General features: G+C 69.1%; 55 protein-coding genes and 1 pseudogene (2 of these 56 running past the window's edge). 40 read left to right on the top strand and 16 right to left on the bottom strand.

What is annotated here, in order from left to right:
* A protein-coding gene (locus tag JT689_RS03390; RefSeq protein ID WP_205251528.1) for a hemolysin family protein crosses the window boundary here: on the bottom strand, window positions 1–1,104 show its 5' portion. 3 nt of this gene lie to the left of the window's left edge; only the first 1,104 of its 1,107 coding nucleotides appear in the window; the start codon lies at window positions 1,102–1,104; the stop codon falls past the left edge of the window.
* Between the two features lie 110 nt (window positions 1,105–1,214).
* On the opposite strand from JT689_RS03390, the gene JT689_RS03385 reads away from it, so the two are divergent.
* Window positions 1,215–2,396: a redox-regulated ATPase YchF gene (locus tag JT689_RS03385; RefSeq protein WP_205251527.1), complete on the top strand. Its 1,182-nt coding sequence runs from the start codon at window positions 1,215–1,217 to the stop codon at window positions 2,394–2,396.
* Here the strand turns inward: JT689_RS03385 and JT689_RS03380 are convergent.
* Window positions 2,393–3,181, bottom strand: a complete 789-nt coding sequence (locus tag JT689_RS03380) for a class I SAM-dependent methyltransferase (protein ID WP_205251526.1) — start codon at window positions 3,179–3,181, stop codon at window positions 2,393–2,395. The two genes, JT689_RS03385 and JT689_RS03380, sit on opposite strands and share 4 nt — an antisense overlap.
* Window positions 3,182–3,245: 64 nt before the next feature.
* Window positions 3,246–4,367, bottom strand: coding sequence for an aminotransferase class I/II-fold pyridoxal phosphate-dependent enzyme (locus JT689_RS03375; RefSeq protein WP_205251525.1), 1,122 nt, complete (start codon window positions 4,365–4,367; stop codon window positions 3,246–3,248).
* Between the two features lie 233 nt (window positions 4,368–4,600).
* Here JT689_RS03375 and JT689_RS03370 point away from each other — a divergent pair, with 233 nt between their 5' ends.
* Window positions 4,601–5,770 (top strand): MFS transporter, encoded by a 1,170-nt coding sequence (locus tag JT689_RS03370; RefSeq protein ID WP_148265491.1) that lies wholly within the window; start codon window positions 4,601–4,603, stop codon window positions 5,768–5,770.
* A 10-nt stretch (window positions 5,771–5,780) separates the two neighbouring features.
* Here JT689_RS03370 and JT689_RS03365 read toward each other — a convergent pair whose 3' ends face one another.
* Window positions 5,781–6,527 (bottom strand): proteasome assembly chaperone family protein, encoded by a 747-nt coding sequence (locus JT689_RS03365; protein WP_205251524.1) that lies wholly within the window; start codon window positions 6,525–6,527, stop codon window positions 5,781–5,783.
* A 95-nt stretch (window positions 6,528–6,622) separates the two neighbouring features.
* Here JT689_RS03365 and JT689_RS03360 point away from each other — a divergent pair, with 95 nt between their 5' ends.
* The 11 genes from JT689_RS03360 (at window position 6,623) to JT689_RS03310 (ending at window position 15,696) form a co-directional block, all read left to right on the top strand.
* Window positions 6,623–7,534: an RsmB/NOP family class I SAM-dependent RNA methyltransferase gene (locus JT689_RS03360; RefSeq protein WP_205251523.1), complete on the top strand. Its 912-nt coding sequence runs from the start codon at window positions 6,623–6,625 to the stop codon at window positions 7,532–7,534.
* Window positions 7,531–8,037 carry a hypothetical protein gene (locus JT689_RS03355; RefSeq protein WP_010902326.1) on the top strand — a complete coding sequence of 169 codons (507 nt, stop codon included), beginning with the start codon at window positions 7,531–7,533 and terminating at the stop codon, window positions 8,035–8,037. The genes JT689_RS03360 and JT689_RS03355 overlap by 4 nt, the downstream gene beginning before the upstream one ends.
* A 52-nt stretch (window positions 8,038–8,089) precedes the next feature.
* On the top strand, window positions 8,090–8,473 hold the full coding sequence (locus tag JT689_RS03350; RefSeq protein WP_205251522.1) for a hypothetical protein: 384 nt from the start codon (window positions 8,090–8,092) through the stop codon (window positions 8,471–8,473).
* Between the two features lie 75 nt (window positions 8,474–8,548).
* Window positions 8,549–9,181 carry a nucleotide exchange factor GrpE gene (locus JT689_RS03345; RefSeq protein ID WP_205251521.1) on the top strand — a complete coding sequence of 211 codons (633 nt, stop codon included), beginning with the start codon at window positions 8,549–8,551 and terminating at the stop codon, window positions 9,179–9,181.
* Between the two features lie 39 nt (window positions 9,182–9,220).
* Entirely contained in the window at window positions 9,221–9,916 is a 696-nt protein-coding gene (locus JT689_RS03340) for a hypothetical protein (protein WP_205251520.1), read from the top strand.
* Between the two features lie 157 nt (window positions 9,917–10,073).
* A complete protein-coding gene (gene dnaK / locus JT689_RS03335; RefSeq protein ID WP_205251519.1) occupies window positions 10,074–11,963 on the top strand; it encodes a molecular chaperone DnaK in 1,890 nt (629 codons plus the stop codon).
* A gap of 75 nt (window positions 11,964–12,038) precedes the next feature.
* A complete protein-coding gene (gene dnaJ, locus JT689_RS03330) occupies window positions 12,039–13,214 on the top strand; it encodes a molecular chaperone DnaJ (RefSeq protein WP_205251518.1) in 1,176 nt (391 codons plus the stop codon).
* A 68-nt stretch (window positions 13,215–13,282) separates the two neighbouring features.
* Window positions 13,283–13,987 (top strand): hypothetical protein, encoded by a 705-nt coding sequence (locus JT689_RS03325; protein ID WP_010902320.1) that lies wholly within the window; start codon window positions 13,283–13,285, stop codon window positions 13,985–13,987.
* Window positions 13,988–14,132: 145 nt separating this feature from the next.
* On the top strand, window positions 14,133–14,708 hold the full coding sequence (locus JT689_RS03320) for a GNAT family protein (protein ID WP_205251517.1): 576 nt from the start codon (window positions 14,133–14,135) through the stop codon (window positions 14,706–14,708).
* Window positions 14,708–15,283: a GNAT family protein gene (locus JT689_RS03315; protein ID WP_205251516.1), complete on the top strand. Its 576-nt coding sequence runs from the start codon at window positions 14,708–14,710 to the stop codon at window positions 15,281–15,283. The genes JT689_RS03320 and JT689_RS03315 overlap by 1 nt, the downstream gene beginning before the upstream one ends.
* Before the next feature lie 23 nt (window positions 15,284–15,306).
* Window positions 15,307–15,696: a hypothetical protein gene (locus JT689_RS03310; protein ID WP_205251515.1), complete on the top strand. Its 390-nt coding sequence runs from the start codon at window positions 15,307–15,309 to the stop codon at window positions 15,694–15,696.
* On the opposite strand, the gene JT689_RS03305 is transcribed toward JT689_RS03310, so the two are convergent.
* On the bottom strand, window positions 15,693–17,663 hold the full coding sequence (locus tag JT689_RS03305) for an AMP-binding protein (RefSeq protein ID WP_205251514.1): 1,971 nt from the start codon (window positions 17,661–17,663) through the stop codon (window positions 15,693–15,695). The genes JT689_RS03310 and JT689_RS03305 overlap by 4 nt on opposite strands.
* 91 nt (window positions 17,664–17,754) lie before the next feature.
* Here JT689_RS03305 and JT689_RS03300 point away from each other — a divergent pair, with 91 nt between their 5' ends.
* The 5 genes from JT689_RS03300 (at window position 17,755) to mce (ending at window position 23,091) form a co-directional block, all read left to right on the top strand.
* Entirely contained in the window at window positions 17,755–18,939 is a 1,185-nt protein-coding gene (locus JT689_RS03300; protein ID WP_205251513.1) for an outer membrane lipoprotein carrier protein LolA, read from the top strand.
* 68 nt (window positions 18,940–19,007) lie between these two features.
* The gene (locus tag JT689_RS03295; protein ID WP_205251512.1) at window positions 19,008–19,577 is read left to right on the top strand and encodes a GNAT family N-acetyltransferase; all 570 of its coding nucleotides are present in this window, start codon (window positions 19,008–19,010) and stop codon (window positions 19,575–19,577) included.
* Window positions 19,578–19,973: 396 nt separating this feature from the next.
* Window positions 19,974–21,659, top strand: a complete 1,686-nt coding sequence (locus tag JT689_RS03290; protein ID WP_205251511.1) for a methylmalonyl-CoA mutase family protein — start codon at window positions 19,974–19,976, stop codon at window positions 21,657–21,659.
* 53 nt (window positions 21,660–21,712) lie between these two features.
* A complete protein-coding gene (locus JT689_RS03285) occupies window positions 21,713–22,663 on the top strand; it encodes an oxidoreductase (protein ID WP_205251510.1) in 951 nt (316 codons plus the stop codon).
* A 38-nt stretch (window positions 22,664–22,701) separates the two neighbouring features.
* Window positions 22,702–23,091, top strand: a complete 390-nt coding sequence (gene mce / locus JT689_RS03280; protein WP_205251509.1) for a methylmalonyl-CoA epimerase — start codon at window positions 22,702–22,704, stop codon at window positions 23,089–23,091.
* 131 nt (window positions 23,092–23,222) lie between these two features.
* On the opposite strand, the pseudogene JT689_RS12360 reads toward mce, so the two are convergent.
* Window positions 23,223–23,330 (bottom strand): annotated as a pseudogene (locus JT689_RS12360) (NUDIX domain-containing protein); the annotation flags it as partial.
* Window positions 23,331–23,521: 191 nt separating this feature from the next.
* On the bottom strand, window positions 23,522–24,166 hold the full coding sequence (locus JT689_RS03270; protein ID WP_205251508.1) for an FAD-binding oxidoreductase: 645 nt from the start codon (window positions 24,164–24,166) through the stop codon (window positions 23,522–23,524).
* A gap of 248 nt (window positions 24,167–24,414) precedes the next feature.
* On the opposite strand from JT689_RS03270, the gene JT689_RS03265 reads away from it, so the two are divergent.
* The 12 genes from JT689_RS03265 (at window position 24,415) to JT689_RS03210 (ending at window position 35,729) form a co-directional block, all read left to right on the top strand.
* Window positions 24,415–26,163, top strand: a complete 1,749-nt coding sequence (locus JT689_RS03265) for a 2-oxoacid:acceptor oxidoreductase subunit alpha (RefSeq protein WP_010902308.1) — start codon at window positions 24,415–24,417, stop codon at window positions 26,161–26,163.
* Window positions 26,160–27,029, top strand: a complete 870-nt coding sequence (locus JT689_RS03260) for a 2-oxoacid:ferredoxin oxidoreductase subunit beta (RefSeq protein WP_010902307.1) — start codon at window positions 26,160–26,162, stop codon at window positions 27,027–27,029. Before JT689_RS03265 ends, JT689_RS03260 begins: the two co-directional genes overlap by 4 nt.
* A 415-nt stretch (window positions 27,030–27,444) precedes the next feature.
* A complete protein-coding gene (locus tag JT689_RS03255) occupies window positions 27,445–27,861 on the top strand; it encodes a DUF2178 domain-containing protein (protein WP_010902306.1) in 417 nt (138 codons plus the stop codon).
* The gene (locus JT689_RS03250) at window positions 27,858–28,058 is read left to right on the top strand and encodes a helix-turn-helix transcriptional regulator (RefSeq protein ID WP_010902305.1); all 201 of its coding nucleotides are present in this window, start codon (window positions 27,858–27,860) and stop codon (window positions 28,056–28,058) included. The genes JT689_RS03255 and JT689_RS03250 overlap by 4 nt, the downstream gene beginning before the upstream one ends.
* 158 nt (window positions 28,059–28,216) lie before the next feature.
* Entirely contained in the window at window positions 28,217–28,975 is a 759-nt protein-coding gene (locus JT689_RS03245) for an ABC transporter ATP-binding protein (RefSeq protein ID WP_205251507.1), read from the top strand.
* Complete coding sequence (locus tag JT689_RS03240) at window positions 28,947–30,629, top strand: hypothetical protein (protein ID WP_205251506.1); 1,683 nt, start codon at window positions 28,947–28,949, stop codon at window positions 30,627–30,629. Before JT689_RS03245 ends, JT689_RS03240 begins: the two co-directional genes overlap by 29 nt.
* Before the next feature lie 193 nt (window positions 30,630–30,822).
* Window positions 30,823–32,055 (top strand): digeranylgeranylglycerophospholipid reductase, encoded by a 1,233-nt coding sequence (locus tag JT689_RS03235; RefSeq protein ID WP_205251505.1) that lies wholly within the window; start codon window positions 30,823–30,825, stop codon window positions 32,053–32,055.
* A 63-nt stretch (window positions 32,056–32,118) separates the two neighbouring features.
* Window positions 32,119–32,946: an aldo/keto reductase gene (locus JT689_RS03230; RefSeq protein WP_012289160.1), complete on the top strand. Its 828-nt coding sequence runs from the start codon at window positions 32,119–32,121 to the stop codon at window positions 32,944–32,946.
* Between the two features lie 148 nt (window positions 32,947–33,094).
* On the top strand, window positions 33,095–33,946 hold the full coding sequence (locus JT689_RS03225) for an ABC transporter permease (protein WP_205251504.1): 852 nt from the start codon (window positions 33,095–33,097) through the stop codon (window positions 33,944–33,946).
* Window positions 33,943–34,833: an ABC transporter ATP-binding protein gene (locus JT689_RS03220; protein WP_205251503.1), complete on the top strand. Its 891-nt coding sequence runs from the start codon at window positions 33,943–33,945 to the stop codon at window positions 34,831–34,833. The genes JT689_RS03225 and JT689_RS03220 overlap by 4 nt, the downstream gene beginning before the upstream one ends.
* On the top strand, window positions 34,826–35,443 hold the full coding sequence (locus tag JT689_RS03215) for a hypothetical protein (protein WP_205251502.1): 618 nt from the start codon (window positions 34,826–34,828) through the stop codon (window positions 35,441–35,443). Before JT689_RS03220 ends, JT689_RS03215 begins: the two co-directional genes overlap by 8 nt.
* Before the next feature lies 1 nt (window position 35,444).
* Window positions 35,445–35,729 (top strand): transcriptional regulator, encoded by a 285-nt coding sequence (locus JT689_RS03210; RefSeq protein WP_010902297.1) that lies wholly within the window; start codon window positions 35,445–35,447, stop codon window positions 35,727–35,729.
* A gap of 36 nt (window positions 35,730–35,765) precedes the next feature.
* Here JT689_RS03210 and aspS read toward each other — a convergent pair whose 3' ends face one another.
* From aspS to JT689_RS03195, 3 genes are all read right to left on the bottom strand, one after another.
* Complete coding sequence (gene aspS, locus JT689_RS03205; protein WP_010902296.1) at window positions 35,766–37,076, bottom strand: aspartate--tRNA(Asn) ligase; 1,311 nt, start codon at window positions 37,074–37,076, stop codon at window positions 35,766–35,768.
* Between the two features lie 326 nt (window positions 37,077–37,402).
* Window positions 37,403–38,374: a phosphoadenosine phosphosulfate reductase family protein gene (locus JT689_RS03200; protein WP_205251501.1), complete on the bottom strand. Its 972-nt coding sequence runs from the start codon at window positions 38,372–38,374 to the stop codon at window positions 37,403–37,405.
* Window positions 38,375–38,446: 72 nt separating this feature from the next.
* Window positions 38,447–39,451 (bottom strand): phosphate uptake regulator PhoU, encoded by a 1,005-nt coding sequence (locus tag JT689_RS03195; protein WP_010902294.1) that lies wholly within the window; start codon window positions 39,449–39,451, stop codon window positions 38,447–38,449.
* Window positions 39,452–39,677: 226 nt separating this feature from the next.
* On the opposite strand from JT689_RS03195, the gene JT689_RS03190 reads away from it, so the two are divergent.
* Genes JT689_RS03190 through phoU form a run of 5 tightly spaced genes read left to right on the top strand, consistent with a single transcriptional unit; the run spans window position 39,678 to window position 44,967 of the window.
* Window positions 39,678–40,712: a PstS family phosphate ABC transporter substrate-binding protein gene (locus JT689_RS03190; protein WP_205251500.1), complete on the top strand. Its 1,035-nt coding sequence runs from the start codon at window positions 39,678–39,680 to the stop codon at window positions 40,710–40,712.
* Between the two features lie 55 nt (window positions 40,713–40,767).
* Window positions 40,768–41,727: a phosphate ABC transporter permease subunit PstC gene (pstC, locus tag JT689_RS03185; protein ID WP_010902292.1), complete on the top strand. Its 960-nt coding sequence runs from the start codon at window positions 40,768–40,770 to the stop codon at window positions 41,725–41,727.
* A 1-nt stretch (window position 41,728) separates the two neighbouring features.
* Complete coding sequence (gene pstA / locus JT689_RS03180; protein ID WP_205251499.1) at window positions 41,729–43,429, top strand: phosphate ABC transporter permease PstA; 1,701 nt, start codon at window positions 41,729–41,731, stop codon at window positions 43,427–43,429.
* Between the two features lie 6 nt (window positions 43,430–43,435).
* On the top strand, window positions 43,436–44,281 hold the full coding sequence (pstB, locus tag JT689_RS03175; RefSeq protein ID WP_010902290.1) for a phosphate ABC transporter ATP-binding protein PstB: 846 nt from the start codon (window positions 43,436–43,438) through the stop codon (window positions 44,279–44,281).
* Window positions 44,282–44,286: 5 nt separating this feature from the next.
* Entirely contained in the window at window positions 44,287–44,967 is a 681-nt protein-coding gene (gene phoU, locus JT689_RS03170) for a phosphate signaling complex protein PhoU (RefSeq protein ID WP_049892486.1), read from the top strand.
* Between the two features lie 11 nt (window positions 44,968–44,978).
* Here phoU and JT689_RS03165 read toward each other — a convergent pair whose 3' ends face one another.
* The 3 genes from JT689_RS03165 to JT689_RS03155 are packed head-to-tail and all read right to left on the bottom strand — an operon-like array spanning window position 44,979 to window position 47,129.
* Window positions 44,979–45,383 (bottom strand): glutaredoxin, encoded by a 405-nt coding sequence (locus tag JT689_RS03165; protein WP_012289157.1) that lies wholly within the window; start codon window positions 45,381–45,383, stop codon window positions 44,979–44,981.
* A gap of 40 nt (window positions 45,384–45,423) precedes the next feature.
* On the bottom strand, window positions 45,424–46,062 hold the full coding sequence (gene gfcR / locus JT689_RS03160; protein ID WP_205251498.1) for a transcriptional regulator GfcR: 639 nt from the start codon (window positions 46,060–46,062) through the stop codon (window positions 45,424–45,426).
* Window positions 46,059–47,129 carry a glucose 1-dehydrogenase gene (locus JT689_RS03155; RefSeq protein ID WP_010902286.1) on the bottom strand — a complete coding sequence of 357 codons (1,071 nt, stop codon included), beginning with the start codon at window positions 47,127–47,129 and terminating at the stop codon, window positions 46,059–46,061. The genes gfcR and JT689_RS03155 overlap by 4 nt, the downstream gene beginning before the upstream one ends.
* Window positions 47,130–47,213: 84 nt before the next feature.
* Here JT689_RS03155 and JT689_RS03150 point away from each other — a divergent pair, with 84 nt between their 5' ends.
* Genes JT689_RS03150 through JT689_RS03140 form a run of 3 tightly spaced genes read left to right on the top strand, consistent with a single transcriptional unit; the run spans window position 47,214 to window position 50,661 of the window.
* The gene (locus JT689_RS03150; RefSeq protein WP_205251497.1) at window positions 47,214–48,422 is read left to right on the top strand and encodes an HAD hydrolase family protein; all 1,209 of its coding nucleotides are present in this window, start codon (window positions 47,214–47,216) and stop codon (window positions 48,420–48,422) included.
* 48 nt (window positions 48,423–48,470) lie between these two features.
* The gene (locus JT689_RS03145) at window positions 48,471–49,385 is read left to right on the top strand and encodes a dihydrodipicolinate synthase family protein (protein ID WP_205251496.1); all 915 of its coding nucleotides are present in this window, start codon (window positions 48,471–48,473) and stop codon (window positions 49,383–49,385) included.
* 37 nt (window positions 49,386–49,422) lie between these two features.
* On the top strand, window positions 49,423–50,661 hold the full coding sequence (locus JT689_RS03140) for a mandelate racemase/muconate lactonizing enzyme family protein (RefSeq protein ID WP_205251495.1): 1,239 nt from the start codon (window positions 49,423–49,425) through the stop codon (window positions 50,659–50,661).
* Window positions 50,662–50,683: 22 nt separating this feature from the next.
* Here JT689_RS03140 and JT689_RS03135 read toward each other — a convergent pair whose 3' ends face one another.
* Window positions 50,684–51,319 (bottom strand): hypothetical protein, encoded by a 636-nt coding sequence (locus JT689_RS03135; protein ID WP_010902282.1) that lies wholly within the window; start codon window positions 51,317–51,319, stop codon window positions 50,684–50,686.
* A 59-nt stretch (window positions 51,320–51,378) separates the two neighbouring features.
* Between JT689_RS03135 and JT689_RS03130 the strand changes: the two genes are divergently transcribed.
* Window positions 51,379–52,509 (top strand): MBL fold metallo-hydrolase, encoded by a 1,131-nt coding sequence (locus JT689_RS03130; protein ID WP_205251494.1) that lies wholly within the window; start codon window positions 51,379–51,381, stop codon window positions 52,507–52,509.
* A 2-nt stretch (window positions 52,510–52,511) separates the two neighbouring features.
* On the opposite strand, the gene JT689_RS03125 is transcribed toward JT689_RS03130, so the two are convergent.
* Window positions 52,512–52,841, bottom strand: a complete 330-nt coding sequence (locus JT689_RS03125) for a 2Fe-2S iron-sulfur cluster-binding protein (RefSeq protein ID WP_205251493.1) — start codon at window positions 52,839–52,841, stop codon at window positions 52,512–52,514.
* A gap of 105 nt (window positions 52,842–52,946) precedes the next feature.
* Between JT689_RS03125 and JT689_RS03120 the strand changes: the two genes are divergently transcribed.
* Window positions 52,947–54,317 (top strand): geranylgeranyl reductase family protein, encoded by a 1,371-nt coding sequence (locus JT689_RS03120; RefSeq protein ID WP_010902279.1) that lies wholly within the window; start codon window positions 52,947–52,949, stop codon window positions 54,315–54,317.
* A gap of 9 nt (window positions 54,318–54,326) precedes the next feature.
* Here the strand turns inward: JT689_RS03120 and JT689_RS03115 are convergent, their stop codons facing one another.
* Window positions 54,327–54,716: the 3' end of an amidohydrolase gene (locus JT689_RS03115; RefSeq protein ID WP_205251492.1), read on the bottom strand. 891 nt of this gene lie beyond the right edge of the window; 390 of the gene's 1,281 nt are visible here — the last part of the coding sequence; its start codon lies beyond the right edge, outside the window; its stop codon occupies window positions 54,327–54,329.

Here is a 54,716-nt window from a genome sequence, read left to right as displayed (position 1 = left end):
GGACTGTGACTTCTCGGCCGCCTCGTCGTAGGGGTCTTCGACCTCGCCGGTGATCGCTTCCAGCACGTCGGTGATCGTGACCATGCCAACGACGGCGCCCGTGTCGGGGTCGGTGACGAACGCGAGTTCCTGACGTTCGGCCTGGAAGCGGTCGATGGCCGCACTGACAGCGATGTCGGCGTCGAAGACCAGCGGCGGGTGCGCGACGTCTTCGAGGGCGAGCGTGCCGTCCCGGAGGTCGTCGAGGTCCCGGAAGACCTCGGGGAGGTAGACGACACCCCGGAAGTCATCCATCGATTCGCCGACCAGCGGGTACCGGACGTGGGGGCTGTCGGCCATCCGGTCGAGGTTCGTCTCCAGGTCGTCGGTCGTGGAGACGGCGACGACCTCGTCGACCGGAACGGCTTCATCGCCGACGGGGATGCGGTCGATGTCGAGCGCGCCGATGACTTCCTCACGGCGCTCGTCGGGAATCTCCGTTCCACTGAGCAGGTCGCCCATCTGGCTCCGGAGGTCGGAGCGGCCGTCGATGGTCGGCTCGCCTTCAGCCTCTTCTTCGGTCCACGAGCGCGTCATCTCGACGCCCACGAGAGAGAGAATCGCCTTGGCGATGCGGTCACCGGCGCGAATGATGGGGGACATGGTCCGCGTCCACCAGTAGTGGAGTGGGGCACAGTAGTGCGCGACCGTCTTCGCGCGCTCGACGCCGAGGTAAGTGGGTGCCTGCTCGGCGAGCACGAGGTGGGCGACGTTCATGACGGCGAGAGCCACCAGCACGGAGAGCGTCGCGATGGACCCCGCGCCGAAGCCCACGAACTCGAAAACGGGTGTGAACAACACTGCGAGCGCGGGCTCGGCGACGACCCCCAGCCCGACCGAGCAGACGGTGATGCCGAGCTGGCAGCCTGTCAGGTAGATTTCGAGGCGGTCGGTCATCTCCCACGCCCGGCGGAGCCCTGCCGTCTCCTGGAACGCCGACTCGTCGAACTGTCGGACGCGAGTGAGCGCGAACTCGGTCGCGACGAAGAAGCCGTTGCCGGCGAGGAGGGCGATGCCGCCGAAGATGCGTAGCGCGGTCACCGGCGTGATTTCGCCAGTAGACATATCGGCAGCATGACGAACGCCGTGCAAAGAAGTGTCGGATTCGATACAGCGGACGGACGGCGGGACCCCAACCGAAAAACGCTTTCCGACGCTGGAGCAACGGTGATGGTATGCTCTCTATCGCGCTTGCCGGGAAGCCGAACGCCGGCAAGTCGACGTTCTACACGGCGGCGACGCGGTCGGAGGTGGACGTGGCGAACTACCCGTTCACCACCATCGACGCGAACCGGGGCGTGACCCACGTGCGGACGGCGTGTCCGTGCCTGACCCGCGAGGAGCGCTGCGGCCACGAACACTGCCACGACGGGAAGCGCTACGTGCCGGTGGAGCTGCTGGACGTGGCGGGGTTGGTGCCGGGCGCCCACGAGGGCCGCGGGCTCGGCAACCAGTTCCTCGACGAGCTGTCGAACGCCGACGTCATCGTGAACGTCGTCGACGCCTCGGGCGCGACGAACGAGGAGGGCGAACCGGTCGAGATCGGGGACCACGACCCAGTCGAGGACATCGACTTCGTCGAAGAGGAGATGGATCTGTGGCTCGCGGGCATCGTCGAGGACAACTGGGAGAGCGTCGAGCGGGCGTCCCGGTCGCCGGGGTTCGACATCGAGACGGCCATCACGGAGATGATGACCGGCTTCGGCGCGAGCGAGTACCAGGTCGCGGCGGTCCTTCGGGAGTTCGACTATCCCGATGACCCCATCCAGTGGAGCGGCGAGGACCGCGAGGCGCTGGCCCGCGGTGTCCGCGAGCGCACGAAGCCCATCGTCGTCGTCGCGAACAAAGTCGACGTGGCACCCGAAGAGAACGTCCAACGGCTGCTCGACCTCGACAAGCCCGTGATTCCCGCGACGGCACAGGGCGAACTCGCGTTGCGGCGCGGTGCCGACGCGGGCTTCCTGGACTACGACCCCGGCGACGAGGACTTCGACATCACGGGCGACGTGGGCGACGACCAGCGGGAGGCCCTCGAAGCCCTCCGGGAGACGATGCAGGAGTACGGCGGCACGGGCATGCAGCGTGCGCTCGATTACGCTGTCTACGACCTGCTGGAGATGGTGACAGCGTTCCCCGTCCAGGACCAGTCGAAGTGGACCGACGCCACGGGCACCGTCCTCCCCGACGCCGTCCTGCTTGACGCGGGGTCGACGCCCGTTGACTTGGCGTACGCCGTGCACTCGGACATCGGCGACGGCTACCTGCACGCCGTCAACGCGAAGACCAACCGGGAGATCGGCGAGGACGACGAGCTCGGCGAGGGTGACGTGGTGAAGATCGTCTCCACGGCGAACTAAGCCGTGTCCGGGTGGCGCGCGATGAGCACGCCGCGATCGCCGGTCACGGTGAGAGTGCCGTCGGCGAAGCGCGCCCGGAACGCCCGTTCGAGCGCGGGTCCGGCTTCCGGGTCGAAGCCCGGCAGCGAGAGCACGTACGCGACCAGCGGCTCGGGGGCGTCGACCACGAGGGGGGCGTCGAGACGACGCCGCTCGACGGCGGCGAAGCGGTCGCGGAGCTGCGCCGCGCCGTTCTGAAGCGTGAACGGGCGCTCATCCGGCACGTCGCCGTGGTCGCGGGCGACAGCCCAGAGTTCGGTGAGCGCGTCGTCGCCGCTGGTCGCGGCGTGCAGTTCACCCGTCGGGGTCAGTACGCGGGCGATCTCGGCGAGCGCCTGCCGGCGGTCGGCGTCGCCGAGGTGCGCGAGCACGTGGTGGGCGGTGACGGCGTCGAACGTGTCCGCGGGATACGGGATGTCGCGGGCGTCCACGACGTCGAAGGTGAACTCGTGTGGGGCGTCCGCGAGCGCGTCCATCGCGTCAGCCGTCACGCCCTGGAACGCGTCGGTGACGGTGACGTCCCAGCCGTCGGGGACGCGGTCGGCGTTCGCGCCCCAGAACGCGCCGTGGCCGGCACCGAGCGAGAGCACCGCGGCGTCGGGGCCGAGATCGAGGTGGTCGAACAGCCACTCGTAGTGGGATCGCTCGCCGGTACCGAAGCGGGCGTCGAGCGCGCGTCGGGCGGCGAGCAGTCCGCCGTCGGCGTACTGCGCGGCGACCACGTCGTCGGCCTGCCAGTCGGTCATGGTGGTGGCGAGGAAGCGCGGTGCCTTCAGGCCGGCGGTGTAGGGGGGCGGCGGCGTGAGCGGGTTACTGGACGGCAGCCGTCGCCGCGCGCATCACGTCGATGGCGTCCCGCAGCGTCGCCATGTCCGTGGCGTACGAGATGCGGGCGGTGCCCGCGCCGTGGTCGCCGAACGCCGACCCGGGGACGACGACGACGCCGCGGTCGACGACCTCGTCGATCCAGCCGTCGGGCACCGTCGGCATCGCGTAGAACGCGCCCCCGGGAGTCGGGACGTCGAGACCCATGGCTTCGAGGCCGTCCAGCAGGACGTCCCGGCGCGCCTCGAAGGCCGCCACCATCTCGTCGACGACGCCTTGGGGGCCCGAGAGCGCGGCTTCGGCGGCGTACTGGGCGGGCGCGCTGGCACACGCCTGGACGTACTGGTGGACGCGAAGCATGCGCTCGGCGCGGCGCTCGCTGGCGGCGACCCAGCCCAGCCGCCAGCCGGTCATCGAGTACGTCTTCGAGCAGGCGTTCACCACGACGACGTTGTCGGTGTCGGCGAACTCCATCGGAGAGCGGTGTTCGCCCTCGAAGACGATGTGTTCGTAGACCTCGTCGCTGATGCAGAGCACGTCGTGTTCGTCGGCGATGCGCGCGAACGCGCGCATGTCGGCGGGCGACTGCACGGCACCGGTGGGGTTTGCCGGCGAGTTCACGACGAACGCGGCCGTATCGTCGGTGATATGGTCCTCGACGGTCCCGGGGGCCAGCGTGAGGTCGTCGCGCAGCGGCAATCCCACGGGGTTGCCGCCGGCCATGCGTGTGAGCGCGTCGTAGGAGACGAACCCGGGGTCTGGGAACAGCACGTCCTCGCCGGGGTCGACGTGGGCTTCCATGGCGAGGTGCAGCGCCTCGCTGCCGCCGGCCGTCGCGATGACGCCCGCCGGCGCGACGTCGACGCCCTGGTCGCGGGCGTGCTTCTCGACGATGGCGTCGACCAGCGCCGCCGTCCCGCGGTTGGACGTGTAGCCGTCGGCCGCGCCGGATTCGATGGCGTCGACCGCGGCCTGCCGGGCGTGGTCGGGCGTGGGGAAGTCGGGCTGGCCGAGGCCGAGGTTGATGGCGTCCTCGCCGGCCGCCTCGAACACCGCCCGGATGCCGCTGATCGAGACCTGGGCCACGCGGTCGGAGAACTCCGTCATACCACAGACGGGGGCGCGGTCCCTGATAACTGTTGGCGACCGACCGCCCGGGCGGTGCAAGCACTGCCCGGGAATGTCGAAAATAATAGCGGAGAATAGCGCCCCCAACAAAACAGTAACGTACCCGTTCGTGGGCTTCTCAGAGCGTATGCGACACGTATGCCATGGTACCGCGAGCACACATGTATAATCTTTCCGGGAGCTTATTGCGGCCGAGTCCGTCCCCACATGGGATGGGTTTTCGAGACTTTCATCCGGCCGTTCTTGCGACCGCGCTTGCAACGTTCATCGCCTTTCTCGGCATCGGTGTTGTCGACCCGATTCTGCCAAGTATCGCGAAGGAGCTGGGCGCCGACCACTTCATGGTGATGTTCCTGTTCACGAGCTATCTGCTGGTGACCGGGCTCGCGAACCTCGTGGCGGGCACGCTGGCCACACGCATCGGCAGCAAGAACACGATGCTCGTCGGCATCGGGATCGTCGCCGTGTTCGCCGGCGGCTGTGCGCTCGTCTCCTCGGTGGAGTCGATGGCCGTGCTGCGTGGCTTCTGGGGGCTGGGCAACGCCCTGTTCACCACCACCGCGCTCGCCATCATCGTGGGCGTCTCAGCCGGGAACAGCGGCCGCGCGATCACCCTGTACGAGGCCGCCCTCGGCTTCGGGATCGCGTGCGGGCCGCTCCTGGGCGGGTTCCTGGGCGCGCAGTCCTGGCGGCTCCCGTTCGCCGGGACGAGCGTCCTGATGCTGCTCGGGTTCGTCTTCGTCGCCACCACCGTCACGGAACCGGACACGGAGGGCCGCGAGGGCGTGCGCGCGCTCATCGGGACGTTCCGTCACACCGGCGTGCGAACGAACGCGATCGTCGGCATGCTCTACACCTACGGGTTTTTCACCGTGCTGGCGTACACGCCGCTGGTGCTTGAGGGGTTCACAACGATGCAGATCGGGCTGGTGTTCTTCGCGTGGGGACTGCTCGTGATCGTGGGGTCCGCGGTCCTCGCGCCGCGGCTGAACGCGCGGTTCGGAACGCCGGAAGTGGCTAGCGCGGCGCTGACCGCCTTCGCGGCGCTGCTGTGCCTGATGTGGCTGGTCAGTTCCCCGATGGTGTTGGCCGGGCTCGTGGTCACCGCCGGCCTCGCGTGTGGGCTCCTGAACGCGAACCTGTCGACGCTCGCAATGGGGATCTCCACACACAGCCGGCCGTCCGCCTCGGGCGCGTACAACAGCCTGCGGTTCACCGGCGGCGCGTTCGCGCCGATCGTCGCGGGCTACATCGGCGGGAACTACGGAGCGGCGCTGCCGTTCCTGCTGGGCGCGGCCGTCATCACGCTGGGCCTCATCGTGTTGTTGGCGCGGTTCAGCGCGTTCACGTTCGCCACGCCGGACGCCGTCGGCGATCACTGACTGCCCCCGGCTACTGGAACATCCGCAGGGGTTTGGCCTGCGTCGATTCGTGCTCGTCGGCGTGCTGCATCTGTTCGGCGAGCTGTTCTTTCTGCGAGCGAATGTCCGCGGCGCGGTCGACGAGATCGTCGGTCGGCACGCTGACCTCCACGAGCGGTTCGATGGCGTGATCGATGAGGCGGCGTGCGCCCGCCGGGTCGGGGAACTGCGGGTCCGATTCGACCACGAGGGCGGCGGCGTCCAGTTGGCGCTGGGTGGCGGCGGTCATGAGCGCGCCGGTCGGCCCGCCGATGACGCCGCGCTCGGGCGGCGTTCCGATGTCCAACGCCGCGATGCGCTCCGGGAGCGCCCCGGACCCGATCCCGAACACGGTGGGGAGGTCGCCGAGCTCGTGGTCGTCGCTGGGCAGCCCGCTGAGGTAGACGGGCGTGACGTCGTGGTGGTCGATCCAGCCGGTGACGCAGTCCGCGAACTCGGTGCCGTTGTTGCGGGAGATCGGAACGTCGCTCTGGAGCGCCAACAGCCCCCGGGACTCGTCGGCGTAGATCCGCACCGGCGGGGTGGCCGCGTGGCTGTCCTCGGTGTAGACGGTGACCTGGGGGATCGCCGCACAGGACACGCTTCCGACGCAGGACATATCGAAGACGTCGATGATGTGGTCGGTGGCGATCTTCCCGACGAGCCCGACGCCGGGCAACCCCTCGATGAGAACGGGGTCCTCGATGTCGAACGCCGTGTGCGTGGTTACGCTTCCCATGGGCGTGCGGTTCGCGGGAGGAACTCATAAACCCGGGGGCGGCGACCGCCACGCGAGCGCAAGCCACAAGCCGGCGTCACGCCTACCCGCGAGCAATGGACGCGCTGTCGCGGTACGAGCCGATCATCGACGACTTCGAGGGGTTCCTGGCGGCGTGCGAGCGCCCGCTGCCGACGACGGTTCGCGTGAACCCGCTGGCGGTGGCCCCCGACCGCGCCGTCGAGGCGCTGGCTGCCGAGGGGGTGGCAGTGGACCGCCGGGAGTGGCACCCGGGCGTGCTGGAGGTGGACACGAACAAGCCGGGGAACACGTGGCCGTACGTCCACGGCTGGGTGCACGGCCAGGAGGAGGTGTCCTGCGTGCCGCCTCGCGTGCTCGACCCCGAGCCCGGCGACGTGGTGTGGGACGCGTGTGCGGCCCCCGGGGGGAAGACCGCACAGATCGCCGCCGAGATCGACGACGACGGCCTGGTGGTGGCCAACGACGACAACCTCGGGCGGTTGTCGGCGCTGCGCGGGAACTGCGACCGCCTGGGCGTGACGTCGGCGGCGGTGACGAACACCGACGCGCGGCGCGCGACCCTCGATGCGTTCCCCGACGTGGCGGCGGTCGACGCGGCGCTGGTGGACGCGCCCTGCAGCTGTGAGGGCACGATCCGGAAGAACGCCGACGCGCTGGACGGCGCGGGGGCGTCCGCGAGCCGGAGTCTCGGCCGGCTGCAGGCGGACATCCTGGCGCGCGCCGTCGCGCTCACGCGGCCCGGCGGCACCGTGGTGTACTCGACGTGCACGTTCGCCCCCGAGGAGAACGAGGCTGTGGTGGACGAGGTGCTTGGCCGCACCGACAGCCGCCTGGTCGAGTTCGACGTGGGGCTGGCGTCGGCGCCGGGTCTGACCGAGTGGGGCGACGCGTCGTACGACGACAGCCTGGCGCGCGCGCAGCGATACTACCCCCATCACAACGACACCGGCGGGTTCTTCGCCGCGAAGCTGGAGGTGACGGTATGACCGACAACGACAGCCAGACGTTCGGCCGGCTGCCCGCAACGGACGCCGAGCGCAGCGTGGCGGGCCGCCCCACTCGGGCGGCGGTCGTGGACTGGTGGACCGACCGCTTCGGGGTGCCGCGGACGATCTTCGAGTCGTACACGCTCTGGGAGAAAGGCGCGGGGAAGGTGTGGGCGCTGCCGTTCGATCCGGGGGCACCCGTGCCCGTGGAGGCGCTCGGGTTGACCGTCCTCCGGACGCGCCAAGAGCACTGGAAGCCGACGACGATCGCCGCCCAGCGGTTCGGCCGCGAGGCGACGCGCAACGTGTTGCGGCTGGACGAGCGCGATCAGGCCGCCGCGTTCCTCGCCGGCGAGGAGCAGGAGATCGCGTGGGACGGCGACTGGGGGTACGTGATCGCCGCCCACGAGCTCACCGGCCGCCTGGAGCCCATCGGCGTCGGGCTGTACACGTACGGCACGCTGCAGTCGATGGTGCCGAAGGGGCGGCGCCGCGAGTTCTGAGTGCCCCGACGGATGGCAGAAGGTTCTTGCAGTGCGCGTGGCATCACCGGGTATGGATCGGCGGACGCTGCTGGGGCGGGCGGTCGCTGGACTCACAGCGTGTGTGTCCCTGTCGGTGGGTGCGGGGTGTCTCGGGGGCGGCCAGGAGGAGTCGGTGCTGGCTGTGACCGGGCGGAGCTTCGAGCGCGGCGAGAACGACACGCTGGTGTATCGGGTGACAGTGTCGAACCCCAGCGACCGGTCGGGGAACGGGCAGCTGTACGTGAACACGGAGTTGAACGGGGCCGAACGGACGCGAACGACCGGCGTCTCGGTGCCGGCGCACGCCACGACGACCGTCGCGTTCGCGTACAACGTGACCTACGGGGAGCTCTCGGAGTCGGTGTCGCCGTCGGTTGACCTCCGGGAAGGCGAGCCCACCGAAACCGACGCGTGATACAGCGCCCGCCCAGGGGCGGCCGTGCTGACGCATCCCGAAATCCGTAAACCGGCGGGGCTCCCTCTGAGGGGTATGAGCGATCACGCCGAGCACGCCGCCGATGCGGCGGACACGGACGCCCCGGAGGGAGACGACGCGGGCGGCGACGACGGCACCAGCGCGCTCAGCGAGCGCGTGCGGGCGCTGGACGCCGACAACGCCGACGCGCTCGCCGACGACGTTGCGGCGTTGGAGGCGCGCGTGGAGACGCTGACCGACGAGTTGGCCGACGCCGAGGACGAGGTCGCGGACCTCACGGAGCGCGTGCAGACGAAGCAGGCGGACTTCAAGAACTACAAGGAGCGCGCGAAGCGCAAGCAGGAGGAGATCCGGGAGCGCGCCACCGAGGACCTCGTGGAGCGGCTGCTGGACGTACGTGACAACCTCGACCGGGCGCTCGACCAGGAGGCGTCCGAGAGCGACGAGGACGGCATCCGCGAGGGTGTGGAGCTGACCCGCGACGAGTTCGACCGCGTGCTGGAGACCGAGGGCGTGACCGAGATCCGGCCGGAGCCCGGCGACAGCGTGGACGCGGCCCGCCACGAGGTGATGATGCGGGTGGACAGCGACCAGCCGGCGGGCACCATCGTGGACGTGTACCGGCCGGGGTACGAGATGTCCGGGCGGGTTGTGCGCGCCGCCCAGGTCACGGTCAGCGAGGAGTAAGCGGACACTGTTTTGCGGCCCGGGCTCGTGGCGGAACGCATGGAGATCTCCGTGCACGGCGACGGCGACGACCGGGAGCCGGTGTTGGTCGTGTTGGGGTGGGGCAACCACCCCGGTCAGGCGAACGTTGCGTGGTTGATCGACGGGCTCGTGGCCGCTGGCTGGGAGGTGCATGCGGCGACGCTCCCGACCAACGCGTCGTCGTTCGAGCGCGCGTACATGCGGCCGTTGGCGTCGTACGTGGCGGACCGGACGTTCGACGCGGTGGTGGCCCACAGCCTGGGCGGGCTGGTGACCGCGACCCTCGACTGGGACGTGCGTCGGGTGTATCTCAGCCCGTGGTGGGGCGTCCGGGAGGGCGTGCAGTCGGCGGTGTTCCGGGCGCTGGCGGCGCTACCGACGAGCCGCCCGTTGGTGCCGGCCGCCGGGTCGGTCGGCGACATCAGCGAGCCGACGCCCCGGGAGACGACCCGGTTATCCCCGACGTTCGTCCGGGAGGTGCGGCGCGCCCAGGCGTCGCTGCCGGCGTTCAGGCCAGACAGCACCGTGTTCTGCTCGCTGACGGATGCCATCGTGTCCGTGGCCGCGATCGGCGAGCGGACCCCGGCGGCGAACCTCCGGGTGTACGACGGCGGCCACGAGTTCTTCTCCTCGACCGGGCGGGCGGCCGTGCTCGATGACGTGATCGCGGCGCTGCGCGATGGCCCCGCGGCGGTGGCCGGGGCATCCACATAATGGTGCCGTGGTGGCCGCCGGGTGGGCGGGCGCGAAACCGACCCCCCGGGATCGCGGTCGGGAGCCAAAACCAGGCAACAGCGACGGGATGGCCTGTTCTCGGCGTCGGTCGCACTAGCAAGGCTTAAACAGAAAACGCTCCGTACTGTCGGGTAACATGGCGAGCGAGAAGATTCTGGGAGTCGACCTCGGCACCACGAACAGCGCGTTCGCTGTGATGGAAGGCAGCGACCCCGAAATCATCACGAACGAAGAAGGCGACCGCACCACGCCGTCGATCGTCGCCCACGACGACGGCGAGTTGCTAGTCGGCAAACCCGCGAAAAACCAGGCGGTACAGAACCCCGATCAGACCATCGCGTCCATCAAGCGCCACATGGGCGAGGAGGACTACACGGTTGCCCTCGGCGACGACGAGTACACGCCCGAGGAGATTTCGGCGCGCATCCTCCAGAAGATCAAACGCGACGCCGAGGAGTATCTCGGCCAGGACGTCGAGAAAGCCGTCATCACGGTGCCGGCGTACTTCAACGACCGCCAGCGCCAGGCGACCAAGGACGCCGGCGAGATCGCGGGCTTCGACGTCGAGCGCATCGTCAACGAGCCGACGGCCGCGTCGATGGCGTACGGCCTCGACGAGGACCGCGACCAGACCGTGTTGGTCTACGACCTCGGTGGCGGGACGTTCGACGTGTCGATCCTGGACCTGGGCGGCGGCGTCTACGAGGTCGCAGCCACGAACGGGGACAACGACCTCGGTGGCGACGACTGGGACCACGCCATCATCGACCACCTCGCGGACAACTTCGAGAACGAGCACGGGATCGACCTGCGGGAGGACCGCCAGGCGCTCCAGCGACTCACGGAGGCCGCCGAGGAAGCCAAAATCGAGCTGTCGAGCCGGAAGGAGACGACGGTCAACCTGCCGTTCGTCACGGCGACCGACTCCGGGCCGGTACACCTCGAACAGGACATCACGCGTGCGACCTTCGAGAGCATCACCGAGGACCTCATCGAGCGCACGGTTGGCCCGACGGAGCAGGCCCTCGAAGACGCCGGCCTCTCGAAGAGCGACATCGACGACGTGATCCTCGTCGGCGGGTCCACGCGAATGCCACAGGTCCAGGCGCAGGTCGAGGACCTCGTCGGCCAGGAGCCGAAGAAGAACGTCAACCCCGACGAGGCGGTGGCGCTCGGCGCGGCCGTCCAGGGTGGCGTGCTCTCCGGGGAGGTCGACGACATCGTGTTGGTGGACGTGACGCCGCTGAGCCTCGGCATCGAGGTCAAAGGCGGGCTCTTCGAGCGGCTCATCGAGAAGAACACCGCGATCCCGACGACGGCGTCGAAGGTGTTCACGACGGCCGCCGACAACCAGACCAGCGTCCAGATTCGAGTGTTCCAGGGCGAGCGCGAGATCGCCAACGAGAACGAGCTGCTGGGGGACTTCCATCTCACGGGCATCCCGCCGGCGCCCGCGGGTACGCCACAGATCGAGGTCACCTTCGAGATCGACGCCGACGGCATCGTCAACGTCGAAGCCGAAGACCAGGGGTCGGGCAACGCCGAGTCCATCACCATCGAGGGTGGGGCCGGGCTCAGCGACGAGCAGATCGACGAGATGCAGGAAGACGCCGAGGCGCACGCCGAGGAGGACGAGCAGCGCCGCCGCCGCATCGAGGCGCGCAACGAGGCCGAAACGGCGATCCAGCGCGCCGAGAGCCTCCTCGAGGAGAACGAGGAGCTCGTCGACGAGGACCTCGAAGCGGACGTGAACGACGCCATCGACGACGTCCAGGCGGTGCTCGACGAGGACGAGCCGGAGATCGACGCCCTCGAAACGGCCACCGAGGAGCTCAGTGACACCCTCCAGGAGATCGGCAAGCAGGCCTACCAGCAACAGCAGGACGCCCAGGCCGGCGCGGCCGGCGGCGCTGGCGGCATGGGTGGCATGGGCGGCATGGCCGACGGCCCCGGCGGGGCGGCCGACGCCGACGGCGACGACGAGGAGTACGTCGACGCGGACTTCGAGGACGTCGACGAGGAGTAACGCCACGGGCACAGTGCCCGCCGCGGCTGTAAGCGGTCACTTCAAGTGTCTCAACTGGGTACATGTCGGTAACGGATGAGTGAGGACTTCTACGACGTCCTGGGTGTGAGCCGGGACGCGACCGAGGACGAGATCATGCAGGCGTACCGGGACCAGGTTTCGGAGTACCATCCCGACGTCAGCGACGACCCGGACGCCGAGGAGAAGTTCAAGAAGATTCAGAAAGCCAAGGACGTCCTCACCGACGAGGAGACACGCCAGCAGTACGACCAGCTCGGCCACGAGCGCTTCGAGGAGGCCGAGAAGCGCGGCGCAACCGGGAACGGTGGCGGCGGCGCTGGCGGGATGGGCGGTGCGGGTGGCCCGTTCGGTGGCGGCATGGGTGGTGGTGCCGGCGGCGGTATGGGCGACATCTTCGAGCAGTTCTTCGGCGGCGCTGGCGGTGGCGGCGGCCGCGGGCGGTCCGGCCCGGAGCAGGGCCGCGACCTCCGGACGGACCTCACGGTCACGCTGTCGGAAGCCTACCGGGGGGTGTCCAAGCAGGTGACCGTCCGGCGGCCCGAGCGCTGTGCGGACTGTGGGGGAAGCGGCTACCCGGAGGACGCCGACGTGCGCACGTGCCCGCAGTGTGACGGGCAGGGCGTCGTGACGCAGGTGCGCCAGACGCCGTTGGGCCGCGTCCAGCAGCGCCAGGAGTGTTCGCGCTGTGGCGGCGAGGGGGAGTTGCACTCGGAGACGTGTTCGACCTGTGGCGGGCAGGGCCAGACCCGAGAGCGCGCGACGCTCACGGTGGACATCCCGGAGGGCATCCGGACCGGGCAGACGCTGCGCATGGACGGCGAGGGCGCGCCGGGCGAACCGGGCGCGCCCAACGGTGACCTGCTCGTCGACGTCACCGTCGAGGAGCATCCCGACTTCGAGCGCGACGGCGACGACCTCCATCACCGCCACGCCGTCTCGTTCCCCCAGGCGGTGTTCGGCGCGGAGATCGAGGTGCCGACGCTCGACGGCGCTGCGACGTTCGATCTGGACGCCGGCACGCAAAGCGGGGAGACGTTCCGGCTCAAGGGCAAGGGGATGCCGCGGCTGCGCCGCCGCGGCAACGGGAACCTCTACGTCACCGTTCAGGTGGTCACGCCGGAGTCCCTCAGCGACGAGCAACGCGACGCCCTCGAACAGTTCGCGGAGGCGGGCGGCGAGGAGATCGACGTCGAGCAGGGGTTCTTCGAGAAGCTCAAAAACTCCTTTTAGCCGGCCGGCTGTCGCCCGCGGGGCGGCGACGCGTCAGTTGTAAGCCAGCGGCGACCCCAGATCCGGGCATGGAGACAGTCGCCGATGTCGTCGCGACGCTGGATGACCCGGCACAGCCGGTGCTCCGGCACGCGCGCCCGATGGACGCGCGGACGACGCGAAACCGGGTGTACAAGACGGGGAACGCGCTCCGGCATCGTGGGGTTCGGGTGGACGCGGGCGTGGCGATCCTGGACGCGCCGACGCCGGAGGCGGTCCAGACGTTCCTGGGAGCGTCGCTGCTCGGCGCGACCGTGGCGTTCGGCCCGGAACCGGTCGTGGATGCGCGCGTGCTGGCGGGGCCGACGGCTGACCTCGGCGCGTACGACCTGCCCGCGGGCGGCCAGCGCGTCGGGTGGGGCGAGCCGCCAGCGGACCCGTCGTGGATGTATTTCGAGCGCGATGTCTGGAGCGAGAACCCCGCGTTCCCCGAGCCCGAGATCGACGCCGACACGACGCTGTTGGCGGCCGGCGGGGCGACCCACCGGGAGGTGGTGGCCGCCGCCGAGCGCGTGGCCAGCGAGCGATACGACAGCCACGACGCGGTCGCGGTGCGCGCGCCGCTGTCCGACCCCGGCACCGTCGTGGCGGGCGTCGTTGCGCCGCTGCTCGCGGGCGCAACGGTCGTGTTGCCACCCGAGGGCGGCGAGGGCACGGTCGCCGTTGCCGCGGCCGACGCGGATGCAGTGCCCGAGGCCGACGTGGTGTCGCCCGGGAGCGCCGCGCCCAACTGAGCGTCGGCGAACTCGGAACCACTATATGCGGCGACGGCGACGCGAGTGGTATGTCAGAAAGTGTGATTGGACAGGGTTGCGGTGGACCCCCACCAGGGGGACGCCGTCCGGACGCAACCGCACTGCTGGCGGGGGTGGCTCAGTGATGCCGGGGCCGATCCTGGAGGTCAGTGACGACACCGACGATCTCGTGTTGCGGACGGTTGAGCGCGACGACGCGGCGTTCGTGCAGCGGGCGTTCGCCGACCCGTACGCGCGCTGCGCGCTGCACGTGGGCACCCACAAGAGCGAGGCCGAGGTCGAGACGTTCATCGAGGAGGAGGTCGAAGACGACGACAACGCGGCCTACATTGCGTGCGTCGATGCGGAGGATGCGCCCTTCGACCATCCCGACGCGGCGGAGACGACCGCGGTGGCGTTCCTGTACGTCAGACACGTCGATCACGACCAGCCCACGGTGGTCTGCTGGGTGCCACCCGAGCACCGCGGCGCGGGACACGCTGGGCCGGCGCTCGAACTCGGGTTGGACGCGCTGTGGCGGGTGTCCGACGTCCACACGGTCGGCGCGAGCGTGGTCAGCGTTGACGAGTTCACCAGGGACCTGGTGTCGGCGGTCGGGTTCACCGAGGAGGCGCGCAACCGCGAGGCACAGTTCGTGGACGGCGCGTACCGCGACGAGATCCACTACGGGCTGCTCCGCACGGAGTGGGAGGCGCAGTGATGCCGGGGCCGATTGTCACCGAGGGCGACCGCGTCACGCTGCGCACGGTGGAGCGCGACGACGCCGCCCACCTCCAGCGGTCCTGCACGGACCCCCGCATCCGGCATTCGCTGGGATCGGTCCACCACCGGTCGCGCGAGCAACAGGCGGACGGCATCGAGCACTGGGTCGAGGACGACGGATCCGTCGTCGCGGTCGTCTGCGTCGACGACGAGGACGCGCCGCCCGGCCAGCCTGCCGCCAACGAAACCACGCCCATCGGGTCGTTCAGCGCGCGCCACGTCGACAGCGATCGTGCGTGGCTGGCGTACTGGTTGCGCCCCGAGTACACGGGCTCGGGCTACGGGCGTGACATGGCGACGACGGGCATCGACTACGTGTTCGCGCAGTACGGCGTCCACAACGTGTCGGCGGCGGCCTACGACTTCAACGAGGCGTCCCGCGGGCTGCTGGCGGCGATGGGGTTCACCGAGGTGGGCCGCCGCCGCGAGGCGCGGTACATCGACGGCGGGTACGCCGACGAGGTGTGGTACGACGTGCTGCGCAACGAGTGGACCGCGGACCGCGAACGATAGCTCTTTTTTCCGCGGGGGCGAGCATGCGGGTAGTGACTGACACGCGCGCTGCCTGCCTCGTTCGCCGCGATGCAGAACTGTTGGTCGTCGAAACGGTTGGGTCGTCCGGGGGCCGCGTCTACCGGCCGCCGGGTCGCGCCGTCGGCGCGGACGACACGCCCGAGGACGCAGTGACTGCCACCTTCGAGGACATGCTTGGCGTGGCGCTGGAGTGGGTGGCGCCGATCGGGACCTTCGATGGGACGGTGGTCTTCGAGGCGGACCTCGGGGCGGTGTGGCCGTACACCGAGGAGGGGTTCACTGTGTACGATCCGGACACCGGCGACACGACCCGCCTGGCGTGGCTGCACCGTGATGACTTCCGGAAATACGGCGAAACGATCGAGCCCGAGGGGCTGCTGGCGGAGCTCTAGGTCGCGTCCCGGAGCGCGTCCAGCACCGCGGGGTTCTCGATGCTGGAGCGGTCCGTGACGTCCGCCCCGGTGTACGCGCTGGCGACGGCGCGGCGCACGAGCTTCCCGGACTGGGTTTTCGGCAGGTCGTCGACGAACACCACCTCCCGGGGCCGGAACGGTTTGCCGTGGGCGTCGCCGACGTGGTCGCGCAGTTCCGCGCGCAGCTCCGCGCTCGGGGTGGCGGCGTCGGCGAGGATGACGTACGCGATGGCGGCCTCACCGGTGGTGTCGTCGGGCACTCCGACGACGGCCGCCTGTGTGACGGCGTCGTGGTCGATGAGCGCGCCCTCGACCTCCGCCGGGCCGACTTTGCGGCCGGCGACGTTGATGGCGTCGTCGGCGCGCCCGTGGAGGAACCAGTCGCCGTCGCCGTCCATCTGCGCCCAGTCGCCGTGGTTCCAGACGTCCTCGAAGCGCGACCAGTACGCCTCCAGGTAGCGGTCCTCGCCGCTCCAGAGGCGCCGCGTCATCGACGGGCTGGACGACCGCGCGACGAGGTAGCCGCGCTCGTTGGCGTCCCGAACGGAGGTGCCGTCGTCGTCGACGATGTCGATGTCCATGCCGAGCCCGGGGCCGCCGAGCGTGCAGGGTTTCAGCGACTCCGTCGGCAGCGGCATGAGGAAGCAGCCGAACACTTCCGTGCCGCCGGAGATGTTGATGATCGGGGTGTCACCGCCGCCGACGTGGTCGTAAAACCACCGCCAGGACTCGGGGTCCCAGGGCTCGCCCGTCGACCCCAGGATGCGCAGCGAGGAGAGATCGTGGCCGGCGACGTGCTCGTCGCCGTGGTCGCGCAGTGCACGGATCGCCGTCGGAGAGACGCCGAACTGGGTGATGCCGTGGTCCTCGATGAGCTGCCAGAAGCGGTCGGGGGCGGGGTGGTCGGGGGCGCCCTCGTACATCACGATGGTGCCGGCGAACGCGTGGTTCCCGATGAGCGACCACGGCCCCATCATCCAGCCGATGTCGCTCACCCAGCAGAACCGGTCGCCGGGCCGCTGGTCGAACCCGAAGTGGATCTCCTTGGCGGGTTGGACGAGCGCGCCGGCGTGGGTGTGGACGATGCCTTTCGGTGTTCCCGTCGTCCCCGAGGAGTACAACAGCATGCACGGATCGCTGGCGGCCATCGAGTGCGTCTCGAACGTCGGGGACTGGGTGGCCACGGCGTCGTCCCACCACTCGTCGCGGGGCGTCCAGGACAGCGAGTCCGCGGGGATGCCGAGGCGGTCGTAGACGATGGTGTGGTCGACGTGGCCGGCCCGCTCGATGGCGTCGTTGAGGGTGTCCATGAGCGTGACGCGGTCGCCCCGCCGCAGGAAGCCGTCGCCCGTGAACACCACCGAACACTCGGCGTCGGCGATGCGCGTGGCGGTGGCCTCGACGCCGAACCCGGAGAAGACGGGGACGGCGATCGCGCCGATCTTGAAGATGCCGTAGAGGATGCTCTGGACTTCCGGGACCATCGGCATGTAGAGGCCCACCGTGTCGCCCTCGCCGATGCCGCGCTCGGCAAGGGCGTTGGCCACCCGGTTGGCCTGCTGGTGGAGGTCGTGGTAGGTCTGTTGGCGGACCGTGCCGTCCTCGCCCTCCCAGATGCAGGCGACGTGGTTGCGGGTGCCGGCGTCGACGCTGGCGTGGCGGTCGACGGTGTTGTGCGCGACGTTCAGTTCGGCGCCCGGATACCACGCCGTGGACTGGGGGTCGTCGACGTCGTCGCGGACGGCGTCGTAGTCCTCGAAGAACTCCAGGCCGAGGTACTCCGGGAGTTCCCCCCAGAACCAGTCGAGATCAGTGGTGCTGCGCTCGCGGAGCGCGTCCACGTCGTCGATGTCGTGGGCGGCCATGAACTGGGCGACGTTCGTCGACGACGCGAGCGCAGGGTCCGGTTCGTGGACGACCGTGCCGACTCCGTCGAGTGAATCCATGCCGGGGCCGACACAGCGAACGTGCAAGAATCTTTGCAGTAGGTTTCAGTCGGGACGCAACCACTAAGAGGTGGCCGCGTGAAACCACGCTATGTTTGAGGGGCGACAGCGGACACGCCTGCTGGTCGGTGGGCTCGTCGCCGTTGCCGTTCTCGCCGGCGGCGCCGTGATCGGGATGACTGTCTTGGGCGGGACGCAGTCGGGTGCCGGCTCACCGCGGATCGGCGCGAACGCCAGCGGGGCGTACGCCGGGATCGACGGCGTCAACGCGACCCGCGAGAAGGTCGTTCACCGGGGCTCGGAGACGTATCGGTCCGTCGCCAGGGTGTCCCTGCGGCCGGGCACCGATCAGCGCCGGATCACGATCCGGGAGACGACCAGCCGCCGCCACGAGACGATCGTGGAAAACGACTCCGTGATGACGATGTACGACCGTGACACCGGGGTCGTGCGGCGGTTCGAGCCGGCCGGGACGACAGACCCCCGGACGTTCGGGGATCGCGTCGAGCGGTTGTTCGAGCGAGTGAACGTCACCGCCAGGACCGCATCGGCGACAGCCGACGGCGTCTCGCCGCTGCCGGTCGTTCCCGTGGACACGGCCCGCCGAGCCACCGGCGCCAGTCACACGGCCACACTGAGGCTCACCTACGACGGGACGACCACAGTCAGCGGCCGGTCGGTCTACGTGTTGCGGCTGAGCGCCACGGGTGACGTGGGGGCTGCGTTCGAACAGACGCTGTGGGTCGACACGGAGCGGTTCTTCCCGGTGCAGCGACAGACCTCCTGGGTTGCCAACGGCGAGCCCGTGACGGCCAGAACGACCTACAGCCACATCACCTTCGACCCGGGGGTCACCGACGACACGTTCACGTTCTCTGCGCCACCGAACACCACAGCGAAGACGTACGACACGCCCAACCGGACGGTGTACCCGTCCGCACAGCGGCTGGCGGCGGCGACCGAGGCGAGCGTCCCCGAGCCGACGACGCCGGGGTCGCTGCGGCTGGTTGCGGCGACCGAGACGACGGGCCGCATCCACGGCGTGGGCCTGCGGTACGCCAACGACACCGCGAGCGTCACGGTCGCGAAATACGACCGCACGTATCCGGTCACCGGTGACCGCGAGATCCGGGTCGCCGGACGGAACGCCGCGGTGGCTGTCGGGCCGACGACGAGCATCTCGTGGAACTGCGCGACCTATCGGTACACCGTCCGGGGGAGTGGCGTGTCACTGGAGACGCTGCGGGAGGTCGCTGCGTCGACGGCCTGCGGGTAGCCGACCGCGGGGTGTCGCTTGGGACCCCCCAGCAAACGCTTTTGACGTGTGGCACACAACTGCGTGGTATGCACACGCGGGACGCCAAAAACCACGAGGAGGTGTGGTTGCTCGACCGGCTCGACGACTACGGCTTCGAGGACCCGGCGTTCCGATCCCGGGACTACGTGCTGGCGGTCGACGAGGCGACGAACGAGCGTGCGGGGTTCGCGCGCTTCCGCGTGCACACACCGGACGACACCGCGCGGGTCTGTGAGTTCACGAACATCGGCGTGCTCGACGACTGGCGGGGGCGAGGCGTGGGGGCCCATCTGCTCGCATACCTCGTCGCGGACGCCCGCGAGCAGGGGATCGAGGAGGCGTACGCGCTGACCGACGAGCCGGCGTACCTCGACCAGTTCGGCTTCGAGCGCGTCGACGAAGCCGAGCTACCGCCGCCGCTGGGCGACCGGCTGGCCGCGACCCGGGAGTCCCAGCCCGACGCCGAGGCGCTGTGTGTGGCGTTCGACGCGTTCGAGGTGCCCGAGCGGCTCCAGCGGCGCTTCGCCGGCGACGACGGCAGCGAGGACGCCGACGCAGGCGAGGACTTCGGCATCGACTCCGACACCGCGACGTACAAGTACGACACCGGCGGGTGACGGCGGCACAGCCCACAAGAGACGCCCCAGCACGCTGCGACCGCCGGGACGTGACCGACTCGCCGGGCTCGCGTGCTTTCCCGTGGCGCTCCAGTTCACTATCGCCGGCGTGTTCGACGGCAGCAGCTTCCCCGCCGTGCTCGTTGGCCGGCCGCCGACCCGGAGTTTCGCGGCTGACCCGCCGGGGGGCGACCGCGACGGCTACCGCGAGGGCGTCTACGACGCGGTCGCCGAGCAGGTCGCGCGCCGGTCGTGCTGGGCCTCGACTGGGGGCACACCAACCCCGTCGCGCCGCTCCCGCTCGGTCGCGAAGTCACTGTCGACCCCGGAGCGCAGCGGGTCGTCGCCCGGGAGGAACGTACAAGGATTAAGACGGCGTCCGCCGTCCGTCCGGGTATGTACGACGAGGACGACCTCGCGGCGATTCGGGACGGCCGCGAGGACTGGGAAGAGGAGACGATGGGGCCGACGCTGGACCGCTTCGGGGAGCGCAAGGAGTCCTTCGAGACGGACACGGGCGGCCAGTCCGTCGACCGGCTGTACACGCCCGACGACGTCGCCGACCGCGACTACGACGCGGACATCGGGTTCCCCGGCGAGGAGCCCTACACGCGGGGCGTCTACCCGACGATGTACCGCGGGCGGCTGTGGACGATGCGCCAGTACGCCGGCATGGGGACCGCGGCCGAAACCAACGAGCGGTTCAACTACCTGCTCGACGAGGGCCAGACGGGGCTGTCGATGGCCTTCGATCTGCCCACCCAGATGGGGTACGATTCGGACGCCACGATGGCGCAGGGTGAAGTCGGGAAATCCGGCGTCGCCATCGACACGCTGGCGGACATGGAGACCGTCTTCGACGGCATTCCGCTGGACGAAGTCAGTACGTCGATGACGATCAACGCGCCCGCCAGCGTCCTGCTGGCGATGTATATCGCGGTGGGCGACCAGCAGGGCGTCGACCGCGAGGAGCTGCGGGGCACCATCCAGAACGACATCCTCAAGGAGTACATCGCGCGCAACACCTACATCTTCCCGCCGGAGCCGTCGATGCGGGTCATCACGGACATCTTCGAGTTCTGCGCCGCGGAGACCCCGAAGTTCAACACCATCTCGATTTCGGGCTACCACATCCGCGAGGCCGGCGCGACAGCCGCCCAGGAGATCGCGTTCACGCTCGGCGACGGCATCGAATACGTCCAGACCGCCCTCGACGCCGGCCTCGACGTCGACGAGTTCGCGCCCCAGCTCTCGTTTTTCTTCAACGCGCACAACAACATCCTCGAAGAGGTCGCGAAGTTCCGGGCGGCCCGCCGGATGTGGGCGACGATCATGGAGGAGCGCTTCGACGCCGACGACCCCAAGAGCAAGCAGCTGAAGTTCCACACGCAGACGGCGGGCTCGACGCTGACCGCCCAGCAGATCGACAACAACATCGTGCGGGTCGCCTACCAGGCGCTGGCCGCAGTACTGGGGGGAACCCAGAGCCTGCACACGAACGGGAAAGACGAGGCGCTGTCGATCCCCACCGAGGAGTCGGTGCGGACCGCGCTGCGCACCCAGCAGATCCTCGCCCACGAGTCCGGCGCGGCGGACACCATCGACCCGCTGGCGGGCAGCTACTACGTCGAAGGACTCACCGACGACATCGAGGCCGAAGCCCAGGCGATCCTGGACGAGGTCGACAGTCGGGGTGGGATGCGGCGCGCCGTCGAAGACCAGTGGGTCCAACGCCAGATCCAGGACGTGGCGTTCGACCGCCAGCAGGAGATCGAGGAGAAAGAGCGCGTCATCGTCGGTGTCAACGAGTTCGAGGTCGACGACGAGGAGCCCGAGGCCGACATCGAGGAGGTCACTGCGGACGACGAGCGCCGCCAGATCGAGCACCTGAACGACGTGAAAGCCGACCGGGACAGCGAGGCCGTCGAAGCCGCGCTCGCGGACCTGCGGGCGGCCGCCGCGGGCGACGAGAACGTGATGCCGTATATCGTGGCCGCGGTCAAGGCGTACGCCAGCGTGGGCGAGATCTGCAACACGCTGCGGGACGTGTTCGGCGAACACCAGCCCGGGGCAGCCCTCTGAGGACGCCGCCACCACCACCGTGAGTTTTCCCGCTGGCCGCCGACCGTGGCGGTATGAGCAGCGATGACGCGTGGACGGCGGCAGCGCTCCCCGATCAGTCCGGCCGGCGGGTGGTGGTGACGGGCGCGAACAGCGGCCTCGGCTTCGAGGCCACGCGGGCGTTCGCTCGGGCTGGCGCGCACGTCGTCATGGCGTGCCGGAGCACCGAACGCGGCGAGGACGCCCGCGACGACATCGTGGCAGAGCTCCCGGGTGCGTCGCTGACAGTGCACGAGCTCGATCTCGCAGCGCTTGATTCGGTGGCGGCGTTCGCCGACTGGTTCACCGCGGAGTTCGACAGCCTGCACGTGCTCGCGAACAACGCCGGGGTGATGGCGATCCCGCGCTCGGAGACCGCCGACGGCTTCGAGACGCAGTTCGGCGTCAACCACTTGGGGCACGTCGCGCTCACCGCCGGGTTGCTGGGCGTGCTCCGGCGGACCAGCGGCGAGACGCGCGTCGTCACGCAGTCGTCGGGCGCACACCGGCGCGGCCGGATCGACTTCGAGGACCTCCAGCACGAGGCCGAGTACGGCAAGTGGGAGGCCTACAGCCAGTCGAAGCTCGCGAACCTCCTGTTCGCGTACGAACTCGACCGGCGGCTGCGGGCGGCGTCGGCGAGCGTGACGAGCGTTGCCTGCCATCCGGGGTACGCCGCGACGAACCTCCAACTCCGCGGTCCGCAGGCGGCGGGGTCGCGGCTGCGGCTGCTCGCGATGCGGGCCGCGAACGCGCTCGTCGGCCAGAGCGCCGAGCAGGGCGCGTGGCCGCTGCTGTACGCCGCAACCAACCCGGGCATCGACGGCGGTGAGTACATCGGCCCCGGCGGCGTCCTGAACATGCGCGGCCACCCCGAGCGCCAGCAGCCGAGCGCCCGGTCGCGTGACGAGGACACCGCGCGCCGCCTCTGGACGGTCTCCGCGGACCGCACCGGCGTCGACTTCGACCTGCCGGACCCCGCGTAGTCGGTGGCTTGATGAGCGCCCGCGGGCCACCTGCGAGTATGCACGTGGACCACGTCGGCGTCGCCACCGAGGACGCCGCGGGCCTGGGCGAACTGTACACGGCGCTGCTGGGCGCGCCGGTCGCGCACGAGGAGGTCTTCGACGGACTGCACACGGTTTTCCTCGATCTCGGGGGGGACGGCTACGTCGAACTCCTCGAACCCGTCGACGAGGACACGACCGTCGGCCGGTATCTGCAGCGCACCGGCGGCGGCATCCATCACGTCGCGTTCGCCACCGACGATATCGAGGCCGCGCTGGAGACCGCCCGCGACGCGGGCGTCGACCGCATCGACGAGGAGCCGCGGGCCGGGGCCTGGGGCCACGACGTGGCCTTCCTACACCCCAAGGACACCGGCGGCGCGCTCATCGAGTTCGTCGAGCACTGACCGGTCAGTGCTCGCTCACTGCGTCCCGCTGCGGGACATCGGGGTCGGTGACGAATCCGGCGGCGCTTGGCCTGCCAGACGCCCGTGAGCTCGCACTCGACGCCGGCCTCCTCCCAGACTTCCCGGACCGCCGTCTCCGCGAACGTCTCCCCGGGTTCGTGGCCGCCACCCGGGAGCACCCACTTCTCGGGGTCCCCAGGATGTCGAATGAGCAGGACGCGGCCGTCGGTGTCGGTCACGCGTGCGCCCGCACTGCCGCGACCACCGGCCGCGACGAGTTCGCGCCCGTGTGCGAACAGCGCCGGGTCGTTCTCGACAGTCTCGGTGTGGCACGGGAACGGGCCGTGGGCGTCGCGGAGGCGGTCGAGTCGCTGGTCGACCGCGTGCCGACTCCTGACGCTGATTGGTGTCGACACGGCAGCCCCTCGGTTCACGGCTCGGGGCCGAAGCTCTCGACTTTCGCGGCGTCGGTGTCGAAGCCTTCTGCCTCCAGCGCGTCGGTAGCGGCACCGCAGAACGCCGCAAAGCCGTAGACGAACGCGGCCTGATCGGACGCGTCCGCCAGCGTCGCGACGGCGTCCTCGAACGCGTCGGTGACGACGAGCACGTCCGCGCCCGCGTCCGAGAGCGCGGCGAGCCGGGGTTCGTGGACGGGGGCCTCGTCCTGATAGACGAGCGCGACCTCGGCACCGGCGTCCATCGCTCGCTCGGCGATGGCGACGGCGGGGCCGACGCCCGGACCGCCCGCGAGCAGCAACACGGAGGGCTCGCCCTGGTAGTAGTCCTCGCCGAACGGGCCTTCGACAGTGACCTCGTCGCCGGGGTCGCGGCCCGCGAGCCACGGGCCGAGCACGCCGTCGGGAGCCACGTCGACGGTCACTTCGAAGGTGTCGGCCACGGTCGGCGATGACAGCGTGTAGTATCGCCCCTCCGTTTCGCCGTCCTCGAACTCGCGGACGACGCGCACGAACTGTCCGGGTTCGGCGGTGAACCCTGCCGGGGTTTCGAACGTGACTGCGATGGCGTCCGGGCCGACGTCGTCGACCGCCTGCACTGTGACCGGGGTTTCGTCCATACGTGTGTCTGGTGGGCCACTCACCTAACCCGTTCGTTTCGGGACACCGACAGTCGGCCGCCAGATGTCACACCAGCAACTTCCGGGGTTCACGGTTCGGCGTCACACACCACGTGGTCGTACACGCCTGTGGGACCCGAGCACACGTACGTCCAGTTTCGCGATGCGTGCCAGCGGGTCCGTTGCATTCCAGCCGGGAGACGCCTTCAGAAGCCTTTTTGCTGGCGGCCCGGGTAGCCCGTAACGACATGCACGACGACCTGAACTGGGCCATCGGCGGGGAGGCCGGCGATGGAATCGCGTCCACCGGCAAGATCTTTGCGCAGGCGCTGTCGCGCGCCGGCCGGCACGTGTTCACCTCGAAGGACTTCGCATCACGCATCCGAGGTGGGTACACTGCCTACAAGGTCCGTACGTCGGTCGACCAAGTACAGAGTGTAGTCGACCGCCTCGACATCCTCATCGCGCTCACCGAACGCACCGTCGACGAGAACCTCGATGAGCTGCACGCGGACTCCATCATCATCTACGACGGCGACCGCACCGAGTTCGCCGACTTCGAATCCCCCGCGGAAGTCACCGGGCTCGACATCCCGCTGAAGGACCTCGCCGAGGACGCCGGCGGCGCGATCATGCGGAACATCGTCGCCCTGGGCGCGGTCTGCGCGGTCGCGGACTTCCCCATCGAGAACCTCGACGAATCCCTCGAAAAGCGGTTCAGCGGGAAGGGCGAACAGATCATCGAGAACAACAAGCAGGCGGCCCGCCTGGGTGCCGAGTACGTCGCCGAGGAGTTCGAGGACGTCACGCTCCCCTACGAGCTGGAGACCACCGACGAGGACTACGTCCTCCTGAACGGCGACGAGGCGATCGGCATGGGCGCCATCGCGGCCGGCTGCCGGTTCTACGCCGGCTACCCCATCACCCCGGCGACGGACGTCATGGAGTACCTCACGGGCCGCATCGAGCAGTTCGGCGGCCACGTCGTCCAGGCCGAGGACGAACTCGCGGCGATCAACCTCGCGCTGGGTGCGGCGCGCGCCGGCGCGCGATCGATGACCGCGACCTCCGGGCCGGGCATCGACCTGATGAGCGAGACGTTCGGCCTGGTCGCCACCAGTGAGACGCCGCTGGTGATCGCGAACGTGATGCGGTCGGGCCCCTCGACGGGGATGCCGACCAAGCAAGAACAGGGCGACCTGAACATGATGCTGAAAGGCGGCCACGGCGAGATCCCGCGGTTTGTCGTCGCGCCCACGTCGGTCGCGGAGTGCTTCCACAAGACCGTCGAGGCGTTCAACCTCGCGGAGAAATACCAGCTCCCCGTCTACGTCACCGCGGACCTCTCGATGGCGGTCACCGAGCGCACGTATCCGCCCGAGGAGTTCGACATGGACGCGGTCGAGATCGAGCGCGGGAAGCTCGTCGACGAGGACGAGATCTCCGCGTGGCAAAACGACACCGAGCAGTTCCGACCCCACGCCGACACCGCCGACGGCATCAGCCCGCGCGCCGTGCCGGGCACCGAGGGCGGCGTCCACATGTCCACGGGCCTGGAGCACGACGAACTCGGTCGCCGCACCGAAGACACGGACGTGCGCGTCGACCAGGTCGACAAACGCTACCGGAAAGTCGACACCGCCCGCGAGCGCGAGCAGTTCGACTACCGCGAGTTCGGCGACAGCGACGCCGACAACCTCGTGGTCTCGTGGGGATCGAACGAGGGCACCATCGTCGAAGCCCTGGAGTACCTCGACGGCGACGACGACCCCGACATCCGCGTGGTGTCGGTGCCGTACATCTACCCGCGGCCCGACCTCACCGACGAGGTCGAAGCCGCCGACGACGTCGTCGTTGTCGAAGCCAACGCCACCGGCCAGTTCGCCGACGTGATCGAGCACGACGTGCTCGAGCGCGTCACACGCATCAACAACTACACCGGCGTCGACTTCAAAGCGGACGAACTCGCCGCCGAAATCACGGAGTCCCTCGCATGAGCTCAGAGAACGTTCGATTCACCGACTTCAAGTCAGACAAGCAGCCGACGTGGTGTCCGGGATGCGGTGACTTCGGCACCATGAACGGCATGATGAAAGCGCTCGCGGAAACCGGCAACAGCCCCGACGACACGTTCGTCGTCGCGGGCATCGGGTGCTCGGGGAAGATCGGCACGTACATGCGGTCGTACGCGCTCCACGGCGTGCACGGACGCGCGCTCCCCGTCGGCACCGGCGTGAAGCTCGCGAACCCGGACCTCGAAGTGATGGTGGCGGGCGGCGACGGCGACGGCTACTCGATCGGTGCCGGCCACTTCATCCACGCCGTCCGGCGGAACGTCGACATCACGTACGTCGTGATGGACAACCGCATCTACGGGCTGACCAAGGGCCAGGCGTCCCCGACCAGCCGGTCGGACTTCGAGACGTCGACCTCGCCGGACGGCCCGAAGCAGCCGCCGGTGAACCCGCTGGCACTGGCGATGGCTGCGGGCGGCAGCTTCATCGCACAGAGCTTCTCCTCGGACGCGCTGCGTCACCAGGAGATCGTCCAGGAGGCCATCGAACACGACGGGTTCAGCCTCGTCAACACGTTCTCCCCGTGTGTCACGTTCAACGACGTCGACACCTACGACTACTTCCGGGACAGCCTCGTGGACCTCAGCGAGGACGACGACTACGACCGCCACGACTACGACCAGGCCAAAGACGCCATCCTCGACGCCGGCAAGGAGTACCTCGGCGTGCTCTACCAGGACGAGGACTCGACGCCGTACAGCGAGGCCCACGGCGTCACCGAGAACATGGCCGAACTCCCGGACGGCGCGCCCGACGGCGCCACCGATCTCGTCCGCGAGTTCTACTAGTCCCGATTTACTTCGCCGGATCGCCTCCGGCGACCTCTCCTCGCGAAACTGCGATAAACACTCCCTGCTCGCTCCGTCCCGCCGCTCGTGGTGGCCGGTGCGCTCATCCCGTTCGCGCGCCGATGCTTCGCCGACCGGCTCCCACGTCTCAGTGCGTCAGCGGGACTTCCAGACCGGCCAGTAGCGGGCTTGGAGCGCGTTCCGGAGGCTGTGGATCGGGTCGAGGCCGGCATCCGGACCATCGGCTGGTTCGAAGTGTTCGGCGAGGTGTCCGGGGTGGCGTCACCGGCCGCTGTCGGTCGTCGACCGGTCGCACGTGCAGAGATCCACCGTGCAGGCACGAGGGCTGCCAGGGGCCCGCTGAGAGGAAACCTACAAGCCACCCGGGAGTAAAGCACGCGTTACGATCGTGTCCATGAGCGACCGCGGGTCGACCGGGACGGGGCGACTGGCGAAGGTCCGGCGGTACCGGCGGCTGATGTACGCGTGCATCGGCGTCGGCGTCGGCGGGTTCATCGTTGCCGCGGAGTTCGACTACCCGCTGGCCGGGCTCGTGGTGTACTGGGCGGGCATCCTCGGCTCCCTCGCAGTCTGGAAGGGGACCTCCGTCACGCTGTACGACGAGCGCGACCTCGACCTGGAGCGCCGGGCGAGCCTGCTCACACTCCAGATTGCGGGCGTCGTGGGTCTACTGGCGATGACCACGCACGTCGTCGTTGACCAGATGCCGTCGGTGGACGTGCCCGAGGAGTTCGTCGGTGGCTTCCTCACCATCTCGGCCCTGTTCATCGTCTACGGCGTCGTCTACACCGCCATTCGCTACCGACGATGAGAAACCACGTGCGCGAACGCCGCGGCGAGGCCGACCTGAGTCAGGCCGACCTCGCGGCCGCCGTCGGGGTCACTCGGCAGACCATCAACGCCATCGAGCGCGACCGCTACGACCCCAGCATCGAACTCGCGTTCAAGCTCGCGGACTTCTTCGACTGCCGGATCGAGGACCTCTTCGACCCCGAACTCGACGGGTAGCGAAGGCGGCAGCGCTGCTCGGTGTTCTGTTCGGACCGCCGACAGCTTTACCTTGGAGTGTAAAACATACTTTCCTGTAAACCTCGCTTTACACGCGAGTCGAGTCAATCCATGTCCCCCACTGGCCTCGACACCACGACACCGACTGGAGACCGCCGATGACCGACCTCGCCATCCGCGCAGACGGCCTGACGAAGCGTTACGGCGACGAAGCTGCGGTCGACGACCTCGACCTCGCCGTGCCCGCGGGCAGCGTCTACGGCTTCCTCGGACCGAACGGTGCCGGGAAGACGACGACAATGCGCCTGCTCACCTCCCTCACCGATCCCACCGCGGGGACCGCCGAGGTCGCCGGCGTTCCAGTCACCGACCGGGCGGCGCTCACCCCGCGAATCGGTTACCTACCCGCCGATCCACCGGTCTTCGACGAGCTGACGGGCTGGGAGCAGCTCCGGCACGTCGCCCGACTCCACGGGCTCGACGACGGCGAGGCGGACACCCGCATCGAGTCGCTGCTGGAGCGGTTCGACCTGCTCGCGGACGCCGACCGCCGCATCGAGTCGTACTCCACAGGCATGACGAAGAAGATCGGCGTGGTCGCCGCGATGCTCCACGACCCGGACGTCCTGTTCCTCGACGAACCCACGTCGGGGCTGGACCCCCGGGCCGCCCGCACCGTCAGGGACACCGTCGCGGACCTCGCGGCGGGGGACGCGACTGTCCTTCTCTCCACGCACGTCCTCCCCGTCGTCGACGAACTCGCGGACACCATCGGCGTCATCGACGACGGCGTCCTCGTCGCCGACGGTGACCCAGAGAACCTCAAATCGACCGCCCGCGAGGGCAGCGCGACCGACCTGGAGACCGTCTTCATGGAGGTGACTGCGGATGCCGACGCCCCGCTCCCGGATTCGTGAAGCCGTCCCCGACGCCGAGGCCGCAGTCGAGTTGGCGCGCGTCGACCTCGTGCGGGGCTACCGGAAGCTGCGCGGCCAGGACTTCTGGCTGCTGTACGGCGCGCTCTCGGCCGTCGGCTTCGCGCTCATCACGGTGTACGCGTACTCGCTCGGCCACGACACCGGCGTCGCGCTGGCGGCCGGTGAGACGCCGTGGTTCGCGGCCGGCGGTGCGGCGACCGCCTGGAGCGTCGCCTGGCTGTTCACGGTCGCGATGCTCGTCGTCGAGGCTGTCGGTTCGAACGGCGACCTCGACAACGACGGCCACTACCTCACGCTCCGCCCGACCGCCGACATCACCGCCGGGAAGCTCGCGAGCGCCGCTGTCAAGCTCGCCGGGTTCATGCTCTTCCCGGCACTCGGGCTGGCCCTCGGGCTGAGCCTGGGACTGGGAACGCCGGTCCCCGTCCTCGGCGTCGTCGCCGCGGCGACAGTCACCGTCACGTCGGCGGCAGCCACCGGCTACCCCGTCGGCTTCCTGCTGAAGGGCGTCGTCCGCCGGTCGAACGTCCTCACGCAACTGAAGCCGGTGCTCGGAGTGGGTATCGGCCTCGGGTACTTCGCTGTGATGCTCACCGGGGAGTTCACGACCGCCATCGACGCCCTGCGACCCGTGCTCCGCGCGCCCCCGCTCTGCTGGCTCGGCGACCTCTCGCTGGCGACAACGCCCGGCGTGACTCCCGGCGCCACCGGTGTCGCTGGGGCGTTCGCCCTCGGTGTCGTCGTCGCAGGCGCCGGCGTCCTTCTCGCGGTGCCGGCCGCCCGGTACGCCTGGCGCGCCGACGGGATGGCGTCGACCGAGAGTGACGGCGAACCCACGACTGCGCCCGACCACGCGGTCGACAGACTGCTCGGCGTGCTGACGCGCGCGCCTGCGACCCACGGCGTCGCGAGCACGGCACTGTTGCAGATCTACCGGTCGCCGCTCCGGCTGGTTTTCGTCGCCTTCCCGTTGGTGGGGGCGATCCCGGTCGGCGAGCAGGTCCTCGCCGGCGGCACCGTGCCGCGGTACGCGCCCTGGCTGGCCGTCTGGTATGGTGCGTGGGCGGGCGGCGCGGCGCTCCCCCTCAACCCCCTCGGGAATCAGGGCAGGTCGCTGCCGTCGCTGCTGACGGCGCGCGCCGGCGGCCGGCACGTCGTCCGCGGCTACGTCGCGGCGACCGGCGTTGTCGCTGTCCCTGTCAGCGGGGCTGTGGCCGGCCTGCTCGCCGGCGCCGCAGGCTACTCGTTGGGCGGCGTACTGGGCGTCGTGGTCGCAGCCGGCAGCGCTGTGCTGGCCGCATCCGTGCTCGCAGCCGGGGTCGGCAGCGTCTTTCCCCGCTTCGAGGGCGTCGACCTCGCCGGGTCCCGCCGCGCCGTGCCACCCAGCAAGGTCGCGTACGGCGTGTTCTCCGCGACACTCACGGCGGCCGTCGTCGCGGTCACCGTCGTCCGGAGCGACGTCCTCCACGATGCAGTCACCGTGCTCGTCTCGCGGACGCTGCCGTTTGGTTGGCGTGTGAGCGCGGGCACCGTCGAAACGGGGGCCTTCGTCGCGCTGGCGGCGGTCGCTGTTGCGCTTCCGGTGGCCTACCGGGTGGCAGTGGCCCGGCTCGGGGGCTACCGGCTGGCCTGACCGAGCGCGCACGAGCCGGTGTCGGGGAGTCCCACCCCTTTGCGGGCGTCAGGAACGTTCCCGCGTGTTTTTAGTCCCCGGCGTGGTTCAGAGTGAACAACTAGCCGTGCGCGGGCCGGTGGTCGTGACTGGCTGCTGACAGCACCCGGTTCAGGGCGACTGACTCGCGTCACCCTTCGGCGTGATCGATCCTATGTCAGACATGCACGACGTTATTGTCGCCGGTGCCGGCCCAGCAGGAGCACAGTGCGCGCGCGACCTCGCGGAGCGGGGCTACGACGTGGTCGTCCTCGAAGCCGAACCCGAGGACGAGTTCCCCCGCCAGTCGAACAAGTCCACTGCGGGCACGTTCGCGTCCATGATGGGCGCGTTCGGCGTGCCCGACGACGTGGTCATGCAGTACACCGACGACGTTGTGTTGGAATCCCCCCACGAGTATTTCGTCCAGGATCAGCCCGGCGCGGTCCTGGAGTTCGCGGAGTTCAAACAGTGGCTGGTCGCCGCCGGCGAACAGCAGGGTGCCGAGTACCGGTTCGAGGCGCGCGTGAACAACCCGATCACGGAAGGCGGGGAGATTGTCGGCGTGAAGTACGACGGCGACGAGGAGGTGTACGGCGACATCATCATCGACGCAACCGGGCCGGCGGCGCCGCTCGCGAAGAAACTCGGCGTGACGGACCTCCGGCGCAGCAACCAGGCCATCGGCATCGAGTGGGAGATGGAGAACGTCGCCGTCGACCACGAGGGGTACGCCGACCTGAGCGACGCGATGATGCTGCGCCTGGATCACGACCTCGCGCCCGGCGGCTACTCGTGGATCTTCCACACGGGCGCTGACACCGCAAAAGTCGGCATCTGTTACATCCAAAACGAGAGCTACCAGCGGTTCGGTGACGCCTCGAAGAGCATCGACGACCACCTCGACTACTGGATGGAGACCGATCCGCGCCTCGCCGACGCCACGAAACTGGCGGGCAAACAGCACCGCGGGTCGGCGCACATCCAGTTGCCGGCGAACTTCTCGACGGACAACTTCATGGCCATCGGGGACACCGTGCCGACGGTCGACCCGCTGTGGGGGGAGGGGATCCACAAGTGCATGGAGTCGGCGCGCGCGGCCGCGATCACCGCCGATCGGTGTTTCATGGGCGACGACCGCGATACGTCCGCGGACGCGCTGTCGATCTACGACGACCTCTGGCACAAGCGTGTCGCGCCGAACGCGCGGATGCGGCTGACCATGACCCAGCTGCTGTATCTCGCGTCCAACGAGCGCTACGACCGCCTCATGAGCGACCTGCAGACGGCCGACGTCGGGACGCTGTCCGGCGCGAACGAGGGCGGGCTGCGGTCGCTGCTCGAGTTCGTGCACACCGAAGACGTCCCCCTGCTCGCGCGGTTCGCCCGCGACCGGCTGCGCGCGTGAGGACACGCCGGCGTTCTCGCCGCATCCACAACCGCTAACCACCTACCCGTTGTTGCTATGCGTATGGCACAGGACACACAGCAGCGCGCGGCGGTCGTCGAGGAGATGCCCGAGTTCGGACTGGGAACCTGGGAGAACGAGGATCCCAGTGCGTGCGCGGACAGCGTACGAACCGCCCTCGAAATGGGGTATCGGCACATCGACACGGCACAGATCTACGAGAACGAGGACGCCGTCGGCGACGGCATCGCGGCCGCCGACGTCGACCGCGAGGACGTCTTCCTCGCGACGAAGGTGTGGACGAGCGAGCTCGGTGACGGCGACGTTGCGCCCGCGACCGAACAGAGCCTGGAGAAGCTCGGCGTCGACTACGTCGACCTCCTGTACGTGCACTGGCCGGCAAACCAGTACGACGCCACGGAGACGCTGGCTGCGCTGGCCGACCTGCAGGCCGACGGCGTGACCGAGCGCATCGGCGTGAGCAACTTCGAGCCCCGGCATCTCGACGAAGCCGAAGACGTCCTGGGCGAGTTGCCGTTCGCCAACCAGGTGGAGTTCCACCCGCTCCTCCAACAGGAGGAGCTGCGCGAGTACGCCGACGGCGAGGACATCGAGCTGGTGGCGTACTCGCCGCTGGCCCGCGGTGAGGTCTTCGACGTGCCCGAGATCCAGGCCGTCGCGGAGAAGCACGGCGTCAGCGAGGCGCAGGTGAGCCTGGCGTGGGTGCGCCGGAAGGGCGTCACCGCCATCCCGAAGGCGACCGGCGAGGACCACATCGCCGACAACTGGGCGAGCCTCGATCTCGAACTCGACGACGAGGACGTCGCGAAGATCGACGGCATCGACCGCCGCGAGCGACAGGTCGACCCGGAGTTCGGGCCCTGGAACTGAGCCGACCGTAGCGCCGACCCACCACACGCAGTATTTCTCGACGAGTCCCCGAATCGAACCGACACCGCAGCCCCGCGAGCCGCGACTTTGCGCTGCAAAGTGGGTTTGTAGTGCAAAGTTATTTGTAAGTCGGTGTCAGTGACGTAGTATGAGCATCGAGACACGTGGCGGCCCGCCCCTGGGCCGGCTCCTCGAACAGACCACGGCGTTCGCCGTGCGAACCCTCCAGACGCTCCGCCGGAACAGCGCTGTCGCCTTCTGGGCGGTGGCGTTCCCCGCGATGTTCTACCTGCTGTCCGTGTCCCTTTTCATCGACACCGGAGGGATGCCGGCCGAGGTCGTGAGCGCGGTCAAAGCCACGCACGCCGTCTCGTACGGGGCCTTCGCGGCCCTCACCGTGTTCCTGAGCACGTTCTCCCAGTCGCTCGTCGCGGACGTCGAACGCGGCCGATACCGCCAGTTCCGAGCACTCCCCGTGTCGCCGGCAGCGGACTTCCTCGGACGGTTCGCGGCCGCCTACCTGTTCGCCGTCGCCGCCGTCCTCGCTGTGCTGGGCGTCGGTGCCGCCACGGGAGCGGCGTTCACGCTCCGGTCGGCCGCCTCGATCCCCGTGGCCCTGCTCGGGCTGCTGGCGCTCGGCCTGTTCGCCGCCAGCATCGCCGTCGTCCTCGTCGCCGTCGTCCCGGACGCGAAGTTCGCGAGCATCGTCGCCGTCAGCGTCGTCATGCTCGCCTTCTTCCTCACCGGCTACAACGGCATCCAGCCCGGGATGCTCGCCGGCGCTGCCGACTTCGTGAACGTCGTCCCGAACGCGCTGGCCACCCGGCTGGCCGTCCACCACCTCGTCGCCGCCGGCGGGTGGACGCAAGCCGGACTGGCACCGCCCGGCGCGCCGACGAGCATGGGTCACGTCGCGCTGCTCGCGGGCTACGCAGTGGCCGGACTCGCGCTCGCCGTCGCCGCCACCCGCCGCTCGCTCTACGGGGGTGCGGTCCGGTGAGCGTCGACCGGCCAGCCGTCGAGGCGCGGAACGTCCACAAGGCCTACGGCGAGGACGGCGTCCTCGACGGCATCGACCTCACCGTCGCTGAGAACGAAGTGCTGCTGTTGATGGGGCCCAACGGCACCGGGAAGACGGTGTTGCTGTCGTGTCTCGCCGGTGGCACCGAGCCGTCGGAGGGCTCCGTGTCGGTGTTCGGGACGCCCGTCAGCGAAGACGGCGGCCGGACCCTCTCGCTGCTGCTGCAGGGCGGCGCGAGCGTCGACACGCTCTCTGGCCGCGAGACGGCCGCGTTCTACTCCCGGCTTCACCCCGAGTTCACGGACCGCTGGCGGACGTACGTCGACGACCTCGGTATCGACGGCGACCTCGACAAACGCATCAAGTACTACTCGGAGGGCATGAAACGCAAGCTCGAACTCTCGCTGGCGCTGTCCGTCGACGCGCCGCTGTACCTCCTCGACGAACCGACGGCGGGCGTCGACCTCTCGATGGTGCAGTCGTTTCACCGCGTCATCCGCGACCGCGTCGCGGACGGCGGGACCGTCGTCGCCACGAGCCACCGGCCCGTCGACGCCGACCTCGCCGACCGCGTCGCGTTCGTGAACGGGGGCGGCGTGCTCGCCGTCGACACCCCCGAGGCGCTGTTGGACGGCGTCCCGACCGTCGTGCGAGTGGTCGGCCAGGCAACCGCCGGCGACGCCCTCGCCCCGCACGTCGTCGGCGACCCGTTCTACCACGGCGACGAACGCCGCGGATTCCTCCGCGAGCACGCGACCCTCGCGGACATCCGCGAGCACGCCGGCGACGCCACCGTCGAGACCGTGGAGCCGAGCTACACCGACGCGTTCAACTACTACGTCCACGCAGCCGCCGACAATGAGTGAGGACGTCGACCCCCGGGCACTCCAGCAGGACCTCGACCGCATCAAGGACGCGATGGGGATCGCCGAGCGCTACGAGAGCGCACCCGAACAGTGGCTGCTGTTCAGCGTCCTCGTGGCGGCCGGGAGCGCCGTCTCCCAGGTCCTCCTCTTCGCGCGGGCAGCCGGGTTCTGGTACCCCGTCGTCTGGGTCGGGCTGTTCGGTGCCGGCTCCCTCGTGCTCTCCCGGCGGTACGACTACGCCTTCGGGCCGGGCCACAGCGAGCCGAACGTCGGCTTCCAGATTCTCGTCGTCTACTTCGGGTCGTTCGCCGCGCTGTCCGCCGTCGACCCGTTCCTCCCGGAGCTCGGCTACCTGGCGGACAACGCGCTCACGCTCGGACTCGTCGCCGTGATGCTCGGGCTCGGCTACCTCGTCGCCGGCGAGACGCTGAAGGCCTACCGCATCCGTGCACGGGACCGCTACGTGCTACACGGGGGTGGCCTCCTCCTGGTCGCCCTGGGCGTCGCCATCCCGACCGTCGACGTCCTGCACACGTGGAGCTACGCCGCCTTCGGCGCATCGTACGTTGTTTACGCCGCAGCCTCCTACCTCGTGTTGACCCGAACGTAGGATGGACCTCGACAAGCTCGTCCACCAGCCGACCCGGCTCGAACTGTTCGCGTACCTCTACCGGCACGGCGAGTCCAGTTTCGGCGACCTCACCGACGAACTGGACCTGACGGAGGGGAACCTCTCCAGTCACCTCCAGCGCATGGAGGACGCCGACGCCGTCGAGGTCCGCAAGGAGTTCGTGGACAAGCGACCGCACACGACGGCGGTGCTCACCGAGGACGGCGAGGCGATGTTCGAGGACCACGTCCAGACGCTGCAGGGACTCATCGACGGCCTGGAATAACGGAACACGAGGCGTTCGACGGGCTGTCCGAACCGCCTACGGTTCGAGGCGGTCGGGGTCCCGCGGGAAGAGGATCGCTTCCTTGATGTTGTCGAGGCCGGCGAGCTGCTGGATGAGCCGGTCGATGCCCAGCCCGTAGCCGCCGTGGGGCGGGACGCCGTAGCGGAACGCGTCGAGGTAGAACTCGAAGTTCTCCGGCTCGACGCCCTGCTCGCGCATCTTCGCCGTCAGGCGCTCGATGTCGTGCTCACGCTGCCCGCCGGAGGACAGCTCCTGGCCGCGGTACAGCAGGTCGAACTTCCGGGAGGCGACGTCGTCGCCGTCGACGTCCTGGCGGTAGTAGAACTTCTCGTCCGGGTAGCCGACGACGAACACGGCGGGGTGGCCCTGCTCCTCGAAGTACTCCCCGAGCAGGCGCTCGCCTTTCGTGTCGAGGTCGTTGTCGTCCTCGGGGACGTGGTCGTACTCGTCGGCGAGGATCTCGCGGGCTTCCTCGAACGTGATGCGCGGGAAGTCCGCCTCGGGGACCGAGAGGTCCGAGCCGAGTTCGTCGAGTTCGCGCTGGGCGTGCTCGACGACGTGTCGGATGGTGTGGCGCAGGGACTCCTCCTGGACGTCCATCACGTCGTGGTGGTCCTCGACGTAGCCGAGCTCCACGTCGAACATGGCGATCTCGGAGACGTGCCGGGAGGTCCCGAAGTCCTCGGCGCGGAACGCGTGGCCGACCTCGAACAGTCGGTCGACGCCCGAGGCAACGAGGATCTGCTTGTAGAGCTGTGGGCTCTGGGAGAGATAGGCCTCCTTGTCGTAGTAGACGACCGGGAAGAGGTCCGCGCCGCCCTCAGCGCCCGCCGTCGAGAGTTCGGGTGTGTCGACCTCCTCGAAGCGGTTGTCGTAGAACCAGTCGGTCATCGCGCCCATCGCCTTCGAGCGCAGGGAGAACACCGCCTTCGTCGAGGGCTTGCGCACGTCGAGGTGGCGCTCGTCCAGCCGCGTCGAGAGGTCGGCGTCGACGTCCTTCGAGATCTCGATGGACGGCACGTCGGTGGCTTCGCTAACGACGGTGAGCTCGGTGGGCGCGAGTTCGACGCCACCAGGGGCCTGGTCGCTGGCCTCAAGCGTGCCGGTGACCTGCACCACGTCCTCGCTGGAGAGGCCTTCGGCCGTCTCGAAGAGGTCGGGGGTGTCGTCTTCTTTCGCGACGACCTGCAGGCGGCCGGTGGCGTCCCGCACGATGACGAAGAGGATGCCGCCGAGGTCGCGGAGTTCGTGGACGTGGCCGGCGATGGTGGTGTCTTCGCCGTCGTCGTCGGGCGTTACGTCTTCGATGTAGGTTCGTTCGAGCATTGGTGGAGTTGTGGATGGCTGGTTGGCGGCGCGTTGCGACGGCGTCCGGGCAGTCGGGAGAATGGGTGGTGGCCTGCTCACGCAGGCGCATTGCCGCCGGCGACACCCCGACCACGGTCACGGCGGGCGTCGCGCGATCCGACCGGTGTGCGTGTCGCCGTCATCGTCGCTGTTGCCGAGTCGTGCGTCCACGTACGTATGATTTGCGAACCTGCGCAGCGCAGCCGTGGTGCAGCGTCCGCGCGGTTCACTGTGAGGGGCTTGTGGCGCGTTCTGCGCGTCGGAGTCCTGGCGTGGGGAAGCCCGCCAACGTGAACCGGGCGGACTTACATGTAGCCGAGATCGCGCAGGCGCTCCATCAGGTCCTCTTTGTCCTGGGCGCGGCCGGCGCGCTCGGTGGTGTTTTCGAGGTCCTGGAGCCACGCGGGTTCCTCGGCGGCCTTGTCCGTGGAGACCTCACTCCCCAGCGAACGGAAACCCTTGAAGTACTTGGGGGAGACGGGGATGTCCTCGTGGGTGAGGTCGTTGGGGAGGTCGTCGAAGTCCTGGGGGACGTAGCCGTCGTCCGGGAAGTCCGCGACCGTCTCGGGGACGACGTAATACCAGAAGGCGTCCCAGACGGCGGCTTCGTCGAACTGGAGGATGGGTTGGATGCGGTCGTGGGGCGGGTAGACGTCGGGATCGTGGCGCGGGCTGAAGAACGTCTCGTCGGCGCGGGCGTCCTGTTCGTCCCAGCGGATGCCCGAGAGGATGCCGTCGACGTCGTGCTCCTCGAGGGCGTTGTTGAGCGCGACGGTCTTCAGGAGGTGGTTGCCGACGTAGGTGTCGAGCAGGAACGGGAACGAGTCCTCCTCGTATTCGAGGAGGTCCCGGACGTGGTGTCGGTTCTGGTCGTCGAGTTCGCTGATCGGGATGTCGTCGCCGGGTTCGAGGTCGTTGGCGGTGACGTAGTCGCCGACGTCCTCGTTGCGGGCGTAGACGACGTCGAGGTCCCATTCGTCGGCCCAGTGGTCGACGAAGTCGTGGAGTTCGTCGAAGTGCTGGAAGTGATCGATGAAAATGGTTTCGGGGACATCGAGGTCGAACTGGTCGGCGACCTCCTTGACGAAGTACAGCGTGAGCGTCGAGTCCTTACCACCGGTCCACATGATGGCGGGGTTGTCGTAGGATTCGAGGCCGTCACGGGTGACCTCGATGGCCTTCTCGATTTTCGCGTCCAGCGTCGAGTAGTCAGCGGGGCTCTCACCGTCACCGTCGTGGTAGTCGACGTCGAGGTAGTCCGGGAAGTCCTCGCTCATGGCTTCGGGGTCTACCCGGTAACGTATATGCGTGTGGATATCCGCCGACAGCTGGGGCGGGAGAGGGGCGCGTTAGGGGTTGGGAGTCGGGGCGGCCTTTTGCAGGGCGGTTTCGGCGATGTTGCCGCCGTAGTCGGCGCTTCGGGAGAGTGAATCCACGACGAGGCCGAGGTGTTGGGCGTGGTGAGCGGTGAGGCCGTGGAGGCGGTCGTCGACGTCGCGGGCCTGGTCGTCGATGTCGCGGACTTGTGCGCGGGCTTGGGTGGCGAGGGCGGTGGCTTCGTCGGCGGTGTCCGCGAACAGGGCGTCCATGGCGGTCTCGATGATGTCGGTGGCGTCCGCCTGGAGGGTTTCGAGGGCGTCGACGACGTCCTCGGGGATGTCGTCGTTGAGGTCGTGTGTGGCGGTTGCGATCTTGGTGGCGTGGTCGGCGACGCGTTCGAGTTGGCGGGCGCTGGAGTGGTAGTCGAACGCGACTTCCCGCGTGATGCCGATCTCTTGGGCGACCGTGGGCGAGCGCAGTGCACCCCGGAAGATGCGTGACACGACGTACCAGAGGCGGTCGACGTCGTCGTCGCGGTTCGTGACGTCGCGGGCGATGTCGGGGTCTCGGGTGGCGAGCGCGGTGACGGCGTCTTCGAGCATGGAGACCGCGATGAGATGCATGCGCCGAACGGCGTTGTGGATGGACAGCTCCGAGGAGTCGAGGAGGTCCTGGATGACGACGCGCTGGCTGGTTTCTTCGAGGACTTCGAGGCCGACCAGCCCCTGGGTGGCGTCGCGGATGACGCGGCGCTGGTCGGGATCGATGGACTCGGCTTCCAGGGCGAGCACGTCGAAGCCGCTGACGTACATCGTCATGACTGCGCGCATGAGCTCTTCGCCGTGCATGTCGGTGATCGTCAGCGTTCCTTTGTCGGTGTCGGTGTCGTCGATGGGGGTCAACAGGAGGGAGCCGCTGTCCGGGTGAAACCCCACCTCGTCGCCGGCCTCGACGCTGTGATCGCGCGCCCAGTCTTTCGGGATGGATACGGTGAACGTTGAGCCGCCGGTGACCTGGACTTTCCGTCGTTCCATGCGACCACGTATCGATGCCTGTAATATAAATCCCGGTCACGATACATAGTTACTACACCAAACCACTGTAGAGGAGAATAAAGCGCTTGCAGGCGCTCGGGTCGAAATATACATCGACGACGAGCGTCGAATCGATTCGCGGACATGCGATGTGAACTGTTCCCTATGTACTGCTATATATACGTAATAGCAGAGTACTTATTCACATCGCGGCGAGCATACGACGATGCCAGCAGACGACGCCGAACGCACCACACGTACGCGCCGTCAAGTTCTCGCCGGGATGGGGGCAACCGGCGCGGCAGCGCTCGCCGGCTGCCAGAGCACGTCATCCGAGGATCCCGCCGACGACTCGCTGTCAGGCACCGTCGACTTCGCTGGAAGCTCGACAGTGTTCCCGCTGGCGACCACTATGTCAGAGCTCTTCCGCGGCGGCGACACCGGCGAGGCACACCCGGACGTCAACTTCAACCCCAAATCCACCGGCACCGGTGGCGGGTTCGCCAACCACTTCTGCACCGGTAACGCCGACCTCAACAACGCCTCCCGAGAGGTTCGGGACGCCGAGGCACAGCAGTGTACGGACAACGACATCGAGCCCGTCGAGTTCACTGTCGCGACGGACGCGCTGACCGTCATCGTCAACACGGACCTGGACATCGACAGCATCACCGTCGACGAGCTGCGGAGCATCTGGTCGGCCGAACGCGACACCGAACAGTGGTCCGACGTGAACCCCGACTGGCCCGACGAACCGCTGGAGCTGTACGGCCCGTCGAGCGCCTCGGGCACCTACGACTACTTCATCGAGTCCATCCTGCACGGCGGCGACACGGAGCTCACGCACATCAGCGGCGGGAGCTACACCGGCACCGAACAGGACCGGACCATCATCCAGGGCGTCGAGGGATCGGCGAACGCGATGGGATACCTCGGGTACGCGTACTACTCGAAGAGCGGCGACCGCGTGAAAGCGCTTGCCGTCGACGACGGCGACGGCGAGCCGGTGAAGCCGAGCCTGGAGACCGCGCGATCCGGGGCGTACACGCCGCTTTCCCGGCCGCTGTTCACGTACGCGGCGAAGTCGTCGCTGGCCGAGCCCGCGGTCGCGGCGTTCCTCCGGTTCTGGCTCGAGCACGCCACGAGCGAGGCGATCGTCGCCGACCAAGTGGGCTACGTGCCCCTCAGCGAAGAAGCTCAAGGAGAACAACTGGACGCGCTGACTGAGGCCATCGACGCGGCCGGCAGTGCGGACGAGTAGCGCGTCGCCCCACCCAGCAAAGACTGTATACGTACGCTATGACTGATTCAAACCAATGAGCGGAGACGACCTCGAAGCGGCGCTCACGACGCGCACCCAGAACGCCCCTTCAGAGTTGCTCTCCCGGTCGTTCTTCTTCCTGTGTGCAGCCCTCTCGATCGTGACGACGATCGGGCTCATCGCGTTGCTGGCGACCGAGGCTGCGAAGTTCTTCACGTTCTCCGCGCCGCTGGTCGGCGTCGACGGCGCGACCGCGGGCATCGTGGAGTTCCTTACTGGAACGAACTGGGACCCAACGAACGGCAGTTTCGGCGTGCTCGCGTTGGTGTCGGCGACGCTGATGGTGATGATCGGCTCCTCGATCATCGCGTTGCCGCTCGGACTCGGCACCGCGACCTACCTCAGCGAGTACGCCAGCCCCCGACTCCGGTCGGTCCTGAAGCCCGCCCTGGAGATCCTGGCGGGCATCCCGACGGTCGTGTACGGGTTTTTCGCCGTCATCTACATCACGCCCGCACTGGGCACGGTCCTCCCGGGGTTGAGCAAGTTCAACATGCTCTCGGCGTGCGTCGTCGTGGGCATCATGATCATTCCGATGGTGGCGTCCATCAGCGAGGACGCCATGTCCGCCGTGCCCGACGAGCTCCGGCAGGCGGGCTACGGAATGGGCGCGACGAAACTCGAAGTGTCGACCGGTGTCGTCGTGCCGGCGGCGCTGTCCGGCATCTTCTCGTCGTTCATCCTGGCGCTGTCGCGCGCCATCGGCGAGACGATGGCGGTCACGATCGCCGCCGGGTCGACCGCGCGGTTCCTCAACATCATCGACCCAGGGGCGTACACGGAGTCCGCGCTCCCGATGACGGCGGCGATGGTGAAACTCGTGAAAGGCGACGTGACCGGTGGCGGGCTCGCGTACCGCAGCGTGTTCGCGATCGGGGCCACGCTGTTCGTGATTACGCTCGTGATGAACATCGTCAGTGACGTGATCGCACACCGATTCAAGGAGGAGTACTGAGATGGCAGCCGACACCAGCGACGTAACGGCGGGCTTCGGGCAGGTCAGTCGCACCGCGGGTCGCGTGTTCCGCGCGCTCCTGCTTGCGGCGACCCTGTTCGGCATCGTGTTCGTGACGATCCTGCTGTTGTACGTCGCAAACGACGCGATCCAACCGCTGACCGCCGATCCGGGGTGGCATCTCACGTTCTTCCTCGCGCTCGTGGTGCCGACCGCCGGCGTTGGCGCGTTCGTCTACCGGCGCAGCCAGGCCGCCTTCCAGACCGGCATGCTCGCGCTCGGGTTCGTGGCCGTCGCGTTGCTGTTCAGCGGCGGCGCGGCGATGCTGTTCATCGACATCGTGCGCCCGCTGACGTGGCTGGCGGTTGTGGTCGCACTGGCGGTGCCGGCCGCCATCACCGTCGGCGTGACCGCCTACGACCAGCGGCTGCCGTTCCTCGCACGGTTCGGCGTGACGACTGCGGCGTTCTATCTCTCGCTGTTCGGTCTGCCCGGCCCGCTGGGGACGGTTGCGTCCTGGCTCTCGCAGCTCGGGCTCCCCGTCCCACTGGGAGCGACACTCGGCAGTGTGCGCCTCGTGCCCAGCGTGGTCGACGTGGTGTCCGGGGTGCCGGTTGCGCCGGCCCCGTGGCTGATGCTCGTGGCGACCGTCGGCGGCCCGATCGGGGTCGTCGCGGGCCACGCGGTGGCGCGAGACCGCGGGCGGCGGGCGCGCGTCGCTGCGAGCAGTGCGTTCCTCGCAGTCGTCGCGGTGGCCGGTGTCGTCGGCCCGGCGGTCGGCGTTACGCCGGTGCCGGCGGTGGTCGTCGCGGCGGTCGGGGTGGTGCCGCCTGCTGCGTACGCGGCCGACGTTGCGGTCAACGCCCCGCGCGAGCGGGTCGGACTGGCGGTGCCGGCGACCGTGATCGTGGGGTCGCTGGTCGGCGCCGGGATCGTGTCCGTCGTCGGCTTGGCCGGCCCGCAGTCGTGGGTCGACTGGGCGTTTCTGACGTCCGCGCACAGCACGAACGCCGAATCAGCCGGGTTCTACCCGTCGATCGGTGGGTCGATCCTGCTCATGCTGAGCGTCGCGGTGCTGGCGTTCCCGGTGGGCGTCGGCGCAGCGATCTATCTCGAAGAGTACGCACCGGACAACTGGCTGACGCGTGTGATCGACGTGAACATCTCGAACCTCGCGGGCGTGCCGTCGGTCGTCTACGGGCTGCTCGGGTTCGGGCTGTTCGTCACACACCTCAATCGGCCCGCGGGCACGGTGCTGATCGGCGGCGCGACGCTTGGCCTGTTGATCCTGCCGATCATCATCATCTCCGCGCGGGAAGCCATCCGGTCGGTGCCGGAGGCCCAGCGCGCGGCCTCCGACGGGATGGGAGCAACCAAGTGGCAGACCGTGCGCAACGTGGTGTTGCCGCGATCGTTCTCCGGCATCCTCACCGGCACGATCCTCGCGCTGGGTCGCGCCATCGGCGAGACGGCACCGCTGATCATGATCGGTGCGCCCACGATCAAGTTCTCGCTGCCCACGCAGGTCTCGGAGACGGTCACCGCGATGCCGTTGCAGGTGTACGCGTGGTCGAGCCTCTACGCGACCCCGGATTTCTACACCAAGGTGGTGCCGGCTGGCGTGGTCGTGTTGGTGACGGTGTTGCTCGCGATGAACTCCGTGGCGATCGTGCTCAGGAACAAATACCAATCACATGACTAACCAACGATGACCGAGAACACGGCGGAGACGGCCGACGAATCGAGCGATGGCGGTGTCACCGCGACCACCGGCGCGGCGACGACGACACCGACGACACCCCCCGAGCCGGTGATCAGAGCCAGGGATCTGGATGTGTTCTATGGCTCCGAGCGCGCGCTCGAAAGCGTCGACATCGACATCCCCGAACAGCAGGTCACGGCGATCATCGGGCCGTCGGGCTGCGGGAAGTCGACGTTCCTGCGGTGTATCAACCGGATGAACGACCGCATCGACGCCGCGCGCATCGACGGCGACCTCACGCTGCGCGGGACGAACGTCTACGACGCCGCCGTCGACCCGGTTGCGCTCCGGCGGCGGGTCGGAATGGTGTTCCAGGAGCCCAACCCGTTCCCCAAAAGCATCTACGACAACGTCGCGTACGGCCTCGAAATCCAGGACGTCGAGGGCGATCACGACGAGATCGTCGAGCAGTCGCTGCGGCGCGCGGCGTTGTGGGACGAGGTCAGCCACCAGCTTGACAGCTCCGGGGTGGCGCTGTCCGGCGGCCAGCAACAGCGGCTGTGCATCGCCCGCGCGATCGCGCCCGACCCCGAGGTGTTGTTGATGGACGAGCCCGCGAGCGCGCTCGACCCGGTGGCGACCAGCCAGGTCGAGGACCTCATCGAGGAGCTCGCCGAGGAGTACACCGTGGTGATCGTCACGCACAACATGCAGCAGGCCGCCCGCATCAGCGACAAGACCGCGGTGTTCCTCACCGGCGGCAAGCTCGTGGAGTTCGGGGACACCGACCAGATCTTCGAGAACCCCGAGCACCAGCGCGTCGAAGAGTATATCACTGGAAAGTTTGGGTGATACGTATGGCACGAGACAGCTACCAGGAGAAACTCGACACGTTGCGCGACGACGTCCTGTACATGAGCGAAGTGGTCACCGACCGGCTCCGGATGGCGTTGGAAGCGATGGCCCAGAAAGACGACGACGCCGCCTGGGAGGTCATCGACGGCGACGACGAGATCAACCAGCTGTATCTGGATCTGGAAGACGACTGCATCGACCTGCTCGCGCTCCAGCAGCCGGTCGCGGGCGACCTGCGACTGATCGCGTCGTCGTTCAAGATCATCACCGACTTGGAGCGCATCGGCGACCTGGCGGCGAACCTCGCGGAGTACACGCTGGACGCCGACCGGGACATGTTCCCCGAGGTCGACGTGCAGGCGATCGGCGACCGAACCATCGAGATGGTGACCGACGCGATGGCGGCGTACGCGAGCGCGGACGTCGAGGCGTGTTACGCGATCGCCGAGCGCGACGACGACATCGACGAGCGGTGTCGGAGCGCCTCACAGACGGTGATCCGTGATCTGATCGAGACCGAGATCGACGCCGCCACCGACGACGCCGAGATCGAGGCGCTGATGCAGGACGTTTCGCGGCTGCTGTTGACCGTCCGGGACCTCGAACGCGTGGGCGACCACGCCGTCAACATCTCGGCGCGAACGGTGTACATGGTCGACAACGACGACGAGCTGATCTACTAGCGACGGCCCCGTTAGAACGGCGCGTCGATGTCGGCGTCAAGCGCGGCGTCGTCGGCGGTCGTGTCGACGCCATCGGCGTTGAGTTCGTCCGCGAGGTCGCCGCGGTCGGCGAGCTCCGCGAGGATGTCGCTGCCGCCGACGAACGACCCGTCGACGAACGCCTGTGGGGTGGTCTCCCAGCCGCTGTGGCGCTCCAGGGCGGCCCGGAACTCGTCGGTGCTCTGGAGGACGTCAACGGTGTGGACGTCCGGCCGGTAGTCGGAGATCAGTCGGATGGCGCGCTCGGAGAACCCACACTGGGGGGCGGCGGGCGTGCCCTTCATGAACAACACGACCTCGTTGTTCTCGATGGCGGCGTCAACGATGTCGTCGACGGCGTCCTGTGCCATCGACGAGTCGAGCGGATCGAAGGCCATGTCCCACCGTCGGGGGGCAGCGAGGAAAGGCCTTGCTCTGTCAGTCGTCGCCGCTGCCAACGCGGATGACCTGCAACAGCGCTTCGATCGGCGTGCCGTCGACGTCGCCGAGGCCTTGTTTGTCCGCGAGGACGCCACACGCCACCGGTGTTCCGCCGGCCTCTCGGACGGCCTGGATGGTTTCGGTGATCGTCGTGCCGGAGGTCACGGTGTCGTCAACCACGAAGCAGTCGCGGTCCTCGACGGACGCGAAGTTCCGGGAGAAGCTGCCGCCAAGGTCGGCCATGTCGCCTTCGTCCCACTGGTGTTTGCGGGGCGTGTAGGTCGCCAGGTCGGTCCCGAGTTCGTTGGCGGTGGCCGTGGCGAGCGGAACGCCGGCCTTCTCGATGCCGACGACCAGATCGACGTCGTGGCTGTGATCTCGGAGCGCGTCGGCGAGCGCGACCCCGATGGCGGACAGCCGGGCGCCGGCTTCGCCGATGGTGCTCCAGTCGACGTGGACGTCTCGGGGGCTGTCGTCGGTGTCGGTGGCGGCGACGGACGCGTTGGTGTCGGCGCGCTCGACGAGCCACGACGCGGTTTCCCGGGAGACGTTGAGTTCGTCGGCGATTTCGCCGCGGGAGAGGCCGCGGTCCGCGAGCGCTGCTGCGTCGTCGATGAGGTCGTCGACGTTCTTCATCGGGTGTCGAATTGAACGGCCGTCTTGATGGAGGTTTCGCCGTCCCGGAACGCGTCCGCGAACGCTGCGGTGTCGTGGACGCCGGTGACGATGGCGTCACACAGCCAGTCGGGGAGGGCGGCCAGCGTGTCGGCGGCGGCGCGGAAGTGGCGGGCGTTGGAGTTGACGCTGCCGACCACCGCCTTGTTCTCCAGGACGAGGCTGCGGTGGAGGTCGCTGCCCGGGACTTCGAACGTCCAGCCGGCGGCGGGAACGCCGAGGAGGGCAGCGACGCCGGCGGGGGCGAGCGCGTCGATGGCGTCGAAGGCGTGTTTCGCGTGTCCGGTGGCTTCGTACACCATGTCGACGGGCTGGTGGGCGGCGGGGATGTCGGCGACCGGCGTGGTGCGGGAGTCGATGTAGGTCGCGCCGAGTCGCTCGATGATGTCGATCGTCGGGTCGGGGCGGCTGCGGCGGCCGAGACAGTAGAGCGTCTCGGTGTCGTCGCGGGCGGCGAGGATGGCGAGCGTGAGCAGGCCGAGCGAGCCGTTGCCCAACACGAGCGCGGAGTCCGGCCGCCAGTCGAACGCCGACCGCGAAGCGAGCGCGAGTTCGATCGCTTTCTCGGCGACCGACACCGGTTCCGTGAGGAAGCCGTGGGCGGCAAGCGAGTCGGGGAGCGCGACGAGCGCGTCCGCGGGGCTGGTGAAGTAGTCGGCCATGAACCCGTCGGCGCCGTCGATGCCGCGCTCGACGTACGTGCCGGGGGCCGCCATGTCGGGTTGGCCGCGGTCGAACTGCGGGGTGGGGTCGCCCCGCGGTCGGCGCACGGTCGGCGCGACGAGTTGGCCCGCGGAAAACCGGGTGTCGGTCGGATCCGCGACGACGCCGATGGCTTCGTGGCCGAGCACGAGCTCGTCGGCGTCCTCGGGGAAGCCGCCGTGGGTGCCGGCGATCACTTCGTGGTCGGTGCCGTCGACGCCGACGCGGAGCGTGCGCACGAGCACCGAGCCGGGTGTTGGGTCCGGACGGGGCCGGTCGACCAGCCGTGGTGTGCGGTCGGCCTTCGAGACGACGATTGCGTCCATGGTGGGTGTGTTCTCCGTGGACGAATTAAACGGGTGGGACTGTGGGCGGCGGGGGTTGAAGTGGACCCCAGCCCTCGGTCCGGCATGCAGCTGCACGACCGGTTGTACACGCTCTACGACGAGTTCGACACCGAGAGCCTGCGCGCCCACCAGGAGTTCGTGGACCTCGCGCCGCCAGTCGATTCGCCGGTTGCACTGCAGTACTGGGAGTCAGCAAGCGACGAGCTGGCGGCGCACAAAGACGATATCAGGGCGGCGTTTCCCGCCCACGACGCGTTCGCCGACGTGGCGGCGCGGGCCACCCGCGACCAGGCGTTCACCGCCCTGGACCTCTACGGCAAGTACGGGCGGGCGGTCAACGTGCTGGTCTTGGACGTCGACGAGACGCTGCGGTCGGCGGGCAGCACGGACAACGAGATCCCGCGGGCCACGCTGCATCTGCTCACGGAGTTCCACGAGGCGGGCGTCCCCATCGTCATCTGCACGGGGCAGACGCTGGAAAACGTCAAGGGGTTTTTGAGCCAGGGGTTGGGCAACGAGCTCGTGCATTCCGGGCGGCTGTCGGTGGTGTACGAGGCCGGGACGGGCGTGTTCACGCCGGGCCACGGCGCGGACACGAAGCGGCTGCTGTACGAGGACCTCGGCGACGACGTGCGGGGCGTGTTCGACGACGTGCGCTCGCGGGTGCACACGGCGGCCCCCGAGGACATCCGGCGGGGGTGTCACCTCCAGGGCAACGAGTTCAACGTCACGCTCAAGCCGAACTACGAGACCGGCAGCGAGCGCGCCCGCGGGCTCATCGACAGCGCGCTCGTGCATCTGTTGGGGTTGCTGGCGGACTGCGTGGGCGCGGACCCGGCGGCCGTGCGGGCGTACTACGCGGACGCCGACCCCGAGATCGCGGCGGTCGTCGCGGCGTCCTCGGCCGCCGTCGGCGACGCCGACGCGCTCGGCGAGGCGGCCGCCGAAACGCTGTCGCGGATCGACGTGGGGTATTACGAGGGGGACGCCGCCGAGATCGCGTCCCGGGAACTGAACAAGGTGGTTGGGGTGCAGGCGGCCCTGGACGTGCTCGGGGTGGCGGATCCGTTCGCGCTCGTGATGGGGGATTCGAAAAGCGACCTGCGGGTGATGGAGCACGTCGACGACCACGACAGCGGCATCGCTGCCGCACCCGAGCACGCCTCGACGCGCGTGCTGGAGCACGTGGCGACGACCGACGAACTCGTCTTCGACGCCGGCGCGGCGGACGAAATCCTCCGGACGGCGTGGGCGCTGGCGCAGTTCGCGTAGCGGGCGTGGCCCGCGGCGCTTATGCTGGTCGCCGCACACCACACACGCATGCCAACGCACGCGCCGGCCCCGGGCAGCGGGGACCCACTGGGACTGCATGGCGTCGTTCCGCCGGTTGTAACCGCCTTCGACGCGGACGAGAGCCTCGACGCCGACACCACCGCCGACCACGCCCGCATGGTCGTGGATGCGGGCGTACATGGGGTGTTCCCGCTGGGGACGAACGGCGAGTTCCCGCTGTTGACCCCGAGTGAGCGCGACCGCGTCGTGACTGCGGTCGTCGACGAGGTCGGGGGCGAGGTGCCGGTCATCGCGGGCGTCGGCGCGCCGTCCACGCGCCAGACGGTCGCCCACGCCGAGCACGCCGCGTCGGTCGGTGCCGACGGGGTCGTGGTCGTGACGCCGTTCTACTACCCGCTGGACGGCACGGCCGCCGTCGAACACTACCGGCGGGTGGCGGCGGCCGTCGACTGCCCGGTGTACGTCTACCACATCCCGTCGAAGACGGGCAACGAGCTGTCCCTGGAGACGCTGGCGGCGCTGGCGGAGATCGACGCCCTGGCGGGGGTCAAAGACTCCTCGAAGGACGTGCCGTGGCTGGGGCAGGCCGTCGACGCCCACCCCGAGTTGACGTTCCTGGCGGGCTCGGACTCCCTGCTTGCGCCGGGCTTGGACGTGGGCTGTGCGGGGCTGGTGTCGGCCGTCGCCAACGTCGCACCGGAGCTGGTGGTGGGGCTGTACGAGGCCTACGACGAGGGCGACCGCGAGCGCGCCAGGGCGCGCCAGTCCACCGTCTACGAGGTGCGGGCGGCGCTCAAGCGCGGCCCCTACATGGCGGGGGTGAAGGCCGCCCTGGGGCTGCGGGGGTTCGACGCCGGGCCGCTGCGGTCGCCGCTGCGCGGGCTGGACGACGACGACCGGGCGGCGCTCGAAGCGGACCTCGCCGACCTGGGGCTGCTGTGAGCAGGAGTTTTACACCGTGGCGGGCGAACGCGCAGCCATGAGCGAGGACTACGCGGACCTCCACGATCCGAACGCGGAGTACACCATGCGCGAGCTGTCCGCCGAGACGATGGGCGCGGACAGCGGTCGGCCCGCACCGCGGGATCTCGAAATCACGGACGTCCAGACCACGATGGTGGACGGGAACTTCCCGTGGACGCTGGTGCGCGTCTACACCGACGCGGGCGTCGTCGGGACGGGGGAAGCCTACTGGGGGGCCGGCGTCCCCGAACTCATCGAGCGCATGACGCCGTTCGTCGTGGGCGAGAACCCCCTTGACATCGACCGGCTGTTCGAGCACCTCGTCCAGAAGATGAGCGGTGAGGGCTCCGTGGAAGGCGTCACGGTGACCGCGATCTCGGGCATCGAGGTCGCGCTCCACGACCTCGCCGGGAAGGTCCTGGGCGTCCCCGCCTACCAGCTGCTCGGCGGGAAATACCGCGACGAGGTGCGGGTGTACTGTGACTGCCACACGGCGGCGGAGGCCGACCCCGAGGCGTGCGCCGACGAGGCCGAGCGCGTGGTCGACGACCTCGGCTACGACGCCCTCAAGTTCGACCTGGACGTCCCCAGCGGGCTGGAGAAGGACCGCGCGAACCGCCACCTGCGCCCGGGCGAGATCCGGCACAAGGCCGACATCGTGGCGGCGGTCACGGAGCGCGTGAAAGACCGGGCTGACGTTGCCTTCGACTGCCACTGGACGTTCTCCGGCGGGAGCGCCAAGCGCCTCGCGGCGGAGCTTGAGGCGTACGACGTGTGGTGGCTCGAAGACCCGGTACCCCCCGAGAACCTCGACGTCCAGGCGTCCGTAACCGAGTCCACGGCGACGCCCATCGCGGTCGGGGAGAACCGGTATCGCGTGACGGAGACGCGCCGCCTCATCGAGAACCAGGCCGTCGACATCGTCGCGCCCGACCTCCCGAAGGTCGGTGGGATGCGGGAGACGCGGAAGATCGCGGACGTGGCGAACCAGTATTACGTTCCGGTGGCGATGCACAACGTCGCCTCGCCGGTGGCGACGATGGCGAGCGCGCACGTCGGGGCCGCCATCCCGAACGCGCTGGCCGTCGAGTACCACTCCTACGAACTGGGCTGGTGGAGCGATCTCGTCGCAGAGGACATCATCGAGGACGGCTCCATCGAGGTGCCCGAACGGCCGGGGCTGGGCATCACCCTGGACATGGACGCCGTCGAGGAACACATGGTCGACGGCGAAACCCTGTTCGACGAGGCGTGACCGCGGCGCGCCGGGACAGCGATCAGCAGACCGACTTGGCGTCGACGCCCATCCCGTTGAGGGCGGCGACGTACTCCTGGTAGGCGGCGTCGACGGCGTCGGCGGCGGCATCGGCGGCGCGCGCCCAGTCGTCGTCGCCGTCGCAGCACGACGCCAGCGCGGCGGCGGCGTCGGCGGTGTCGGCGCTGGTGTCGCGTCTGAGGTCGCGGAACAGGTCCGCGCGGTCGTGGGCGGCGTCGTTGACGAAAAAGCCCACGAACTGCGCGAGCGTGCGGTCGGCGACCAGCCCGCGGCCGACCACCGCGCCGAGGCGGGTGGTGTCGTCGGGCCGCTCGCGGAGGTAGTCGTGGATCGCGCCCGGGTCGGCCGCCGTGTCGGCGTCGTCGGCGTCGAGCGCCGCCGTAACCCGGTCGTAGTGGTCCCGTTCGGTGGCGGCAAACGAGTCGCAGGCGGCGGCTGCGGCGTCGGTGTCGGCGGCGGCGGCGAGCGCGTCGAAGGTGTCGGCGGCGGCGGCCTCGCTGGCGGCGGCGCGCGCGAGCACCGTCGGCGTGGTGAGGTCCGCGCCCGTGATCGCAACCAGGCGCTTGGATGACCCCAGGCGGTCGAGGGCGGTGCGTGTGCGGTCCGCGACTGCGTCCGGGAAACGCTCGGCGTTCATGGGGTGGGTTGGTCGCCGGTGAACGTGAGCTTTTGCCCCCAGGCGATGTAGGGGCGCGTATGCCTGCACCCACGGTGTCGGTTCGTGATCTCTACAACTGGCTCCAGGCGGACCGCGAGGTAGACGTGCTCGACGTTCGTGACCGCGCGGAGTTCGACGCGTGGTGCGTCGACGGCCCCGGCGTGACGGCGCGACACACCCCCTACATGGAGGTCGTTGCCGCCGGTGTCAGCGGCGACGCAGCGAGCGTGGTTCCGGACGGTCTCAAGGAGCCGGTGGTCGTTGTCTGTGCGGTCGGTGAGGCCAGCGCGGAGGTCGCCGAATCCCTCCGCGCGGAGGGCGTCGACGCCGTGAACCTGGAGGGCGGAATGGACGCCTGGGGGGCGTTCGTCACCAGCCACGACCTCGGTAACGGCGTGGTGCAGTTCGAACGCCCGTCGAGTGGCTGCCTGTCGTACCTGCTCGTGGACGGCGACGCGGCGGCGGTCGTGGATCCGCTGGCGGCGGCCGTCGACGCCTACGTCGAGGCGGCGGCCGCCCGCGGCGCGACGATCACACACGCCATCGACTCGCACGTGCACGCCGACCACGTGTCGGGCGTGAGGGGCCTGGCCGATGCGACGGCCGCCGCGCGCGTGCTCCCGGCCGGCGCGACCGAGCGCGGCCTGGCGGTGGACGCCGACGTGCTCGCGACCGACGGGGACGAGATCGCGGTCGGCGACCGCACGCTCGGGGTCACGCACGCCCCCGGACACACGTCCGAACACCTCGTGTTCTCGTGGGGCGACGACCTCCTGACGGGGGACTGCCTGTTCTTGGACGGTGTCGGCCGCCCCGACCTGGAGGACGCCGACGCGGCCCGCGAGCTCGCGGGCCGCCAGTACGACACGCTCGGGGCGCTGACCGCGACCGCGGACGAGCGGCGGGTGATGCCCGGCCACGTCACCCCATCGACGACCCACGACGGACGCGACGGCGGGGTGGTGGGGTCGCTGGCGGCCGTTGCGGCGGAGCTGTCGATGCTGGATCTGGATCGAGCGGCGTTCGTCGATCACGTGACCACCGGGCTGCCGCCGCGGCCCGCGAACGACGAGGCGATCGTGGCGGTGAACCTCGGCGAGACGGCGATCGACGAGGACACCCTGGCGTTGGAGCGGGGGCCGAACAACTGCGCGGTGTCGGGTGACTGAGCTCAGTCGTCGTCGGCGGCGGCCTGGTCGGCGACTGCAGCCTCCTCCTCGATGCTGGGCGGGTACTTCCCGCGGTCGAGTACGAGATCCGTCTGTGGGCGCGCCATACACGTCAGGGCGTACTCGTCGGCTTCCGCGTCGGTGAGGCCGCGGGCGGCCGGCTGGGTGACATCGCCCGATTCGATTTTCGCGGAGCACGCCAGACACATGCCGACCCGACAGGAGTACTCCTGGGCGATGCCCTCCCGCAGACACGCCTTCAGGATCGTTTCGGTGTCCGACACCTCGATGGTTTCGCCGGTGCCGGCGAACTCCACGGTGTACTCGGTCATACGGCCCACGCTTGCAGGAGTGTGGACAAAACGCTTTCCACCCTGCGAGCGCGGGCCGTCGGTGTCGTCATAAAGAGTTTTGCTCGCGGACGGCAACTCGCGAGTATGCCTGCTCACGAGTACGACGTCGTCGTTGTTGGCGCTGGAACCGCTGGCTGCTATGCCGCGGCGACGGTCGCCGACGCGGGCTACGACGTCGTCGTTGTCGAGCGGAAATCGGCGTCGGAAGCCGGGCACATCGCGTGTGGGGACGCCCTCAAGGGCGCGGACAACTTCCCCGATGTGATCCCGAAATCCCAACTCGAACCCGCGTTCACGAACACCGGCGTCGACCACGGCCGGTTCGAGATCCCCCGCGAGGACACCGTCCTCAACATCCCCGTCCCGGGGGAGCTTGCGGTCATCGACCGCCGGGAGTACGGCCGGTGCGTGATCGACGGTGCCGAGCGCACCGGTGTCACGTTCAGCTACGACACCGTCGTGGAGTCGGTCATCCAGGACGACGACGGCCGGGTCACGGGCGTCACCGGCATCCGTGACGGGCGCGGCCACGAGTTCACCGGCGACATCGTGATCGACGCCGCGGGGTCGCTGTCGATCCTCCAGGACAAAGTCGACGTGTCGGGGGCGACCTTCGACACGAACGTCTCGTACTCGCAGTTCTGTTCGGCGTACCGGGAGATCGTGGAGGTGCCCGAGCCCGTCGAGTGGGACGACGCGCTCGTGTTCAAGCCGACGGATCGCGCCGCCGGCTACCTCTGGTATTTCCCGCGCACGGACACGGAGATCAACGCCGGGCTGGGGTTCCAGATGACCGAGGAGCCGATGACGCTGGTCGACGACCTGAAGGCCGACCTCCAGCAGCGCCCCGAGTTCGAGGGGGCCGAAGTCACCGACAAGCTCGGGGCGGCGCTGCCGACGCGGCGGCCCTACGACTCCGCGACGGCACCCGGGTTCATGGCGGTCGGGGACGCCGCGGGTCACGTCAACCCGACGACCGGCGGCGGCATCGCGGGCGCGGCGTACGCCGGCACCTACGCCGGCGAGCGCGCGATCCGCGCCGCCGAAACCGGCGACGTGTCCGAATCGATGCTGTGGGAGTACAACGAGCACGTCATGGACCACTTCGGCGCGCGGTACGCCGCCCTGGACGTCTACAACATCATGTCGACGGCCATCGACGTCGACGACCTGATGGGGCTGTTGGCGGCGCTGCCCGGCCAGAAGCTGGCCGAAGCGCTCTACGACGGCAGCACCCAGTTCGGGCTCAAGCTCAAGCTGGTGACGGCGCTGAAGTCCTTCGGGTACTGGTCGGAGATCATGGATTTCTACCGCGCGAAACAGCAGGCCGACCGGCTGCTCGATCACTACCGGGCGTATCCGAGTTCCCCCGACGGGCTCGCCGACTGGCAGGCCCGCCGCGACGACATCATGCAGTCAGTGTACGACGTGACGGGCGCGGACGCCAAATACTGACAGGGGGCGTCAGGGCCGCGTCTCCGCGACCCGCGTGATCGCGGTGGCGAGCGCGCCGACGCCGATCCGAAGCGACTGCTCGTCGACGTCGAACGTCGGCGTGTGGTGGCCGCCGGGGTGGTCGGTGCCGACACAGACGTAGCACGCCATGCCGCCCGTGTTCTGGACGCGACGCATGAGGTAGGTGGCGTCCTCGCTGCCGCCGAGGGCGTCGCTGTCGAGGACGGAATCAACGCCGGCCCGGTCGGCAGCGACCGCCCCGAAGCAGGCTGCGAGCTCGCGGTCGCTTTCCGCGCTCGGGGCTTGCCCCTCGGTCGCCGTTTCGACGGTGCAGTCGTGCATCTCCGCCGCCGACCGGACGACGCGGTCGGCGTGTGATTTCATGTACTCCATCAGCGC

This window comes from Halobacterium sp. GSL-19, from assembly GCF_016917855.1.
GTDB classification, from domain to species: domain Archaea; phylum Halobacteriota; class Halobacteria; order Halobacteriales; family Halobacteriaceae; genus Halobacterium; species Halobacterium salinarum.
The sequence above is the reverse complement of the archived record's forward strand: the minus strand, read 5'-3'. Positions and strand labels throughout refer to the sequence as shown.

What these genes read in the sequence shown, in the direction of transcription:
- JT689_RS03340 (WP_205251520.1), top strand. Translation starts at nt 9,221, where the DNA reads ATGGAGATCTCCGTGCACGGCGACGGCGACGACCGGGAGCCGGTGTTG.
- JT689_RS03295 (WP_205251512.1), top strand. Translation starts at nt 19,008, where the DNA reads ATGCACACGCGGGACGCCAAAAACCACGAGGAGGTGTGGTTGCTCGAC.
- JT689_RS03325 (WP_010902320.1), top strand. Translation starts at nt 13,283, where the DNA reads ATGGAGACAGTCGCCGATGTCGTCGCGACGCTGGATGACCCGGCACAG.
- aspS (WP_010902296.1), bottom strand. Translation starts at nt 37,076, where the DNA reads ATGCTCGAACGAACCTACATCGAAGACGTAACGCCCGACGACGACGGC.
- JT689_RS03155 (WP_010902286.1), bottom strand. Translation starts at nt 47,129, where the DNA reads ATGGACGCAATCGTCGTCTCGAAGGCCGACCGCACACCACGGCTGGTC.
- JT689_RS03210 (WP_010902297.1), top strand. Translation starts at nt 35,445, where the DNA reads ATGGACCTCGACAAGCTCGTCCACCAGCCGACCCGGCTCGAACTGTTC.
- JT689_RS03135 (WP_010902282.1), bottom strand. Translation starts at nt 51,319, where the DNA reads ATGAACGCCGAGCGTTTCCCGGACGCAGTCGCGGACCGCACACGCACC.
- JT689_RS03355 (WP_010902326.1), top strand. Translation starts at nt 7,531, where the DNA reads ATGACCGACAACGACAGCCAGACGTTCGGCCGGCTGCCCGCAACGGAC.
- JT689_RS03235 (WP_205251505.1), top strand. Translation starts at nt 30,823, where the DNA reads ATGTCAGACATGCACGACGTTATTGTCGCCGGTGCCGGCCCAGCAGGA.
- JT689_RS03215 (WP_205251502.1), top strand. Translation starts at nt 34,826, where the DNA reads ATGAGTGAGGACGTCGACCCCCGGGCACTCCAGCAGGACCTCGACCGC.
- JT689_RS03125 (WP_205251493.1), bottom strand. Translation starts at nt 52,841, where the DNA reads ATGACCGAGTACACCGTGGAGTTCGCCGGCACCGGCGAAACCATCGAG.
- JT689_RS03150 (WP_205251497.1), top strand. Translation starts at nt 47,214, where the DNA reads ATGCAGCTGCACGACCGGTTGTACACGCTCTACGACGAGTTCGACACC.
- JT689_RS03350 (WP_205251522.1), top strand. Translation starts at nt 8,090, where the DNA reads ATGGATCGGCGGACGCTGCTGGGGCGGGCGGTCGCTGGACTCACAGCG.
- JT689_RS03250 (WP_010902305.1), top strand. Translation starts at nt 27,858, where the DNA reads ATGAGAAACCACGTGCGCGAACGCCGCGGCGAGGCCGACCTGAGTCAG.
- JT689_RS03260 (WP_010902307.1), top strand. Translation starts at nt 26,160, where the DNA reads ATGAGCTCAGAGAACGTTCGATTCACCGACTTCAAGTCAGACAAGCAG.
- JT689_RS03165 (WP_012289157.1), bottom strand. Translation starts at nt 45,383, where the DNA reads ATGGCCTTCGATCCGCTCGACTCGTCGATGGCACAGGACGCCGTCGAC.
- JT689_RS03195 (WP_010902294.1), bottom strand. Translation starts at nt 39,451, where the DNA reads ATGGAACGACGGAAAGTCCAGGTCACCGGCGGCTCAACGTTCACCGTA.
- dnaK (WP_205251519.1), top strand. Translation starts at nt 10,074, where the DNA reads ATGGCGAGCGAGAAGATTCTGGGAGTCGACCTCGGCACCACGAACAGC.
- JT689_RS03375 (WP_205251525.1), bottom strand. Translation starts at nt 4,367, where the DNA reads ATGACGGAGTTCTCCGACCGCGTGGCCCAGGTCTCGATCAGCGGCATC.
- JT689_RS03140 (WP_205251495.1), top strand. Translation starts at nt 49,423, where the DNA reads ATGAGCGAGGACTACGCGGACCTCCACGATCCGAACGCGGAGTACACC.
- dnaJ (WP_205251518.1), top strand. Translation starts at nt 12,039, where the DNA reads ATGAGTGAGGACTTCTACGACGTCCTGGGTGTGAGCCGGGACGCGACC.
- JT689_RS03255 (WP_010902306.1), top strand. Translation starts at nt 27,445, where the DNA reads ATGAGCGACCGCGGGTCGACCGGGACGGGGCGACTGGCGAAGGTCCGG.
- JT689_RS03145 (WP_205251496.1), top strand. Translation starts at nt 48,471, where the DNA reads ATGCCAACGCACGCGCCGGCCCCGGGCAGCGGGGACCCACTGGGACTG.
- JT689_RS03385 (WP_205251527.1), top strand. Translation starts at nt 1,215, where the DNA reads ATGCTCTCTATCGCGCTTGCCGGGAAGCCGAACGCCGGCAAGTCGACG.
- JT689_RS03380 (WP_205251526.1), bottom strand. Translation starts at nt 3,181, where the DNA reads ATGACCGACTGGCAGGCCGACGACGTGGTCGCCGCGCAGTACGCCGAC.
- JT689_RS03200 (WP_205251501.1), bottom strand. Translation starts at nt 38,374, where the DNA reads ATGAGCGAGGACTTCCCGGACTACCTCGACGTCGACTACCACGACGGT.
- JT689_RS03225 (WP_205251504.1), top strand. Translation starts at nt 33,095, where the DNA reads ATGAGCATCGAGACACGTGGCGGCCCGCCCCTGGGCCGGCTCCTCGAA.
- JT689_RS03240 (WP_205251506.1), top strand. Translation starts at nt 28,947, where the DNA reads ATGCCGACGCCCCGCTCCCGGATTCGTGAAGCCGTCCCCGACGCCGAG.
- JT689_RS03305 (WP_205251514.1), bottom strand. Translation starts at nt 17,663, where the DNA reads ATGGATTCACTCGACGGAGTCGGCACGGTCGTCCACGAACCGGACCCT.
- phoU (WP_049892486.1), top strand. Translation starts at nt 44,287, where the DNA reads ATGGCACGAGACAGCTACCAGGAGAAACTCGACACGTTGCGCGACGAC.
- JT689_RS03270 (WP_205251508.1), bottom strand. Translation starts at nt 24,166, where the DNA reads ATGGACGAAACCCCGGTCACAGTGCAGGCGGTCGACGACGTCGGCCCG.
- JT689_RS03130 (WP_205251494.1), top strand. Translation starts at nt 51,379, where the DNA reads ATGCCTGCACCCACGGTGTCGGTTCGTGATCTCTACAACTGGCTCCAG.
- JT689_RS03310 (WP_205251515.1), top strand. Translation starts at nt 15,307, where the DNA reads ATGCGGGTAGTGACTGACACGCGCGCTGCCTGCCTCGTTCGCCGCGAT.
- JT689_RS03365 (WP_205251524.1), bottom strand. Translation starts at nt 6,527, where the DNA reads ATGGGAAGCGTAACCACGCACACGGCGTTCGACATCGAGGACCCCGTT.
- mce (WP_205251509.1), top strand. Translation starts at nt 22,702, where the DNA reads ATGCACGTGGACCACGTCGGCGTCGCCACCGAGGACGCCGCGGGCCTG.
- JT689_RS03370 (WP_148265491.1), top strand. Translation starts at nt 4,601, where the DNA reads ATGGGTTTTCGAGACTTTCATCCGGCCGTTCTTGCGACCGCGCTTGCA.
- pstC (WP_010902292.1), top strand. Translation starts at nt 40,768, where the DNA reads ATGAGCGGAGACGACCTCGAAGCGGCGCTCACGACGCGCACCCAGAAC.
- gfcR (WP_205251498.1), bottom strand. Translation starts at nt 46,062, where the DNA reads ATGAAGAACGTCGACGACCTCATCGACGACGCAGCAGCGCTCGCGGAC.
- pstA (WP_205251499.1), top strand. Translation starts at nt 41,729, where the DNA reads ATGGCAGCCGACACCAGCGACGTAACGGCGGGCTTCGGGCAGGTCAGT.
- JT689_RS03360 (WP_205251523.1), top strand. Translation starts at nt 6,623, where the DNA reads ATGGACGCGCTGTCGCGGTACGAGCCGATCATCGACGACTTCGAGGGG.
- JT689_RS03285 (WP_205251510.1), top strand. Translation starts at nt 21,713, where the DNA reads ATGAGCAGCGATGACGCGTGGACGGCGGCAGCGCTCCCCGATCAGTCC.
- JT689_RS03245 (WP_205251507.1), top strand. Translation starts at nt 28,217, where the DNA reads ATGACCGACCTCGCCATCCGCGCAGACGGCCTGACGAAGCGTTACGGC.
- JT689_RS03345 (WP_205251521.1), top strand. Translation starts at nt 8,549, where the DNA reads ATGAGCGATCACGCCGAGCACGCCGCCGATGCGGCGGACACGGACGCC.
- JT689_RS03320 (WP_205251517.1), top strand. Translation starts at nt 14,133, where the DNA reads ATGCCGGGGCCGATCCTGGAGGTCAGTGACGACACCGACGATCTCGTG.
- JT689_RS03190 (WP_205251500.1), top strand. Translation starts at nt 39,678, where the DNA reads ATGCCAGCAGACGACGCCGAACGCACCACACGTACGCGCCGTCAAGTT.
- pstB (WP_010902290.1), top strand. Translation starts at nt 43,436, where the DNA reads ATGACCGAGAACACGGCGGAGACGGCCGACGAATCGAGCGATGGCGGT.
- JT689_RS03120 (WP_010902279.1), top strand. Translation starts at nt 52,947, where the DNA reads ATGCCTGCTCACGAGTACGACGTCGTCGTTGTTGGCGCTGGAACCGCT.
- JT689_RS03230 (WP_012289160.1), top strand. Translation starts at nt 32,119, where the DNA reads ATGGCACAGGACACACAGCAGCGCGCGGCGGTCGTCGAGGAGATGCCC.
- JT689_RS03300 (WP_205251513.1), top strand. Translation starts at nt 17,755, where the DNA reads ATGTTTGAGGGGCGACAGCGGACACGCCTGCTGGTCGGTGGGCTCGTC.
- JT689_RS03315 (WP_205251516.1), top strand. Translation starts at nt 14,708, where the DNA reads ATGCCGGGGCCGATTGTCACCGAGGGCGACCGCGTCACGCTGCGCACG.
- JT689_RS03265 (WP_010902308.1), top strand. Translation starts at nt 24,415, where the DNA reads ATGCACGACGACCTGAACTGGGCCATCGGCGGGGAGGCCGGCGATGGA.
- JT689_RS03290 (WP_205251511.1), top strand. Translation starts at nt 19,974, where the DNA reads ATGTACGACGAGGACGACCTCGCGGCGATTCGGGACGGCCGCGAGGAC.